Source organism: Bradyrhizobium sp. 31Argb (genome assembly GCF_043638955.1).
Classification (GTDB): domain Bacteria; phylum Pseudomonadota; class Alphaproteobacteria; order Rhizobiales; family Xanthobacteraceae; genus Bradyrhizobium.
On record NZ_JBEGDB010000027.1, the window covers coordinates 1 to 49,940 of the forward strand.

At 63.5% G+C, this 49,940-nt stretch carries 43 protein-coding genes and 2 pseudogenes; 19 read left to right on the plus strand and 26 right to left on the minus strand.

Annotated features, from left to right (window positions below; all coding sequences use genetic code 11):
- Positions 1–73: 73 nt before the first annotated feature.
- Entirely contained in the window at positions 74–883 is an 810-nt protein-coding gene (locus tag AAFX91_RS07785; protein WP_394566058.1) for an alpha/beta fold hydrolase, read from the minus strand.
- A 99-nt stretch (positions 884–982) separates the two neighbouring features.
- Positions 983–2,527, minus strand: a complete 1,545-nt coding sequence (locus tag AAFX91_RS07790) for a benzoate-CoA ligase family protein (protein WP_394566059.1) — start codon at positions 2,525–2,527, stop codon at positions 983–985.
- Between the two features lie 139 nt (positions 2,528–2,666).
- On the opposite strand from AAFX91_RS07790, the gene AAFX91_RS07795 reads away from it, so the two are divergent.
- The gene (locus tag AAFX91_RS07795; protein ID WP_394566060.1) at positions 2,667–3,575 is read left to right on the plus strand and encodes a helix-turn-helix transcriptional regulator; all 909 of its coding nucleotides are present in this window, start codon (positions 2,667–2,669) and stop codon (positions 3,573–3,575) included.
- 110 nt (positions 3,576–3,685) lie between these two features.
- On the opposite strand, the gene AAFX91_RS07800 is transcribed toward AAFX91_RS07795, so the two are convergent.
- Positions 3,686–4,471 (minus strand): IclR family transcriptional regulator C-terminal domain-containing protein, encoded by a 786-nt coding sequence (locus tag AAFX91_RS07800; RefSeq protein ID WP_394566061.1) that lies wholly within the window; start codon positions 4,469–4,471, stop codon positions 3,686–3,688.
- Between the two features lie 119 nt (positions 4,472–4,590).
- Here AAFX91_RS07800 and AAFX91_RS07805 point away from each other — a divergent pair, with 119 nt between their 5' ends.
- Positions 4,591–5,949: a Rieske 2Fe-2S domain-containing protein gene (locus AAFX91_RS07805; protein ID WP_394566062.1), complete on the plus strand. Its 1,359-nt coding sequence runs from the start codon at positions 4,591–4,593 to the stop codon at positions 5,947–5,949.
- Positions 5,950–6,100: 151 nt separating this feature from the next.
- A complete protein-coding gene (locus tag AAFX91_RS07810; protein ID WP_394566063.1) occupies positions 6,101–7,537 on the plus strand; it encodes a glutamine synthetase family protein in 1,437 nt (478 codons plus the stop codon).
- Between the two features lie 318 nt (positions 7,538–7,855).
- Here AAFX91_RS07810 and AAFX91_RS07815 read toward each other — a convergent pair whose 3' ends face one another.
- A complete protein-coding gene (locus AAFX91_RS07815) occupies positions 7,856–9,337 on the minus strand; it encodes a GH1 family beta-glucosidase (protein ID WP_394566064.1) in 1,482 nt (493 codons plus the stop codon).
- A gap of 17 nt (positions 9,338–9,354) precedes the next feature.
- The gene (locus AAFX91_RS07820) at positions 9,355–11,037 is read right to left on the minus strand and encodes a beta-(1-6) glucans synthase (RefSeq protein WP_394566065.1); all 1,683 of its coding nucleotides are present in this window, start codon (positions 11,035–11,037) and stop codon (positions 9,355–9,357) included.
- A gap of 862 nt (positions 11,038–11,899) precedes the next feature.
- Between AAFX91_RS07820 and AAFX91_RS07825 the strand changes: the two genes are divergently transcribed.
- The 3 genes from AAFX91_RS07825 (at position 11,900) to AAFX91_RS07835 (ending at position 15,207) form a co-directional block, all read left to right on the plus strand.
- Positions 11,900–12,424: an SGNH/GDSL hydrolase family protein gene (locus AAFX91_RS07825; RefSeq protein ID WP_394566066.1), complete on the plus strand. Its 525-nt coding sequence runs from the start codon at positions 11,900–11,902 to the stop codon at positions 12,422–12,424.
- Positions 12,425–13,806: 1,382 nt separating this feature from the next.
- Positions 13,807–14,433: a hypothetical protein gene (locus AAFX91_RS07830; RefSeq protein WP_394566067.1), complete on the plus strand. Its 627-nt coding sequence runs from the start codon at positions 13,807–13,809 to the stop codon at positions 14,431–14,433.
- A gap of 24 nt (positions 14,434–14,457) precedes the next feature.
- Complete coding sequence (locus AAFX91_RS07835) at positions 14,458–15,207, plus strand: adenylate/guanylate cyclase domain-containing protein (RefSeq protein WP_394566087.1); 750 nt, start codon at positions 14,458–14,460, stop codon at positions 15,205–15,207.
- A 211-nt stretch (positions 15,208–15,418) separates the two neighbouring features.
- On the opposite strand, the pseudogene AAFX91_RS07840 reads toward AAFX91_RS07835, so the two are convergent.
- Positions 15,419–15,769, minus strand: a pseudogene (locus AAFX91_RS07840) (ATP-binding cassette domain-containing protein); the annotation flags it as partial.
- A complete protein-coding gene (locus tag AAFX91_RS07845) occupies positions 15,739–16,563 on the minus strand; it encodes a helix-turn-helix transcriptional regulator (protein WP_394566068.1) in 825 nt (274 codons plus the stop codon). The pseudogene AAFX91_RS07840 and the gene AAFX91_RS07845, both read right to left, overlap by 31 nt.
- A 91-nt stretch (positions 16,564–16,654) precedes the next feature.
- Between AAFX91_RS07845 and AAFX91_RS07850 the strand changes: the two genes are divergently transcribed.
- Complete coding sequence (locus AAFX91_RS07850) at positions 16,655–17,545, plus strand: SDR family oxidoreductase (protein WP_394566069.1); 891 nt, start codon at positions 16,655–16,657, stop codon at positions 17,543–17,545.
- Between the two features lie 91 nt (positions 17,546–17,636).
- Here AAFX91_RS07850 and AAFX91_RS07855 read toward each other — a convergent pair whose 3' ends face one another.
- The 7 genes from AAFX91_RS07855 to AAFX91_RS07885 all read right to left on the minus strand — a co-directional run bounded on the left by AAFX91_RS07855 (position 17,637) and on the right by AAFX91_RS07885 (position 23,875).
- Positions 17,637–18,350 (minus strand): ABC transporter ATP-binding protein, encoded by a 714-nt coding sequence (locus AAFX91_RS07855; RefSeq protein ID WP_394566070.1) that lies wholly within the window; start codon positions 18,348–18,350, stop codon positions 17,637–17,639.
- Entirely contained in the window at positions 18,343–19,122 is a 780-nt protein-coding gene (locus AAFX91_RS07860; protein ID WP_394566071.1) for an ABC transporter ATP-binding protein, read from the minus strand. The genes AAFX91_RS07855 and AAFX91_RS07860 overlap by 8 nt, the downstream gene beginning before the upstream one ends.
- Positions 19,115–20,062: a branched-chain amino acid ABC transporter permease gene (locus AAFX91_RS07865; protein ID WP_394566072.1), complete on the minus strand. Its 948-nt coding sequence runs from the start codon at positions 20,060–20,062 to the stop codon at positions 19,115–19,117. Before AAFX91_RS07865 ends, AAFX91_RS07860 begins: the two co-directional genes overlap by 8 nt.
- Positions 20,059–20,976: a branched-chain amino acid ABC transporter permease gene (locus tag AAFX91_RS07870; RefSeq protein ID WP_282531545.1), complete on the minus strand. Its 918-nt coding sequence runs from the start codon at positions 20,974–20,976 to the stop codon at positions 20,059–20,061. The genes AAFX91_RS07865 and AAFX91_RS07870 overlap by 4 nt, the downstream gene beginning before the upstream one ends.
- Before the next feature lie 224 nt (positions 20,977–21,200).
- Positions 21,201–22,373, minus strand: coding sequence for an ABC transporter substrate-binding protein (locus AAFX91_RS07875; protein WP_130578306.1), 1,173 nt, complete (start codon positions 22,371–22,373; stop codon positions 21,201–21,203).
- Positions 22,374–22,664: 291 nt separating this feature from the next.
- Complete coding sequence (locus AAFX91_RS07880) at positions 22,665–23,555, minus strand: sigma-70 family RNA polymerase sigma factor (RefSeq protein ID WP_394566073.1); 891 nt, start codon at positions 23,553–23,555, stop codon at positions 22,665–22,667.
- Positions 23,552–23,875 (minus strand): hypothetical protein, encoded by a 324-nt coding sequence (locus AAFX91_RS07885; RefSeq protein ID WP_394566074.1) that lies wholly within the window; start codon positions 23,873–23,875, stop codon positions 23,552–23,554. Before AAFX91_RS07885 ends, AAFX91_RS07880 begins: the two co-directional genes overlap by 4 nt.
- Positions 23,876–24,132: 257 nt before the next feature.
- Here AAFX91_RS07885 and AAFX91_RS07890 point away from each other — a divergent pair, with 257 nt between their 5' ends.
- Both AAFX91_RS07890 and AAFX91_RS07895 read left to right on the plus strand, forming a co-directional pair.
- Positions 24,133–25,407 (plus strand): NAD(P)/FAD-dependent oxidoreductase, encoded by a 1,275-nt coding sequence (locus AAFX91_RS07890; RefSeq protein WP_394566075.1) that lies wholly within the window; start codon positions 24,133–24,135, stop codon positions 25,405–25,407.
- A gap of 69 nt (positions 25,408–25,476) precedes the next feature.
- Positions 25,477–26,001 (plus strand): MarR family winged helix-turn-helix transcriptional regulator, encoded by a 525-nt coding sequence (locus tag AAFX91_RS07895; RefSeq protein ID WP_394566076.1) that lies wholly within the window; start codon positions 25,477–25,479, stop codon positions 25,999–26,001.
- A 14-nt stretch (positions 26,002–26,015) separates the two neighbouring features.
- Here AAFX91_RS07895 and AAFX91_RS07900 read toward each other — a convergent pair.
- Positions 26,016–27,883, minus strand: a pseudogene (locus AAFX91_RS07900) (feruloyl-CoA synthase).
- Positions 27,884–27,928: 45 nt separating this feature from the next.
- Here AAFX91_RS07900 and AAFX91_RS07905 point away from each other — a divergent pair.
- Together AAFX91_RS07905 and atzF are read left to right on the plus strand one after the other, a co-directional pair.
- Positions 27,929–28,189: a MarR family winged helix-turn-helix transcriptional regulator gene (locus AAFX91_RS07905; RefSeq protein WP_394566077.1), complete on the plus strand. Its 261-nt coding sequence runs from the start codon at positions 27,929–27,931 to the stop codon at positions 28,187–28,189.
- Between the two features lie 261 nt (positions 28,190–28,450).
- Entirely contained in the window at positions 28,451–30,244 is a 1,794-nt protein-coding gene (atzF, locus tag AAFX91_RS07910; RefSeq protein WP_394566078.1) for an allophanate hydrolase, read from the plus strand.
- Between the two features lie 194 nt (positions 30,245–30,438).
- Here atzF and AAFX91_RS07915 read toward each other — a convergent pair whose 3' ends face one another.
- From AAFX91_RS07915 to ugpB, 11 genes are all read right to left on the minus strand, one after another.
- On the minus strand, positions 30,439–31,167 hold the full coding sequence (locus tag AAFX91_RS07915) for a GntR family transcriptional regulator (protein WP_130578313.1): 729 nt from the start codon (positions 31,165–31,167) through the stop codon (positions 30,439–30,441).
- Positions 31,164–31,562 (minus strand): oxalurate catabolism protein HpxZ, encoded by a 399-nt coding sequence (gene hpxZ, locus AAFX91_RS07920; RefSeq protein WP_130578314.1) that lies wholly within the window; start codon positions 31,560–31,562, stop codon positions 31,164–31,166. The genes AAFX91_RS07915 and hpxZ overlap by 4 nt, the downstream gene beginning before the upstream one ends.
- A gap of 3 nt (positions 31,563–31,565) precedes the next feature.
- A complete protein-coding gene (locus AAFX91_RS07925) occupies positions 31,566–32,957 on the minus strand; it encodes an AtzE family amidohydrolase (protein ID WP_245475855.1) in 1,392 nt (463 codons plus the stop codon).
- Between the two features lie 7 nt (positions 32,958–32,964).
- Entirely contained in the window at positions 32,965–33,147 is a 183-nt protein-coding gene (locus AAFX91_RS07930) for a DUF4089 domain-containing protein (RefSeq protein WP_130578333.1), read from the minus strand.
- A 121-nt stretch (positions 33,148–33,268) separates the two neighbouring features.
- Positions 33,269–35,041, minus strand: a complete 1,773-nt coding sequence (locus tag AAFX91_RS07935) for an ABC transporter ATP-binding protein (RefSeq protein WP_130578316.1) — start codon at positions 35,039–35,041, stop codon at positions 33,269–33,271.
- Positions 35,038–35,175 (minus strand): hypothetical protein, encoded by a 138-nt coding sequence (locus tag AAFX91_RS07940; protein ID WP_165421067.1) that lies wholly within the window; start codon positions 35,173–35,175, stop codon positions 35,038–35,040. Before AAFX91_RS07940 ends, AAFX91_RS07935 begins: the two co-directional genes overlap by 4 nt.
- Positions 35,175–36,074, minus strand: coding sequence for an ABC transporter permease (locus AAFX91_RS07945; RefSeq protein WP_130578317.1), 900 nt, complete (start codon positions 36,072–36,074; stop codon positions 35,175–35,177). The genes AAFX91_RS07940 and AAFX91_RS07945 overlap by 1 nt, the downstream gene beginning before the upstream one ends.
- A gap of 10 nt (positions 36,075–36,084) precedes the next feature.
- Positions 36,085–37,098 (minus strand): ABC transporter permease, encoded by a 1,014-nt coding sequence (locus AAFX91_RS07950; protein ID WP_130578318.1) that lies wholly within the window; start codon positions 37,096–37,098, stop codon positions 36,085–36,087.
- A 23-nt stretch (positions 37,099–37,121) separates the two neighbouring features.
- Positions 37,122–38,741, minus strand: coding sequence for an ABC transporter substrate-binding protein (locus tag AAFX91_RS07955; protein ID WP_130578319.1), 1,620 nt, complete (start codon positions 38,739–38,741; stop codon positions 37,122–37,124).
- Positions 38,742–38,969: 228 nt separating this feature from the next.
- On the minus strand, positions 38,970–39,923 hold the full coding sequence (locus AAFX91_RS07960) for an aminoglycoside phosphotransferase family protein (RefSeq protein ID WP_394566079.1): 954 nt from the start codon (positions 39,921–39,923) through the stop codon (positions 38,970–38,972).
- Between the two features lie 116 nt (positions 39,924–40,039).
- Entirely contained in the window at positions 40,040–41,350 is a 1,311-nt protein-coding gene (gene ugpB / locus AAFX91_RS07965) for a sn-glycerol-3-phosphate ABC transporter substrate-binding protein UgpB (RefSeq protein ID WP_394566080.1), read from the minus strand.
- Positions 41,351–41,604: 254 nt separating this feature from the next.
- On the opposite strand from ugpB, the gene AAFX91_RS07970 reads away from it, so the two are divergent.
- The 8 genes from AAFX91_RS07970 (at position 41,605) to AAFX91_RS08005 (ending at position 49,850) form a co-directional block, all read left to right on the plus strand.
- On the plus strand, positions 41,605–42,564 hold the full coding sequence (locus AAFX91_RS07970) for a TRAP transporter substrate-binding protein (protein WP_394566081.1): 960 nt from the start codon (positions 41,605–41,607) through the stop codon (positions 42,562–42,564).
- Between the two features lie 85 nt (positions 42,565–42,649).
- Complete coding sequence (locus AAFX91_RS07975) at positions 42,650–44,677, plus strand: sensor histidine kinase (RefSeq protein WP_165421068.1); 2,028 nt, start codon at positions 42,650–42,652, stop codon at positions 44,675–44,677.
- Complete coding sequence (locus AAFX91_RS07980; RefSeq protein ID WP_130578323.1) at positions 44,647–46,392, plus strand: DUF3369 domain-containing protein; 1,746 nt, start codon at positions 44,647–44,649, stop codon at positions 46,390–46,392. Before AAFX91_RS07975 ends, AAFX91_RS07980 begins: the two co-directional genes overlap by 31 nt.
- Positions 46,389–47,126, plus strand: coding sequence for a response regulator (locus tag AAFX91_RS07985; RefSeq protein WP_394566082.1), 738 nt, complete (start codon positions 46,389–46,391; stop codon positions 47,124–47,126). Before AAFX91_RS07980 ends, AAFX91_RS07985 begins: the two co-directional genes overlap by 4 nt.
- Before the next feature lie 259 nt (positions 47,127–47,385).
- Positions 47,386–47,997: a sigma-70 family RNA polymerase sigma factor gene (locus AAFX91_RS07990; RefSeq protein ID WP_394566083.1), complete on the plus strand. Its 612-nt coding sequence runs from the start codon at positions 47,386–47,388 to the stop codon at positions 47,995–47,997.
- A gap of 167 nt (positions 47,998–48,164) precedes the next feature.
- Positions 48,165–48,344, plus strand: a complete 180-nt coding sequence (locus tag AAFX91_RS07995) for a hypothetical protein (RefSeq protein WP_394566084.1) — start codon at positions 48,165–48,167, stop codon at positions 48,342–48,344.
- 234 nt (positions 48,345–48,578) lie between these two features.
- Complete coding sequence (locus tag AAFX91_RS08000; protein WP_394566085.1) at positions 48,579–49,280, plus strand: cytochrome c biogenesis CcdA family protein; 702 nt, start codon at positions 48,579–48,581, stop codon at positions 49,278–49,280.
- A gap of 24 nt (positions 49,281–49,304) precedes the next feature.
- Positions 49,305–49,850 carry a thioredoxin family protein gene (locus tag AAFX91_RS08005; protein ID WP_394566086.1) on the plus strand — a complete coding sequence of 182 codons (546 nt, stop codon included), beginning with the start codon at positions 49,305–49,307 and terminating at the stop codon, positions 49,848–49,850.
- Positions 49,851–49,940: the final 90 nt, after the last annotated feature.

Sequence of the window (49,940 nt, forward strand, 5' to 3'; positions counted from 1 at the left end):
ACCGCGCGAAACTACTTCGCCGTCGTCGCCATTGCCGCCACTCTGCTCTGGATAAGGTAACTGTCCACACGGCCTAGGCCGCTTGCGGCTGGTCAGTCCGCAACGCCGCCTCGGCGAAATCGGCAATCGTCTTGAGCGTTGCCCCCGGCGCCTCGCGATGTGGCGAATGGCCGGCACCTGGAATGACCGTCACATCGACCGGGCAGTAGCACTCTTCCTTGGCGATCTCGGCCTGGCGCAGCGTCCCGTACTGGTCGGCCTCGCCCTGCAGGATCGCGATGGGCACGCGGATATAGGCGAGGTATTCGGAAATATCCCAGTCGCGGAATTTCGGATCGAGCCAGGCGCCGTTCCAGCCGTAGAAGGCGTTGTCGACATCCTTGTGCCAGCGCGCCATCCTCTCCTTCAGGTTCGTGCTCTCGTACATCGTCTTGATCTCGGCGATCGACTTCACCGAGATGTCCTCGACGATGAAGTGCGGCGCGATCAATGCAATGCCCTGCAGGCGATGGTCCTGGTGCGAGCCGGCGTAGATCGCCGCGATCGACGCGCCATCGGAATGCCCGACGAAAAGCCCGCGGCGGAAGCCGATGACATCCAGCAGTTCCGGCAGCACCTCCTGCGCTTCGATGTGCATATAGTCGAGCGGGCGCGGCAGCTTCACCGGGCTCGAGGCGCCATAGCCGGCGCGCGAATAGGCGAACACGCCGGCGCCGGTCGTGTCCTGAAGCTGTTCCGGAAAGTCGCCCCACAGCCCGACCGAACCCAGGCCTTCATGCAGCATCACAATGGTCGGCGCCGTGTCGGGAGCCGGGCCGATCATGCGGTATTCGAGATCGGAGCCACTGATGTTGAGAAAGCCTGATGGTGCGAGATTTGCCATAACGTCTCCTGCTCAGTCATTCCGGACGGGTCGCGCAGCGACCCGATCCGGAATCTCGAGATTCCGGGTTCGTCCTTCGGACGCCCCGGAATGACGGCGTCATTTGCGGTCGCCGTCCCGCAACTTGAAACGCTGGATCTTGCCTGTCGCGGTCTTCGGCAGGCTCTCGACCACGTCGATCCAGCGCGGATATTTCCACGGGCCGATCTTCTGCTTGACGTACTCCTTGAGCGCCTCGTGCAGGCCATCGGTGTTCGCATCCGCGCGCAGCACCACGAAGGCCTTCGGCTTGAGCAATCCTTCCGGATCGGCTTCCGGCACGACGGCGGCCTCCAGCACGGCGGGATGGGTGATCAGCGCGCTCTCGACCTCGAAGGGCGAGACCCAGATGCCGGAGACCTTGAACATGTCGTCGCTGCGGCCGCAGAAGGTATAACGGCCCTCGGCATCGCGGATGTATTTGTCGCCGGTGCGGGTCCAATGACCTTCGAAGGTCTGCCGGCTCTTGCTGCGCTGATTCCAGTAGCCCTCGCCGGCGGAGGGCGCATCGACCAGCAGTTCGCCGACTTCGCCATCCGGCACGTCGGCGCCGTTTTCGTTGACGAGCCTCACTTTGTAGCCGGGCACGGGGCGGCCGGACGAGCCGTATTTGATGTCGCCGGGCGCATTCGACAGGAAGATGTGCAAGAGCTCGGTCGAGCCGACGCCGTCGAGGATGTCGACGCCGAAGCGCGCCTTCCAGGCATTGCCGACGGATTCCGGTAGCGCCTCGCCGGCGGAGGTGCAGATGCGCAGCCGTTTCCCCGCGGGCGTCGTCTTCGACGCTTCATCGTTCAGCATCGACGCGAACAGCGTCGGCACGCCGTAGAAGATGGTCGGATGATATTTGTTCATCAGCGCAAACATCACCGCGGGTGTCGGCCGCTCGGAATTGAGGATCGTGGTGGCTCCGACCGACATCGGGAAGGTGAGCGCGTTGCCGAGGCCGTAAGCAAAGAACAGCTTTGCCGCTGATAGCCCGACGTCGTTCTCCTGGATGCCGAGCACCTGCCTGGCGTACGTCTCCGCCGTGGCGGCGAGGTTGGAATGCAGGTGGCGCACGCCCTTGGGCATGCCGGTCGAGCCCGAGGAATAGAGCCAGAATGCGGGCTCGTCGGGATGGGTCGCGGCGGTCGTGAAGTCATCGTCCTCGCGCGCCAGCTCGTCGGAAAATGTCTTGTGGCCGTGCGCGTCCTTGCCGGAGACGACAACATGCTCGAGGTCAGGCATCCGCCCGACGATGTCCTTCACCACCGGCAGCAGCGCTTCGGAGATGAACAGCACCCGCGCACGGCAGTCGGCGAGCACATAGGCGTATTGATCGGCGGTGAGCAGCGTGTTCAGCGGCACCGGCACCACGCCGGCGCGGATCGCGCCCAGAAACACGATCGGGAAATCGACCGTGTCGAGCATGATCATCGCCACGCGCTCCTCGCGGCGGACGCCGAGACGACGCAGCAGATTGCCAAGACGGCGTGTCTGCCGCTGCAGCTCGCCGTAGCTGAGTTGCGAGACGGTGTCGTCGAAGACGAGCTTGTCGCCGCGGCCCTCATCGACGTTGCGGTCCAATAGCCAGCTCACCGCGTTGTAGGAGGTGCCGCTCATGCCCTGCTCCCTACGCCAAAGCACGCCACCACGTCTCTCCCCAGATTTAAGAATTATAATTCATAGAAAGCCACCGGAGCGGCTTGCTGTCAATCCTGGACGGCACTATCCTTCCTGACTTCTCCGTGCGTGGGGGGATATGACCGAAAAGCCCGATCCCGAAACCGATTTCCTCGAACAGCTCGGCCAGCGCGTGCGCACGATGCGCGCGCTGCGCGGCATGTCGCGGAAAGTGCTCGCCAAGGTTTCGGGAATTTCGGAGCGCTATATCGCGCAGCTCGAAAGCGGCAAGGGCAATGTCTCGATCGTGCTGCTGCGCCGGGTGTCGCACGCGATGGGCGCGCATCTGGAGGACCTGATCCCCTCCGCTGAGCCGGCGCCGGACTGGGCCGTGATCCGCGATCTCCTGCGCAAGGCGACGCCTGAGCAGATCGCTCATACCAAGGACATCCTCGCCGGCGGCAGCGCATCCGCGCCGCGGCGCGCCTCGTTCTCAGGCATTGCCCTGATCGGGTTGCGCGGCGCCGGCAAATCCACGCTCGGCAGGATGCTGGCAAAGCGGATCGGATGGAGCTTTGTCGAGCTGAACAAGGAGGTCGAGCGCGAGAACGACCTCTCCGTCGCCGAGATCATCGCGCTTTACGGCCAGGAAGGTTTCCGGCGCATGGAGCAGGTCGCGCTGAAGCAATTGCTGGCGCGGAACGAATTGATGGTGCTCGCGACCGGCGGCGGCATCGTCTCCGAGCCCCTCACCTTCGACCTGATCCTGTCGTCGTTCTACACGATCTGGCTCAAGGCCGAGCCGGAAGAGCACATGGCGCGGGTGCGCCGCCAAGGCGACCTGCGGCCGATGGCCGACGATCGCTCCGCGATGGCGGAGCTTCGCAACATCCTGGTCAGCCGCGAGCCGCTTTATTCGCGTGCTTCCGCGGTGGTCGATACGGCCGGACTTTCGGTGGATGCCGCCGCCGCACGGCTGATCGAAGCGGTAACGCCGGTATTGCAGAACCAGGCGCGGAGTTTTGGATTGCGCAGCGTGGCGATGTAGCTGCAACGCGACGACCGCGTAGCCCGGGTGAAGCGCAGCGCAACCCGGGGAAACCCTGTCCGCCCACGAAACACCCCGGATTACGCTTCGCTCCATCCGGGCTACATGCTTCAGAGTAACCTGCCCTTCACACTCTCCGCTCCCTCTCGCAGCAGCGGCAGAAAGCGTTCGATCAATTCTTCCGTCGGCACGCGATCGACATGGGCGCCCATATTGATGGCGGCGACGATGGTGTCGTCGTACCGGCGGACCGGCACCGAGATCGAGCGGAAATGCGGCTCGGCTTCGCGGTCCACCAGCGAGTAACCCTTTTGCCGATCGGCGATGATGGCGGCGAGCAGCCGCTTCGGATCGGTCACCGCCTGCGGCGTCAGCGCCTCGCGGCGCATCGCCTTTAGTCTCATTGCCAATTCATCATCGCTGAAGCGGCCGAGCATGGCGCGGCCGACCGAGGTGCAGAAGGCCGGCAGGCGGTAGCCGATATCGAGACCGCTGGAGAACATCCGCGCCGGGCTGCCGCGCGCGACGAACACCACCTCCTCGCCATCGAGCAAGGCGAGCGAGCTGATCTCCTGCGCCGCGCTCGCGATGCGATCGAGCACCGGCTGCAGCACCGCGATCACCTGGTTCGAGCGCAGGTACGATCCTGCAAGGGTCAGCACATGCGCCGTGAGCGTGAACAGCTTGCCATCAGTCGCGACAAACCCGCCGCGTTCAAGCGTGAACAGGATGCGCCGTGCCGTGGCACGCGGCAGGTCGGCGGCACGCGCGAGATCGCTCAGCGTCGCGGGTCCCGTAATGGTGCCGAAGATCTGGAGCAGCCGCAGCCCACGGTCGAGGCTTTCGACGAAATCGGTGGCGCGCTCCTCGCGATCCTCACGCTTCAGCTTCGGCATGGGTCCGTCCTGGCGGCGCAGATCAAAAATTGTGCTTGCCGCTCGATTAAGCCATGTCATAATTCGCCCATTCGTTCAATAGGCGAACAAATCCAAACGTCCCGGGGAGGACTGCCGCCATGATGAGCCAGGAGCAGAACGACCTGATCACCCGCACCGGGCCGAAGGATCCGTGCGGGAAATTGATGCGAATGTACTGGCAGCCAGCGGCGCTGGTGGACGAGCTCGAGGGGCCGCGGCCGGTGCGTCCGGTCAGGCTGCTTGGCGAAAACCTCGTGCTGTTTCGCGACGAGCAAGGCCGCTACGGCCTGATCGACCGCCACTGCGCGCATCGCGGCGCCGACCTCGCCTTCGGCCGGCTCGAACATGGCGGGCTGCGCTGCGCCTTCCACGGCTGGCTGTTCGACGTCACCGGCCAATGCCTCGAGACGCCGGCCGAGCCGAAGACCTCGCAGCTTTGCAAGGGCATCCGGCAGCGCTGCTATCCCGTGGTCGAGAAGAGCGGCATCCTCTGGGCCTATCTCGGCGAAGGCACCCCGCCGGCGTTTCCAGAGATCGACTGCTTCGTGGCACCCGGCAGCCACACCTTCGCATTCAAGGGCCACATGAACTGCAACTGGCTGCAGGCGCTCGAAGTCGGCATCGATCCCTCGCACGCCTCCTACCTGCACCGCCTCTTCGAGGACGAGGACACCTCGACCGCGTACGGAAAACAGTTCCGCGGCGCTTCCGCCGGCAGCGACATGCCGATGACCAGGATCCTGCGCGAATACGACCGTCCCATCATCAATGTCGAGCACACCGAATACGGCCTGCGGTTGATCGCGCTGCGCGAACTGGATGAAGAGCGCACGCATGTTCGCGTGACCAACCAGCTTTTCCCGCACGGGTTCGTCATCCCAATGAGCACGGAGATGACAATCACGCAGTGGCATGTGCCTGTCGATGACGAGAACTGCTATTGGTACGCGATCTTCACCAGCTACGCGACGCCGGTCGACAAGAAGAAAATGCGCGACCAGCGGCTCGAGCTCTACGAGCTGCCGGACTACAAGTCGCGCAAGAACAGGTCGAACGATTACGGCTTCGATCCGCACGAGCAGATGACCGCGACCTACACCGGCATGGGCAACGATATCAACGTCCACGACCAGTGGGCAGTGGAATCGATGGGCCCGATCCAGGACCGCACCAAGGAGCATCTCGGCCAAAGTGACAAGGCGATCGTGCAGTATCGCCGGCTGCTGCGGCAGGAGATCGAGAAGGTGTCCGGCGGCGAGAAGCCGATGCTGTTCCTCGACGAGGCGACGTCCCGCAGCATCCAGGGGCCCGCGACCATGGACGGCATAGGGCCGACCCAGGGCTGGGAGCTCTACTGGATGGAAGTCGACGTGAAGCGGCGCCGCGGTGCACCTTGGGCCGCGCCGGTGCCGAGCGAGATCGCCGGCAAGGTGCGGCATCTCTCGGCGGCCGAGTGATGCTGCTTTACCCGTCATTGCGAGCGAAGCGAAGCAATCCATCCATCCGCACGCGCGGAGGCAATGGATTGCTTCGCGGAGCCTGTCATCGGGCGGCGCTTCGCGCCGACCCGGTGGCTCGCAATGACGACCAATGCAAAGGAACGGCGCGTTGAGCTTTGTCCAGCGTCACGGCCTATGGTCGGATGAGCAGAAGGAGGCGGCGGCGCGCGTCCGCCGCATCGTCGAAGAGAAGAACCTCGAAGTCGTCAGGCTGTCGTTTCCGGACCAGCATGGCATCCTGCGCGGCAAGACGCTGATCGCAACCGAGGCGGTGCGCGCACTCGAAAGCGGCTGCTCCATCACCACGACCATGCTTGCGAAGGACACCTCGCATAGGACGGTGTTTCCGGTGTTCACCGCCGGCGGCGGCTTCGGCATGAAAGAGATGGAGGGCGCCGCCGACGTGTTGATGGTGGCCGATCCCACCACGTTCCGCGTGCTGCCATGGGCGCCCACGACAGGCTGGCTGCTCTGCGACATCTATTTCAATGACGGCCGGCCGGTGCCGTTCGCGACACGCAGCCTCTATCGCAGGGTGCTCGAACAGCTCGGCGCGCGCGGCTATGATTTCGTTGCCGGGCTCGAGGTCGAATTCCATCTCTTCAAGCTCGACGACGCGCATATGGCACCGGAGGATTCCGGCCAGCCGGGGCGGCCGCCCTCGGTCAGTCTGCTCTCGCACGGCTATCAATATTTGACCGAGCAGCGCTACGACCAGATGGAGCCGGCGCTCGAGATCATCCGCCGCGACGTGCTCGCGCTCGGCCTGCCGCTGCGCTCGGTCGAGGTCGAGTTCGGCCCGAGCCAGTGCGAATTCACGTTCCGGCCGACCGCAGGCATCGAACCTGCCGATACCATGGTGCTGTTCCGAGCCGCGGTGAAACAGATCGCGCGGCGCCATGGCTATCACGCGACCTTCATGTGCCGGCCGAAGCTGCCGAACGTGTTCGCAAGCGGCTGGCACCTGCATCAGTCGCTGGTGTCGCGCACAAGCGGCGAGAATGCCTTCATGGCAAAGGAGACCGACCGGACCTTGAGCCCGTTCGGGTCCTGCTATCTCGCCGGGCTGTTGGAGCATGCCCGCGCCTCCACCGTGTTCACGACGCCGACGATCAACGGCTACAAGCGCTATCGCTCCTATTCGCTGGCGCCGGACCGCGCGATCTGGGGCCGCGACAATCGCGGCGTGATGATCCGCGTGCTCGGCGGCGCGGGCGATCCCGCGACGCGGCTGGAGAACCGGATCGGGGAGCCGGCCGCCAACCCGTATCTCTACATGGCCTCGCAGATCCTGTCGGGCCTCGACGGCATCGACCGCAAGCTCGATCCGGGACCGTCGGCCGACGCGCCCTATGAGACCAGGGCGGCGCTATTGCCGAAGAGCCTGCGCGAGGCGGTGTTCGCGCTGAGCGACGATCCGTTCTTCCGCCAGTCATTGGGCGCGGAGTTCGTCGATTACTACGTGCATATCAAGAACGCCGAGATCGAACGCTTCCAGGCCGAAGTCTCCGACTGGGAGCATCGCGAATATTTTGAGATGTTCTGAACGGGTACGCCGCGAATAAGGACAGCAGCCCTCCCCCATCACGGCGATATTTCTCACGCGCACGTGACTCGGTTTCGCGCTTCGTCGCCCGACGAAATCCACTATGACCGCGACGAAACCATTTTCGCGACGCCGCGAAAATCTCCTGAAAGAATAAGGGATCAACTTATCCGTATGATCAACAGCGGAGTTCGATCATGTTGGCATATTTGATCGGCATCATTTACCGCTTCGCCTGCCGCGCCAGCCTTGCGCAAATGGGACGGCATCATCTGGGCCGCTGACGGGCAGCGGAAAGCATTTAGGTGCGCCGGCGTATCAGACCACTGTGTTTTGCTTGATGACCTCACGGTAGAATGAAGCGCTCAATTTTGCCGTACGGCGTTGCGTCTTGAAGTCGACGTGGTAGAGCCCGAAGCGTTTCTGGTAGCCGTCCGCCCATTCAAAATTATCGATCAGGCTCCACAGGAAGTAGCCGGCCACGGGCACTCCCTGCGACGTCGCGCGCTGCAACTGCTGCAAATAATTGCGGAGATACATCACCCGATCCAGGTCGTAGACATTGCCGTCCGCTGCCGGCTCGTCTACCGACGACGTCCCGTTCTCGGTGATGTAGATCGACCGCACGCCCCACAGCTTCGCCGCGTGACGCGGCGCCCAATACATCGCCTCGGGGCCGAACCGGAGCCAATCCGCATCCATATGTGGGAATGATGCCGGAAACGGCGCCAAGGTGAAGCCGCGCTCATTATCGGCGGCCAGCACGTAATGGTCGGGCTTGTAGATGTTCAGCCCCAGAAAATCGATCGGCGACGAGATGATGCGGAGATCTTCAGTCGTGTATTTTGGAGCATCCTTTCCGGCCTGAGCCAGAAAGCCGTCGCTGTACTGTCCCTCGAACATCACGGTCAGATAGCCGCCGTTGAGTTCGCGTGTCGCAATTTCGGCGGCACGGACGTTCGCGGGTGTGTCGATCGCCGGTATGCAGACGACCAGGTTCTCCGCAGGCCCGACCTTGGTTGCCGGCCGGCCACGCGCACGGATCGCCTGCACCGACAGGCCGTGCCCCAGCGCGACGTTGTGACGGATCTGATTCAATTCGGCTTGCGGCAGCTTCAAACCGGGGGCGTCGATCCCAAGGCCGTGACCGAGATGAACGAGCCTCGAACATTCGTTGATGGTGAAGATGTGGCTGACGCGGTCGGTCAGGCGTTCGGCGACATAAGCCGCGTAATCCGCAAAGGCCCTCGCGGTGTCGCGAGACATCCAGCCGCCGAAACGGTCCTGCAACGCCTGGGGCAGATCCCAATGATAGAGCGTCGCAAACGGCTCTATGTCGTTTGCCAGGAGTTCGTCGATCAACCGATCGTAGAAGTCCAGCCCTTTCGGATTTGGCGTGCCCGATCCATCCGGGAAGATACGCGGCCAGGCGATCGAGAACCGATACGCCGTGGCTCCCAGCGCCTTCATCAACTGGACGTCGTCGCGGTACAGGCGATAATGATCATCAGCGACATCCGCATTGCTGTTGTCGATAATGGTCCCAGGCGTGTGGGCAAAGCGATCCCAGATCGCCGGGCCGCGGCCGTCTTCGTTGATGGCTCCTTCGATCTGATAGGCCGAGGTCGCCGTGCCCCAGCGGAAGTCGGCCGGAAAGCCGGCGAGCGAGTTTTCGCTGATGGCACTGACCTCCTGCGGCTTGCCGGGGTCGGCCGGATAGGCTGGCGCGGCCGACAATCCGAGCGCTGCCCCACCGGCGAGCGTTGCGAAATGACGCCGTGAAAGTCCATCCAACGACATCGATGTGCTCCAGAGATTCACCGGTCGCGCGACGACCACAGCGCGGCGCCAAGCAGGACAAACGCGGCCGCGGTCCATAGCGACTGCCAGTTTTGAATGCCTTCATTCAGCAGGATGTAGACCGCCGCCGCCGCGAACAGACCCGCGAATACCGACTCGGACGTTGCGCAGACTTCCGGCTTTCGACGGTTCAGCAGCGTCACCACCAGGATCGGCACCGCCGCCATGGTCAAGCTGGCAAACGGAAAGTCGCGCGACCGCGGGTCGAACATGAGGCCCAGTGCGCTTTCCGTTGCGGCCAGGGCGGTGACGAGGAGCACAGCGCCGAGAAGCAGTGCCGGCAGCGATCGTGTTCGCATCTCGCGCGGTCCGACCAATTCCGCAAACGCCGGGAGCGCGCGGCCCGACATCAAGGCGTTCATGCACAGGAGCGGCAGAGCCGTTGCTGCGATCAACAGCGTTCCTTGCCGCATCAATCCGGCAAAGCCGTAGTTTTCGTAGAGCGCATTCTCGACGCTGATACCGAGCAGGATTCCGCCGACGGTGGCGGATGCCGCCACCGCAAGCCAACGCGGCAATGCCGTTGGCGCGGCCGAGCGCAATCGCGCCAACAACGCCGTGATGAACACGGCAATGCTGAAAGCAAGGCCAGCGCCGAGCTGCAGCTTCCAGAACGGATAGTTGCTGACGGCGGCTCCGGGTGAATATTTCAGCCGCCGGCTTGCTCCATCGAGCCACCCCCAATGAGCGCCCACCGTCCCTTCCCACTGGCGCTTCCATGGCTCGTCATACGCTTCGAACAAATTGACACGAACGTTCTCCCGACTAGCCTTGTCGAGGAGGTCGAAGGTGAAGCGCGCCTGATTGATGCGCGATGGCAGCGCGCCGTCGCGCATGCGTCCTCGGCTCGGCCAGCCGGCCTCGCCGATGAAGATCTCCTTTCCGGGAAATGCCAGCGCGACCTTGTTGCGTGCGTCGAGCACATGCTGGGGTGCGTGCTCGGCGCGGGGCGGAACGTCTTCCCAATAGGGCAGGACGTGGATCGTCACGAAATCGACCTCATGGCCGAGCTCCGGGTAGCGCAGCCAGAAGTCCCAGGTGTCGGCGTAGCTCACGGGGACGCTGACGCGGCCTTTGGCGGAGCGGATGGCTTCGCGAAGGCCCGCCTCGGGCAATTCACCCCGGAGCAGCACCTCATTGCCGACGATGACGGCGGTGACCACGTCAGTGAATTGGTTGGCCAGCGACACCGCAGTTTCGATGAGGCTGGCGTTCTTCAGGCGATCACGTCCGATCCAGACGCCGAGGATCACCTTAAGCCCGACCTTTGACGCGAGCTCCGGCACCTTGTCCAGGCCGTTCTCCACCGAGTAGATGCGGATGCAGTTGGTGATCTTGGCAAGATCGGCGATGTCTTCCGCGATCTGGTCCGGGCTGATGACGACGGAGGAATTCCACGGCGTCTGGTGGCCGCGGAATGGCGCGTAGGAAACACAATCCAGTTTTTTCGCGAGATCGACCGGCGCATGTCCCAGTGGGACCGGCATCGCCAGCCAGCACCACGCCGCGACGATGGTGCACATGGACAGCAAGAACAGCCACAGCGGCGCTGCAACCCTGAGCGGCGCTCTTGTTGCAGTGCCACCGGGCGACCGGCCAGCACGGTTCGGGCTTAATCCGGCGGGAACATCGAGCTGCATCAGGCAACGCTCCGGGCTGCATCCGAACCGACGATCGCAGCGGAGCGCGAGGAACCATCCAGGTCGCTGAAGAAGGCGATTGAAGACATTGTTTCAAATGCTTTAGCTTGGCTCGGTCAAGCCAAGGCTAAATTCCCAGATCGACCATAGACGACTACGACAGACCACGTCCGTAGATTTACGGAACAAGTATAGCAGTGTCTTTCATTCGCCTACAAACGCAGGAATGGCAATGGGCAAGCTACGCGCGTTCTTGATGAAAGCCCCGGCGATTGCGCGGGGAAGCCATTGATGCGGCGACGCGAGTTCATTGCAGGCGCTGCGGCGCTGGCGGCCTATATGCAACTTTCGAGGCAGAGTAGTCTGCTGACGCCGGCCTATGGCGAGGTACTGCCCCTCGGCAATCCGCTGCCCACTGGCTTTTACAATTTTACCGGCTCTAACCTCCCCAATTGGCAGAGAGCATCGGCGGCGCAGCAGCGCGGGGAAGCCAATGCGATCATCGGGTGCCTCGGCGATTCAACGGTCGCCGGCCAGGGTGCTGCCAGCAATGAACTCGCCTCCAATGCCAAGAGCAAGTCGTGGCCAACGCAATTGGCAAGACTGATCCCGAACGGAAGCTGGTCAAGCGTATGGGGTGACAACAACGTCAGCGCCGCCGCCGGTGACGTTCATGCCTTCGATGCGCGGCTTCATCGCGCCGGTTGGGCGATCAGTAACATAAGGGCTTCCGAAACGCTCTGCGGAGGATCTTTTCACGGCCAACCGAGCGCGATTTCACAGTCCTTCACCCCGACCAACCCGATAGACACCATTGAAGTCTGGTACGCCCGCTCGCCCGAAAGCGGACGTTTCACGATCGATGTCGATTTTGACCGGGCTGAGATGCTTCAACTCGGCAATCAGGGAAGTGTCCGTCTACAATCTTGGCGGCTGCCGCTGGGGCAGCGCAGACTTCGTGGTCGACAGCCACCCTTGGAATACGTTGCCGGCCGTCACGGCGATAGCACCGAACCTGGTGATATTCCAGGCCGGCATCATCAACGATTGGGACGATCGCATTCCGCTTTCGACGGTCACCTCGAACATGACGACGGTGATCAATGCGCTGAAATCGGTGAACTCCGACGTGATTCTGATGAGCGGGGCTCCGTCCGAGGCGGGCGTCTTTGCGTCTTACCCGACGCAGGCAGCCTATGTTGCCAATATGAAATCGCTCGCTTACGCCGCCAATGTGCCGTTTATCGACATTTGGGGACTCTTTGGCGGGACCTGGAATTCATCCGCGATGAACGATCCATTGCATCCGAACCAGACCGGCTACGCGCTCATCGCCGGCTATGCGGGCATCGCCATTCTCGATCCTTCCGCGCGCAGCCTGAGCTAGCACGAAGCAATCCACATCTCCACGATCGGCGCGATGGATTGCTTCGCTTCGCTCGCAACGACCGGTGGTGAGTTCTGGTTCGAATTTCAAACAGCTCACCGCTGTCGTCCCCGCGAAGGCGGGGACCCATAACCACAGGGAGGTGTTATCGCGCGAGCAAGCGGCGGTGGCGGAGCACATCACGAAATCCTGTGGTTATGGGTCCCGGGTCAAGCCCGGGACGACGAGGGGAGAAATCACGATTCAAATGTCAAACAGCGTGAGGATGTGAGTTCGCGTTCTCGCGGCATGGATTGCCCGAGCTTTGCGTCACTTTCCACCCTCCTCGATATCAGAGGGCGCAGGGAAAGCCGGGTGCTGGTTGCACCCGTGGGTCCCGTGCAACAAAAAGCACGGGGGTAGGACCACAGGTTCAACCGAAGCATTCCGGCTTTCCCTGCGCGATGGTGTTACGGCTTACTTCGCGCTCTCCCCGGTGACCGGGCTTTCTTGCCACCGTCGCCTCAAGCGCGAACTTGTTCGCGCGAAAAACTTAGCGCCAGCGTCGGGGCGCCAGGACCACACGACTTCGCCGTCCGTGATGCGCGCGCTCGTCAGTCACACACTTCACGTCCACCGCATCTCACCGCAACGTTCGTGACGATCGCGAGCCGCCCCTCATTCGCGCTGAGACGCGCGGAGTTAAATCACTGATTTGCCCGACGACGGAAGCGGAATGTTTTTTCTGCGAGGGCTGGACAGACTTTTGCTGATTTGCCCGTCGGGTTGTTTTGTCGCACCCAAAGCGTCCACATCGTCATTGCGGGGCGATGCGACAGCATCGAGCCCGGAATCCATTTCACCACAGGCGCTTGCGGCCCAATGGATTCCGGGCTTGCATGCTTCGCACGCATCCCGGAATGACGGCGAAGTTTGCGGCGAGCGACGGCGCAAGGCGTCACCCACTATCATAGTCGCAAGCGAACGCCGGGCTATGCTTCGTCATCAATTGGGCCGTGGGCTCATTAGCGCAGAGCTACAACCGTGGGCCTCACCGGCTGCCAGTGCGATCCAGACCGGCAGGCGTTGATACCGACCAAATCGAGGTGTCGATCATCCGGACAGCTTCGTCACCGTTCGCCCTTGTCATGCTTTAGCGGCCAAGCGGACATCAACCGATCGGTACACCCGGCTCACTCGGTCGAAAATGACCCGGAACGGACCTCCCGCGATGCCTGGTTGATGCGCTGCCGAGCATACAGCTGACATCCATTTTCGCGAGTAGGTCGATGTCCTCAGCCTGAGCTGATGACCTGAAACTCATGTATCACTACACTGATTGTTGGTTGCGGCTGCTGATGTCCGTTACTGTGCTGCAGCCGCCCAATCGAAGGAGACCGCCCGTGACCACGCTTGTCGAGCGCCGCGACTTGCCCGCCGCGCTCCCCGCGCGCAGTCGGCGCGACACCGAAACTGACACCGTTCAGTTTGCGCAGGCTGCGCTCGCAGCGGCTAAGCAGGAGGGCCTGCGGCTGGCGGTGCGGGCGCGCTATGTCGCGCTTGCCGTAATCGCCTGCCTGTTGCCGATTATCAACCCGGCATGGGAGCAGCTATATTATGTGGCTCTGCTGGGCCTGTTCGCGCTGATCGGCTGGGCTCAGGCCAGAGTCGGGCGGGTCGGCGTGTCGAGGCCGGAGCTTGCGCTGCTGTTCTGCGACCTCGCGCTGCTGACGTTCGTCATCGTGGGACCGAATCCCCTCGGCTCCGGGCACTGGCCGGCGGCGATGCAACTCCATTTCGGCAACTTCATCTATTTTTTCGTGCTTCTATCGGGCGCCACGCTGGCCTATTCCTGGCGAACGGTTATCGCGGTCGGAACGTGGACCTCGGCCCTCTGGATCATCGGCATTGCCTGGGTGTGGTGGCAGCCCGATCGCGATCCCGCGCTGACCGCCCGTATCGCAGCGGCAATCGGCAGCGATCACCGGCTGTTTCAACTGATCTCGCCCAACTCGATCGTGTTCGGCTAGCGCATTCAGGAGATCGTCGTGTTCATGATCGTCGCGGTGACGCTCGCCGTGGCGGTGCGCCGCAGCAATGATCTCTTGATCCGCCATGCCGCGGTGGAGCGCGAACGCGGCAATCTCGCGCGCTACTTCTCGCCGAACGTGGTCGAGGAATTGTCAGGGCATGACGAGCCACTGAAGCAGGTGCGCACGCAAAACGTCGCGGTGCTGTTCGTCGACATCGTCGGCTTCACGGCCTTTGCCGACGCGCGCACGCCGGACGAGGTCGTGCGCACCTTGCGCGAATTCCACGCGCTGATGGAGCAGGAGGTTTTCCGTCACAGCGGCACGCTGGACAAATATCTCGGCGACGGGCTGATGGCGACCTTCGGCACGCCGTTCGTCGGAAAGGCCGACGCCATTAACGCGCTACGCTGTGCGCAGGCGATGATGTCGGCGGCGGATCGATGGAACAACCAGCGCAAAGCGGCGGGCGAGACCCCGATCCGCGTCAGTTTTGGCTTGCATTATGGGCCGGTCGTGCTCGGCGACATCGGGCTGACCTGTCTCGAATTTGCGGTGATCGGTTCGACCGTGAACGCCGCAAGCCGGCTCGAAGCCTTGACCCGCGCGCTCGACTGCGCGCTGGTGGCGAGCGACGATCTCGTCAGGCAGGCCAGGACCGAACTCGACAGTGCAGAAGCGGTGTTTCGTCCCCTGATGGCCCAGGCCCCGCAGACCATCCGCGGGCTCGAGCAGCCGATCGCGGTCTGGACGCAGGCACGCGCGGAGGGGTGATAGATCGCGGTGATCGCAACAGGCTTGGCACTTTCGGAGCCTCGGTTTCGCATGAAGCCAAGCCTACTATCCCGAAGCGTCGTCCGACGAAGGAGTTACGACGCAGTTCGATTTTGTCTGTTCCGCAGATGATTGATCAGCCCAGAGAACAGATGGCTGCTTCTGGCCCATCATTTGGTACCGCGCAGCAATCGCGGCGCCAAGCCGCGCCTCAAATCCCGAGATACCGGTGCTGCAGATCGGGCTCGGCGACCAGTTGCTCTGATGTGCCGCTCCACACGGTGCAGCCGCGATCGATGATGTAGTGGCGGTCGACGATGCGGGCGAGGTTGCCGACGTTCTTGTCGATCACGAGCACGGATTGGCCGCGCCCTTTCAGCATCGAGAGGCAGCTCCAGATCTCGTCGCGGATAAGCGGGGCAAGGCCTTCGGTGGCCTCATCCAGGATCAGGAGTTTGGGATTGGTCATCAGCGCGCGGCCGATTGCGAGCATCTGCTGCTCGCCGCCGGAGAGCGTGACGCCCATCGCGCCTACTTCGGAAAAGACTTCAGCAGCGCGCGGATCTTGTCCGCGTCCGCGGGCGTTGCAGGATTGTAGATCACCATATTGAGGTCGGGCCGGCCATCGACGGCGAAAGCAGAAAACTCCATCGAGAGCGGTCCCGCGGTGGGATGATGGAGGACTTTCACGCCATCGCCGTGCCCTTGCACGTCGTTGTCACGCCACATTGCCGCGAATTCGGGGCTTGTCGCGGAGAGTTCATCGACCAGCGATTGCACATTGCGCGCCGCACCGGCGCGCGCCACATCCGCGCGGAAGGACGCCACCACATAGCGCGCCACACTTTGCCAGTTGGACTGCGCTGCGCGCACGCGGCTATCGCGGAACATCATGCGCAGAACATTGCGCTGCCCATCCGGCAGTTTGCTGTAGTCGGTGAGGACCGTCGCGGCGGCCCTGTTCCACGCGATCAAATCCCATGTCGCCGTGCGAATAAAAGCGGGACTGTATTCCAGCGTATCGAGCACCCGTTGCAGATGGGGTGAGATACCTTCGGGCGCATGATAGCGGACTTCGGGTGGCCGGCCTAGGCCGAGCAGAAACAGATGTTCGCGCTCCACGTCGGTCAGCATCATGGCTCGGGCAATGCGATCCAGCACGTCGGCCGAGGGTGCTCCGCCGCGCCCCTGCTCCAGCCAAGTGTACCATGTGGCGCTCACATTCGCGCGCTGCGCCACTTCTTCGCGCCGAAGTCCCGGCGTTCGCCGCCGCTTCAGCGGAAAGCCGAATGCCGTAGGATCGAGCTTCGCGCGACGATCCTTGAGATAAGCCCCGAGCGAGTTCGCGTCCGTCATCCTGTTAGCGATTATACCTGTATAATCTCACTACTTTACCCGAATGACGAGCTTAGCAATATCCCGGCATTCCGAACAGGGAGTGCTTCTCATGCGCGTATTCGTCACCGGCGCCGCCGGATTTATCGGCACCGAAACTACAAAAGAACTCATCGCCAACGGGCATCAAGTCGTCGGCCTCGCGCGCTCCGAAGCGAACGTCGAGACGCTCGAGAAACTAGGCGCGGAGGTTCATCGCGGCTCGCTGCAGGACCTGGAAAGCCTGAAGCGCGGCGCAAGGGATTCGGACGGCGTGATCCATCTGGCCTTCATCCATGATTTCTCGAAATTCGCGGAGAATGGCGCGATCGACAAGGCCGCCATCGAAGCAATGGGCGACGTGCTGGCTGGCACGAACAAGCCTTTCATCGTGACCTCGGGAACGGGCCTCATCGCGCCAGGTGTGATGATCACCGAAGATATGCGACGCGATTCAAGCCCGCATGTTCCGCGCGTGTCCGAGCAGGCCGGTTTGGCCTATGCGTCGCGTGGTGTGCGCGCGATGGCAATACGCCTGCCGCAAGTGCATGGCGCCGACGGAAAAGCTGGGTTGATCACTTATCTGCTCGAGCTCGCGCGTCAAAAAGGCGCCGCCGCCTATATCGGCGAAGGCGCCGAACGCTGGGCAGCGGCGCATAGGCTGGATGTCGCCCGTTTATACCGGCTTGCGTTGGAGAAGGGCGCGGTAGACGGAATTTACCACGCGGTTGGCGAGGAAGGCGTACCCATGCGCCAAGTCATCGAAGTGATCGGCCGCGCGTTGAATGTGCCGGTCGTTTCGATCAAGAAGGAAGAGGCGGCCGATTATTACGGGCCACTGGCAATGTTCGCCGGTTTGGACATGCCGGCCTCCAGCGCTTTGACGCAGCAGCGGTTGGGCTGGACGCCCACTGGGGCTAGCTTGATCGCCGACATCGGCCAGCCGGGTTACTTCAAGGTTTGAGCGGGAGGTTGGGCGCGAAGCGGACATCGACTTCAGTGGGTCGCGCAAGCGGGGTACGCGGCCCAGCTCGTCCAGACCGCCAAGCCGTACATCAAATCCCGAGATAGCGGTGCTGCAGATCGGGCTCGGCGACCAGTTGCTCCGACGTGCCGCTCCACACGGTGCGGCCGCGCTCGATGATGTAGTGGCGGTCGGCGATGCGGGCGAGGTTTCCGACGTTCTTGTCGATCACGAGCACGGATTGGCCGCGCCCCTTCAGCATCGAGAGGCAGCTCCAGATCTCGTCGCGGATCAGGGGCGCGAGGCCTTCGGTGGCCTCGTCCAGGATCAGGAGTTTGGGATTGGTCATCAGCGCGCGGCCGATTGCGAGCATCTGCTGCTCGCCGCCGGAGAGCGTGACGCCCATGTTGCTGCCGCGTTCGGCGAGGCGCGGAAACAGCGCGTGGATCTTTTCCAGCGTCCAGGGATCGGAGCTGCTCTGGCGATTGCCTGAGGCGGCGACCAGGTTTTCGCGCACCGTCAGGTTCGGGAAGATCTGCCGGCCCTCGGGCACCAGGCCGATGCCGAGTTTCGCAATTCTGTAGGATGGCAGGCCGCGAACCTGCTGCCCGGCAAAGCGGATCGCGCCTGACCGCGCCGGAGTCAGCCCCATGATGGAGCGGATCGTGGTGGTCTTGCCCATGCCGTTGCGGCCCATCAGCGCGATCATCTCGCCGCGCTTGATCGACAGCGACAGGCCGAACAGCACCTGGCTCAGGCCGTAGCAGGTCTCGATCCCTTCGACGTCGAGCAATGTGTCAGCCAATTGGGCCTCCCTGACGGGTCACCGCATGCTGTTCGCCGAGATAGGCGCGCTTCACCTCTTCATGCCGGCGGATCGCATCCGGCGTGTCGCAGGCGATGACGCGGCCATAGACCAGGACCGTGATGCGGTCGGCGAGCGCGAACACCGCTTCCATGTCGTGCTCGACCAGCACGATGGTGAACTCCTTGCGCAGCTCCTTCAACAGGTGGACCATCCGCGCGGATTCGGTGACACCGAGGCCCGCCATCGGTTCGTCCAGCAGCAAGAGCTGCGGCTTGGTCGCAAGGGCCACCGCAAGTTCGAGTTCGCGCTGCTCGCCATGGCTGAGCTCGGAGACCAGGACATCGGCGCGCGATCCGAGCCCGACGCGCTCCAGCGCCGCACGCGCAGTATCGCGCAGATGCTTCTCCTTTCGCGCGTTGCCCCAGAAGCGGAAGGAATGGCCATCATGCGCCTGCGCCGCGAGCGCGACGTTGTCGATGGCGCTGAAATCCTTCAAGAGCGAGGTGATCTGGAACGAGCGCGCCAGCCCGAGCCGGCTTCGCCGGTAGGACGGCAACCCCGTGACATCGCGACCGGCAAAATGGATGGTGCCGGAATTCGGCATCAATTGCCCGGTCAACTGACTGATCAACGTAGTCTTGCCGGCGCCGTTGGGTCCGATGATCGCATGCAGTTCGCCGCGCGGCACTTCGAGCGACAGATTGTCGGTCGCGAGGATGCCGCCGAAACGGCGCACCAGATTGTCGACGCGAAGCAGGGGATCAGCCACGACGCACCCTCCCGAGCAGGCCCATGATGCCACCACGCGCGAACAGGACGATCAAGAGCAAGAGCGGGCCCATGATCAGCGCCCAATATTCGGTGAACTGCGACAGCAATTCTTCCAGCACGAGATAGACGATTGCGCCAATCAACGGGCCGAACAGCGAGCCCATCCCGCCCAGGATCACCATCACCATGAGATCGCCGGACCGCGTCCAGTACATCACGGCCGGGCTGACGAAATCGGTGTTGTTGGCGAGCAGCGCGCCGGCAAGGCCGCAGATGGTGCCCGCGATGACGAAGCAGGTCAGCCGGTAGCGATAGGCCGGAAAGCCGATTGCCTGCATGCGCTGCTCGTTGGAGCGCACGCCCTGCACCACCAGGCCGAACCGCGAATTGACGATGCGCCAGATCAGGTAGACGCCGCCGAACAGGCAGGCGAGGCAGAGATAATAGAACTGCGTGCGGTCCGAGAGGTTGATCAGCCCGTCGAAGGTGCTGCGCTTGTAGATGGTCAGGCCGTCGTCACCGCCGTAGCGCGACAGCGCGGAGGCGACGTAATAGGCCATCTGTGCAAAGGCGAGCGTGATCATGATGAAATAGACGCCGCGGGTCCGCAACGATAGCGCGCCGATCACCAGCGCAAACAAAGCGGAGACGGCAAGCGCCACCGGCCACTGGATGAAGCCGGAGCCGATGCCCTCGGCCGCCGAGATGCCGACGGCATAGCCGCCGATGCCGAGATAGGCGGCGTGGCCGAAGCTCATCATGCCGCCATAGCCCATCATCAGGTTCAGGCTCGAGGCCGCCAGCGCAAAGATGATGATCCGCGTGAACAGCGTCAGGATGAAGATATTGCCTGTAACCGCCGAATAGACCGGCAGCAGGACAAGCGCGGCACAAACCACCGCCACGACGGCGTTGCTGGCGTTGAGCTTGGATTTCATCGCTTGGCGGCCGGAAACAGCCCCTCCGGCCGCACGACCAGCACGATCGCCATCAACAGGTAGATCAGCATCGAGGACAAAGCGGGCGCGGCGGTCGAGGCGGCGGCACCGCTCAGCACCATGCGCAGCAAATCCGGCAGGAAGGCGCGGCCGAGCGTGTCGATTATGCCGACGAAGATCGCGGCGAGGAAGGCACCGCGGATCGAGCCGATGCCGCCGATCACGATGATGACGAAGGCGAGGATCAGGATGTTCTCGCCCATTCCGATCTGCACGGTCAGGATTGGCGCCTGCATCAAACCGGCAAGGCCCGCAAGCGCGGCGCCAAGGCCGAACACCAATGTGAACAGCAGCTTGATGTTGATGCCGAGCGCGCCGGCCATCTCGCGATTGGAGGCGCCGGCGCGGATCAACATGCCGATGCGGGTGCGCATCACCACGAGATAAAGCAGCGCGGCGACCAGCAGCGCGACGACGATGATCGAGAGCCGGTAAGCCGGATAGTAGACGCCGGGCAGAAGCTGCACCGGGGTGGTCAGCCATGTCGGCAATGGCAGCGCGAGGCCGGCCGGCCCCCAGATCAGCCGCACCATGTCATTGAAGAACAGGATCAGGCCGAAGGTCGCCAGCACCTGGTCGAGATGGTCGCGGCCATAGAGATGCCTGAGTGCCACGAATTCAAGGGCGATGCCGAGCAGAAGCGTGGCGGCCAGCGCGAGGATCGCACCGAGCACGAAGCTGCCGGTCCAGCCGACAAAGGTCGCGGCGAAATAGGCGCCCATCATGTACAGCGAACCATGCGCCAGATTCACGAAATCCATGATGCCGAACACCAGCGTGAGCCCGGCCGCCAGCAGGAACAAGAGCAGGCCGAACTGCAATCCGTTCAGAAGTTGTTCGATCAGAAGGAACATCGGCGACTTATATCAGCCTCACAAACAAAACAGCGGCAGCGCATATGCACCGCCGCCTTCTCCCTCGCCCCGCCCTTGCGGGGTCGAGACGAGCGAAAGCTCGCTCTGAGAGCGTCGCGGTGAGGGGCTGCCTCCGCGAACACCGCGCCCGCGGAGAGTCCCCCTCACCCGGATCGCAAGAGCGATCCGACCTCTCCCCGCAAGCGGGGCGAGGTGACTTACCCTCACTTCATCGGACACTTGTCGTGGAACCGGTCCTGGTCGTTCTCGACGATGGTTGCCACCGTCTTCAGCGATAGCTGACCGTCCGCGTCCTTGACCACGTCCTGCAGGTAGAAATTCTGGATCGGGATGTGGTTGTTGCCATATTTGAACGGGCCGCGCAGCGACTTGAAGTTCGCCTTCTCCATCTCCGCCTTCATCGCATCCTTTTTGGTCAGGTCGCTCTTCACCGCGACGACCGCGCTGTTGATGAGCTGGGCGGCGTCATAGGCCTGCGCGCCGTAATAGGTCGGGCGCAGGTTCGCGTATTTCTTGCGGTAATCGGCGACGAAGCGCTTGTTCTCTTCGTTCGGCAGGTCGTTCACCCATTCCTGGGCCCCGGGAATGCCGAGCGCGTTTTCCTTTTGCAGCGGCAAGGACAATTCGTCGATGGTGAAGGCGGTATAGAGCGGGATCTGCTGCTTGATGCCGGCCTGCACATACTGGTTGAGGAACTGCACGCCGGCGGCGCCCGGATAGAACACGAAGATCGACTCGGCCTTCGAGTTGCGCGCCTTGGTCAGCTCGGCGGAGAAATCGAGCTGGCTCGGCCACACCGTATATTCTTCGCCGACCACCTCGCCCTTGAAGGTGCTCTTGACGCCCGCAAGCATGTCCTTGCCGGCGGCATAGTTCGGCCCGATCAGGAACACCGATTTCACGCCCTTCTGATTCATGTAGAGGCCCATGGCGGCGGGCGTCTGGTCATTCTGCCAGGAGGTCGAGAAGACGTAAGGCGAGCAAAGCTCGCCGGCGAGCTGGGACGGACCGGCATTGGCCGAGATCAGGAAGGTCTTGCTGTCGACGGCGGTCTTCAGCGAGGCCAGGAGCACGTTCGACCAGATGTAGCCGACGATGAAGTCGACCTTGTCGGACTGCACCAGTTTCTCGGTCTTCTGCTTGCCGACATCCGGCTTCTGCTGGTCGTCCTCATAGATCACCTCGACCGGCTTGCCGTCCATCTTGCGGCCGAGATGGTCAAGCGCCAGCTCGAACGAGTTCCGCATGTCGTTGCCGATGACGGCGGTCGGACCGCTGAAAGTCGAGACAAAGCCGATCTTGATCGTGTCAGCCGCAAGTGCGGGCTGCGCCAACGCCAGCGCGGTCACGCCCGCCAGCCAAAATGACGTTTTCATGTTCACTCCCCTCCTCAACCATTCCAACCGGCCCGCTAGGCGGGTGAACCGTCCGGCGGCGCCATCCGTGCCCCCGTCACTCCCGCTCAGGGTGACGTGTTTTGTGCGCGGAATCCTGACTGGGCAGCAAGCGTGAACCGAAGGCGGCGTTTAGAACCTTCGGCGCATGCTCGCGCCCGATCTGCACCATAATTCGTAAAATGTGAGGCTGGCAAGAATTATAGTGCCGGTTGCCTGGGCAACCATTGTCGCAGTTTTGAGCTGCTGCCGGCCGCCTTTCGCGGCGCCCCGCTACACGAGATAGTCCGCGTCCTCGATCACGTAGGACGCGTGGCGGAAATCCCGGATATTCGCGACCCTGTCGGCCCGCCAGTCCAGCAGCACGAAATATTTCGGCCGCGCTGCGCCGGGAGCCGTAGGGTCGAACACCAGGATCGCGGGACGGCCTTCCACAAGCCCCGGCACCAGATGCCAGTCGCTGGCCTTGGCGTAATTGCCGAAATAACGCGAAACCTCGGCTTTGCCATTGAGCCGGGTCCTGCTGACGAGATCAAGCTTGATGTCGTCGGCGATCATGGCGCGGATGGCGTCGAAATCGCGGGCGTTGAAATGGGTGACATAGGCGGAAAGACGGGCCCGATCGGCGTCCGTCAGCTTCGGCCGCGGCGCGTCGTCGCCTTCTTGCGCGAGCTGGCGCAGCCGGACCCGGCCACGGTGCAGGCTGGCCTTTGCCGCCACCAGGCTCAGGTCCATGATCTCGCAGACTTCCGCCAGCGAATAGCCGAGCACGTCCCTCAGGATCACGCTGCTGCGCTGCGCCACCGGCAGGCGCATGAAAGTACGCAGGCTGGCGGCGGCGATCTCGCGGCGGGCGATGTCGTCGAGCTCGTCGGCCATCATGTCGACCTCCTCCGCCGACCGGAGCGCGGCCTGCCGCTGGCGGCGGCGCAGGAAATCGAGCGCGGCATTGTGCGCTATCCTGAACAGCCAGCCTTCCGGGTTTTGGATCTCCCCAGCCAAAGGAAACGCTTCCACCGCCTTGATCAGCGCATCCTGCAACACGTCCTCACCGTCGATCACCGAACCGACCATGCGGGAGCAGTAGCGGTGCAGCCGCGGCCGCAGCACGACCAGGAGGCTGTCGAGACCCGCGGCCACCGATGCATCGGACACTGGCGTCATTCTCCCTGCTCAGGATCATGCTCCAGCATACGGTAGTTGCCGACCACCCTGGCGCTGCGAACCAGCGGCGGCTCGGCGCAACGGTCGCGAATGCCGCTCTGGAACGCCTTGAACGCGGCGAGCTGCGGCAACGCGCTGGACCCGTCGTCGCATGCGGTCTCCACGACATGGATGAACGTGTCGTCCTCCAGCCGCAGCGTGAGATAGCGCACGCCATCGGGCTTTGCCGCCTTCAGTTCCGCAAACACCGCCGCAACCAGTTCGGCGTTCGTGTCGGCCATTTCGGGCTTCGCCTTGTACCTGATCAGCCTGGTCGTCATCGTCCTCTCCCTGGTTCGAGCCGCGATGCGGAAGCCATCGCGCATCCCAAGGACGTTTGGCGACGGTCAAAGGATACGGTGTCACAGGAAGAATTTTTGCGCTCCTCGGCGCCGTCGCCGATCACGGCCGCGGCACCACGGAAGGCCTGAGCCATACGTTTTCGCTATCGTGCGATTAGAAAGAAGCGCCTTGGAACAACTGCACAAATGAATACATAATCTACCCGGAGATACCGAGAACCCCGGGGCGATAATCCATGACGACGCCGTCGAAAGATCCGCATCACGTGGTGATCGTCGGCGCAGGCTTTGGTGGCTTGGAGGCGACGTTTGGGCTCGCCGGCGCGCCGGTGAAGATTACCTTGATCGACCGTCGCAATCATCATCTGTTCCAGCCACTGCTTTACCAGGTCGCGACCGCTTCGCTGGCGACCTCCGAGATCGCCTGGCCGATCCGCCACCTCCTGCGCGACCGCCGCGAGGTGACGACACTGTTCGCCAACGTCAACAGCATCGACGCCGAAGGCAAGCGTGTCGTGCTCGATGACGGCGACAGCGTCCCCTATGACACGCTGATCCTGGCGACGGGCGCACGCCACGACTATTTCGGTCACGACGAATGGGAACCGTTCGCACCAGGCCTGAAAACGCTGGAGGATGCCACCACGCTGCGGCGGCGCATCCTCGTTGCCTTCGAGGGCGCCGAGCGCGAGACCGATCCGGCGCGGCGCGCGGCGCTATTGACCTTCGTCATCGTCGGCGCCGGACCGACCGGCGTCGAAATGGCCGGCACCATCGCCGACCTCGCACGCGACACGCTGGCGCCTGACTTCCGCAACATCGACACCCACAAGACCCGCGTCGTTCTGATCGAGGCGGGCTCGCGGGTACTCGCAGGCTTTCCCGACGATCTCTCGACCTACGCGCAGCGTTCGCTCGAAAAGCTCGGCGTCGAGGTGATGCTGGGCGCGCCGGTCACCGAATGCGATGCCGACGGCGTGGTCTATGGCGGCAAGAGATTGGAGGCGCGGACCATCATCTGGGCTGCCGGCGTGCGCGCCTCACGGGCCGCCGAATGGCTGAACGCGCCGGCCGACCGCGCCTACCGGCTACAGGTCAATCCCGACCTCACCGTCCCCGGTCATCCCGACATCTTTGCGATCGGCGATACCATCACGATCGCCGGTCCCGACGGCAAGCCGGTGCCCGGCATCGCACCGGCGGCAAAGCAGGAAGGGCGTTACGTTGCGACGCTGATCAGGGCGCGGCTTGAAGGCCGCACGCTGCCGCCATTCCGCTACAAGCACCAGGGCAGCCTCGCCCAGATCGGCAAGCGGCTGGCCGTGATCGATTTCGGCTGGCTCAAGCTACGCGGCGCCATTGCCTGGTGGATCTGGGGCATCGCCCACATCTACTTCCTTATCGGCATCCGCCACCGCCTCAGCGTCGCGCTGAGCTGGCTCTGGATTCACGCCCGCGACCAGCGCGCGGCCCGGCTGATCACCCAGGGCAGCAGCAAGGTGGCGCGATAGCCTTAAACCAAAAAGAACCGCTGGAACGACCTTATTGCGGGCCGCGACCCCGCAGCGATGATCAAGGAAATGAGCACTCAAACCTCCCCCAGGAAGCCGCGCCGGCCGAGACCCGCACAAGCAGCGGCTGTCAATTCCGGCCCGACACTCGACCTCGATCGCTACGTGCCGGGCTTCGTCACCTTCATTGCCAACAAGCTCTCCAACAGCGCCACCTCGTTCTACCAGCGTCATTTCGGCGTCAATGTCACGGAGTGGCGGATCATGTCGCAGCTCGCGATCGAGCCGGGCATCCCCGCCTCGCGCATCTGCCACATCATCGGCTTCGACAAGGGACCGGTGAGCCGGACGCTGGCGCTGTTGCAGAAGCGCGGGCTGGTCGCGATCCGCGCCAACCCGAACGACGGCCGCAGCCATTCGATCACGCTAACGGCCAGAGGCCGCGCCATCCATGACAAGGTCATCGTCGCCGCGCTCGATCGCGAGCGTCGGCTGTTGTCCTGCCTGCGCAAGGACGAGCGGGAGATGCTGATCGACCTGTTGCGGCGGCTGCACAATAATCTCGGCGCGGTGACCCGCCAGACCGGCTCCTGACCGCACGCGCTGCCTCAGCTAACGCAGGCGATCCATTCACGCGAGGTATCGTCATCCAGCATCGCCACCGCGTCCGCGCGGCGCGTCAGCACCGCGCGCTGGTTGATGTAGCCCTTGTCGGTGATCTCGCCGCCGTCAACGGAGGCGGGCTCCGCAAGCAACAGCGCGCGCGTGGCGTGGCCGGAGGAGTTGCCGCTCTGCGCCCTCAGTCTGGCAAGACCCTGCGCGATCGCGCCGCGGATCGATTCGTGGCCGATCACATCGGCGATATCGGCGCTGTCGGGTAACGCGGCCTGCGCGCGGCAGGCGGCGATGTTGGGGAATACCAGGAAGCGAACTTCGTCGCCGCCATGGGCGGTGACGACGATGTCCTGCGCGAGCGGCGCCAGTGCGGCGATGCCGGCGACGCGCAGCGTGCCGACGCTGACCCAGGTGCCGGAATTGAGCTTGAAATCCTCGGCAACGCGGCCGTCGAAGAACAGCCCGCGTTCCGGCTGTTCCGGATCGGCAAACCTCACGGCATCGCCGATCCGGTAGAAGCCCTCCTCGTCGAACGCCTGCGCCGTCAGCTCCGGCGCCTTCCAGTAGCCCGGCGTGACATTGGGCCCGCGCACGCGGACCTCGAGCTTGTCGCCGGAGGCGACCAGCTTCAATTCGGTACCCGGGACCGGGACGCCGATATTGCCGGAACGCTCCGCCAGAAAATGGCAATCGGTCGCGAGCGGCGACGTCTCGGTCGAACCCCAGGCCGATACCATCGGAAGCCGGCGGCCGACCGTCTTCACGGACAATTCTTCCAGCGCGTCCCATAGATTCTGCGGCAGCGCCGCGCCAGCATAGAAGGCGAATTTCACCTCGCCGAAGAATTTGCGGCGTAGCGCATGATCGTCGCGTAGAGCCGAGATCAGCATGTCGAAACCGCGCGGCACGTTGAAATAGACCGTCGGCACCACGCTGCGCAGATTGGCGAGCGACGTCCCGAACAGGCCGGGCGCCGGCTTGCCGCCATCGATATAAAGCGTGCCGCCGTTGCGCAGCACCAGGTTGAAATTGTGGTTGGCGCCGAAGGTGTGGCTCCAGGGCAGCCAGTCCAGGATCACGAGATCGTCGCTGTTGGCATCGAGGAAGGTCCAGGTCTGCGCCTTGGCCTGCTGGCTCGAGGTCAGCATGCGCTGGGTGTTGATCACGGCCTTCGGCGCGCCCGTCGACCCCGAGGTGAACAGGAATTTTGCGATGGTGTCCGGCGTCACCGCCGCGAACGCCTTTTCCACCTCCGCGGTCTCGGGCGTAGCCGCGATGGCGCGGAACGAAATCGCATCGCTGTCGTCGGCATTGCCGCTGATGATGGTGGCCGCATGCAGCGACTTGATTGCCGCCAGCGCCGCCGCGAACGGCCTGGTGGCGGAGACATAGATCGCGCCGGGCTCGAGCAGCCGGACCGGACCATACCCTTCAGCTTGTCAAAATCCTTCGACATCAGCGAATAGGCCGGCGAGATCGCAGCCGACGGCACGCCGACATGCTGGGCGGCGAGCGCGAGCAGCGCGTGATCGATGCTGTTGTCGGAAAGGATCATTACCGGGCGTTCGGCGCTGAGGCCCTGCGCCAGGATCCAGGAGGCAAGCGAACGCACCTGCGCCAAGGCATCGGCATAGCTGACGGTGGTCCAGGGCGCCTCGACATCGGCGCGCTCGGCGAGGAAGGCCCTGTTCGGCGCCTGCCGCGCCCAATGCTCCAGCCAGTCGCCAACGCAGCGCGCGCCCTCGCGCAAGGGCACGGTCGATTTCACGATGATGCTGCCGTCGCCCCGCCGATCGGCAACGATCGCGGGCACAGCAAACAGATGATCAGGATTGTCCCCGCGCGCGGCGGCAATCGTCATGGTTTCCTCCTCGCCCGTCCTGACCGGGCTTGCCCGGCGCAGCTCATGATGGCGGTGGCGAAGCGGCTCGGGATCGAGCGCGCCAGGCTGGTGCACCTCCTGGACGGCCTCGAGCGGCGCAAGCTGGTCAAGCGGGTCCAGTCCCCGTCCGACCGGCGGTCCCACGCCTTGTATCTTACCGCGCAAGGCGAGACATCGCTGCGTCAGTTCAAGCGGCTTGCTGCCGAGCACGAACGTCACGTAGCCGAGAAGATCGGCAAGGAGAACCGGGAGCGCCTGCTTCAGATCCTCTCCTGCTTCACCTGACCCCCGGCGCGGGGCGTACCTCGCCTCAAATCGTCCTGCCCAATGATTGGGCAATCCCGTTGCGGCGGATTGCCTCCTGGAACTCTTGCCAATTCCCACGCCTGCCCTAAGCGGCTGATCTTACGTGCCGATTCCAGTAACCGCGCCCGGATCGGAAATGTACACAATGGCACATCGCTTGCTTCGGTCGGGCTTGGGTTTTGTCAGGCCGGGCGCCGTCGATCGTGGCGGAGATCGGTCGACCAACGGACGGGGCACCACGTGACAGAAACCGCCGCTGAGATCGTCGCTGCGCATCGCGCCGGCACCATGACGCCTGCGCAAACGGTCGCGCGCAGTTTTCAGCGCGTCCGCGACCATGGCGATCCCGCCATCTTCATCACCCTACGCGACGGGAAGGACGCGCTGGCGGAAGCCGAGGCGCTGGCCGGCAAGGACGCCGCGCGCCTGCCGCTCTATGGCGTGCCGGTCGCGGTGAAGGACAATATCGACGCGCTGGGGATGCCCACCACCGCGGCCTGCCCCGCCTTCTCCTACATGCCGACGCATGACGCCACCGCGGTGGCACGGCTGCGCGAAGCCGGCGCGATCATCATCGGCAAGACCAATCTGGACCAGTTCGCAACCGGTCTCGTCGGCGTGCGCTCGCCCTACGGCATCCCCAGGAATCCGGTCCGCGACGACCTCATTCCGGGCGGGTCGAGCTCGGGATCGGCGGTCGCGGTCTCCGCCGGACTGGTGCCGCTGGCGCTGGGCACGGATACCGCGGGAAGCGGCCGCGTGCCGGCGATGCTCAACAAGATCGTCGGATTGAAGCCGAGCCTCGGATTGATCTCGACCGCGGGCCTGGTGCCGGCCTGCCGCACGCTCGATTGCATCTCGGTCTTCTCACTCACCGTCGACGACGCCATGGCTGCGCTCAAGGTGATGGCCGGCCCCGATGGCGCCGATCCCTTCTCGCGCGATCGGCCGCTTGCCGGGATGACGGAGTTTCCCGCCGAGCTTCGGCTGGGCATCCCCCGAAATGGGCAATTGATCTTCTTCGGCGACCGCCAGTCAGAGCAGCTTTACGCGGAAGCGGTCGAACGCTGGGCCGCGCTCGGCGCGACGCTGGTCGAATTCGACCTCGAACCGTTCTACGAGACCGCGCGGCTGCTCTACGAAGGCCCATGGGTCGCCGAGCGTTATCTGGTGATCCGCAATCTGCTCGCCTCATCACCGGAGTCGATCCACCCGGTCACGCTTGAGATCACCGCGGCCGGCGCGCGGCTGACCGCCGCCGAGACCTTTGCCGCGCTCTACCGGCTGCAGGCGCTGCGCCGGATCGCCGAGCGCGCTTTCGCCTCGATCGACGCGATCGTGCTGCCGACAGCGCCGACGGTCTATTCAACCGCGCAGGTGCTGGCCAATCCGATCGAGCTCAACAGCCGGCTCGGCACCTATACCAATTTCGTCAACCTGCTCGACCTCTGCGGCCTGGCGCTGCCGTCGGCGATGCGGCCGGACGGCGCGCCGTTCGGCATCACGCTGCTGGCGCCGGCCGGCCGCGACGCGCTGCTTGCCAGCATCGGCCGCGTCTTCCATGCCGACACCAGGCTGCCGATCGGCGCGAAGTCGCTGCCGCAGCCGCCGCTCGGTCCGCTACCGCCATCAAGCGGCGAGGACATTCCGATCGCCGTTGTCGGCGCGCACCTGTCCGGCATGGCGCTGAACGGCGAATTGCGCACGCTCGACGGACGTTTGCTCGAGGAGGCCACGACCGCTCCGGACTACAGGCTCTATGCGCTCGGCACCACGCCGCCGAAACCCGGCATGCTGCGGGTCGAGGCGGGCGCGGGATCGGCAATCAAGCTCGAACTCTGGGCGCTCTCACCGGCTTCCTTTGGCAAGTTCGTCGCCGCGATCCCGCCGCCGCTCTCGATCGGCACGATCCGCCTCGCCGATGGCCGCGAGGTGAAAGGCTTCCTCGTGGAGCCAGCGGCCATCAACGGCGCGCGCGACATCTCCGCCTTCGGCGGCTGGCGCGCGTTCGTGGCGGAGAACGCTACGGTCTAGCCGTCATTGCGAGCGCAGCGAAGCAATCCATGCCGCCGCTTGTGGAGAGATGGATTGCTTCGCTGCGCTCGCAATGACGCGGAGAAACGTTTCCGACAACACCGATTTCGTAGGGTGGGCAAAGCGAAGCGTGCCCACCACCACGAGCAGTGCGTGAGATGGTGGGCACGCTTCGCTTTGCCCACCCTACGGAACTACACCGAGACTGCGTAGATCTCGTATTCGCCGCGCACCAATGTGATGTGGGCGCGCATGGCGGTGGCGGCGCCGGTCTTGTCGCCGCGCAGGATCGCGACCACGACGCGGTCGTGCTCGGCATGCGATTTTGCCAATCGTCCGAGATTGCGGAACTGGGCGCGGCGGAACGGCTGCACGCGGACCCGCGTCGCCAATGTCATCTCCGCAATATAGTCGTTGTGCGAGCCGGCATAGATCGTGTTGTGGAAGCGCTCGTTGACCTCGTGAAAGCGCTCGGGATTTCCGGTGTAGCTGAGCACGCGCAATTCCTCATGCACGGCTTCGAGTGCATGCCGGTCCGCAGCCGTCATCCGCTCGGCGGCGAGCGCCGCGCACAGCGCTTCCAACTCCGCCATCGCCTCGAACATGCCGGTGAGCCGTTCGACCGAGGGCCGCGCCACCACCGCGCCGCGATGGGCGCGCGCTTCGACCAAACCACTTGCGGCAAGCTGACGCAGCGCCTCGCGCACCGGCGTGCGCGAGACATTGAAGCGGCGCGCGATATCGGTTTCATCGAGCGGCGAGCCCGGCCCGAGCGCGCCGCGCACGATCTCATCGGCAAGCTGCAGGCGCAGCTCCTCGGCGCGCGTGGTCTTGGATTGTTGCGGAAACGGACGGTCGACGCGCCGCACCAGCATTTCCGGTCCGGCGGCAGCAGGGCTACGCGGAAGATCGTCCAGACTCATGTCTTCGGATCCTTCGGTTCGTCGATGATGCTGACATGCGCGGCGACGATTCTCCAGCCCTCGGGGAAGCGTATCCACGTCTGCATCTGCCGCCCCACCTTGCCCGGTGCGGAGTCGCGAAAGAACAGCGTCGAGGCGACCGCGGTGTCGCGGCCGTAGGTCGATATCACGGTCTTGTCGGTCCGGCGATTGAGCCCGACCGACGAGCGCCCGGCGCGGAACGCCATGATCGCGTCATAGCCATAGAGATTTTCGCCCATGCCGTAGCGCAGCGTGCGCTTGTCGTTGCGGAACAATTCGTCGAGCACAGCGACGTCGTTCGACACCAGCGCCTTCTCGTAGCGGTCGAATTGCGCGGTCACTTCGGCAAGTACGTCGGGCAGATCGATTTCCATTCGCTAGATTCCTCGCGGCGGCGGCGCGGCGGCCGCACCCATGTGCTCCAGAGCGTAGGCGACCCGCAGCGCGATGTCCTCGCGCCACGGCGCGGCGATGATCTGCACGCCGATCGGCATCGGCTCGAGTGGAACCGGGACGGCCACCACCGGCAGGCCAATGAACGAAATCGGCTGGGTGTGAATGCCGATATTGGCGCGCACCGGCAGTTCGACTCCATCGAGCGTAAAATTCACCTGCCCAAGCTTCGGCGCCACGCAGGGCGTCGCCGGGGCCAGGATCACGTCGACCGTCCTGAACAATTCCAGCACCTTCTCGCGGTACCAGCGCCGGAACTTTTGCGCCTTGTCGACATAGGGCGCCGGAATCATCGCACCCGCGATCAGGCGATCACGCACCGCGGGATCGAAATCATTCGGCCGCTTGCGCAGGCGGTCGAGATGCAGCGAAGCACCTTCCGTCGTCGTGATGACGTAGGCCGCCGAGCGGGCGCGCGCGGCTTCCGGAATCTCCACCATTCGCGTCGCGTTGAGCGCCTTGGCGATGCGGCCAACGGCTTCAACCGCTTCGGGGAAGACGTTCTGCTGGAAATAGCCGCCAGCAATGGCGATGCGGAGATCACCGATGCCTTGCGCGAGCGGTGGCATCACCGGCTCGACCGGCCGCGTGGTGCAGGCGGCGTCATCTGCATCAGACCCCTGCATCGCATCATAGGCGAGCGCGAGATCGCGCGCGCTTCGCGCCAGCGGGCCGAGATGATCGAAGCTTGCGACAAATGGAAACGACCGCGCGCGCGACAACCGGCCATAGGTCGGCTTCAGGCCGAAGGTACCGCAGAAGGACGAGGGCACGCGGATCGAGCCGTTGGTGTCGGAGCCGAGCGCGATCGGTACCAGTCCGCCGCCCACCGCACTGCCGGAGCCGCCCGAGGAGCCGCCGGTCATCCGCGTCGGATCGTGCGGATTGCGCGACGGGCCGTCATGCACGTTCTCGCCGGTGAAGTCATAGGCGTATTCGCCCATGTTGAGCGCGCCGACCAGCACGGCACCGGCCGCTTCCATCCGTTCGATCAGCGTCGCATCGCGCGCGGCCGGCGGCAGATCGCGATTGATCTTCGATCCGGCGCGCGTGGAGAGGCCCTGCACGTCGAACAGGTTCTTCACTGCAAAGGGAACGCCGGCGAGCGGGCCGACGTCTTGGCCGGCCGCAATCGCGGCGTCGACGTCCCTGGCCTTGGCGCGGGCGCGATCGGCGGTGACGTCGGTGAAGGCGTTGAGGACGGAATCGTGCTTTGCGATGCGGGCGAGCGCCGCCTCGGTTGCTTCCAGTGCCGAGAGCTTTCGCGTGGCGACGGCCCCTGCGATGTCGGCGGCGGACGGGGATTGATCGGTCATTGCGCTATCAGGCGGAGTAGACACTGGCCGGCTCGGTCTCGTCGGGAAGCGGGAATTCATCTACCATGCGCGCCAGCCTCAGCGAGACTTCGAGGTTGGCACGAACCGCCGGCCGCCAGGCGTCCTCGACCGGTAGCCCCATCGCCGTCGCGACGGCGTCGATATAGTCATCCAGCTTGTCGGCAACCATCACGCTCCCACCCGGCGATCTCAACGCACCCATGATCCGATTACTTGAATCGGACCACAAACTCATCTGTTTTATCGAGCGTTTGGAAAGCCTGCTTGCCCGTTTTCTTCCCGGAGACTGCTCAATGAACAGGCAACGGCGGATGCGGGATCGCCGTCAGCAGCTCCTTTGTATAGGCATCCTGCGGATCGCCCAAGACCTTTTCGGACGTGCCCTGCTCGACGATCTTTCCGCTGCGCATCACGATGACGCGGTCGCATAACAGGCGCACGACGTTGAGATCGTGCGACACGAACAGATAGCTCATCCCCATCGACTGCTTGAGATCCTGCAACAGGTTCAGCACCACCGCCTGCACGGAGACATCGAGTGCCGCGGTCGGCTCGTCGAGGATGACGAGCTTCGGATGCAGCGCGATGGCCCGCGCGATGCCGACGCGCGCCTTCTGCCCGCCGGACAGTTGGTGCGGGAAGCGGTCGAGCAAATTGACCGGCAGGCCGACCAGCGTGGCGAGTTCCTCGCAGCGGGCGCGCAGCGCGTCGCGGCCCCTGATGTCGCCGAGCTGCATGATCGGGTCGACGATCGCACGCGCGGCGGTGAAGCGCGGGTTGAGGCTGTCGGTCGGATCCTGGAACACCATCTGGATGCGGCTGCGCAGCGGCAATCGCGCAAAGGATTGCGGCTTGATCTCGCCGATCTCGTCGCCATCGAAGGCGATGCGACCGGAGGTCTGGTCGAGCAGCCGCATCACCATCATCGATGTCGTCGATTTGCCGCATCCGGATTCGCCGACCAGGCCGACGCTTTCGCCGTGGCCGACATGGAAGCTGATGCCGTCGACGGCGCGGAACACTTCTTGTTCCACCGGCGGCTTGCGGCCGAACAGTTTTGACAGCACCGCGTTCGCGCCCTGGCGGGGATATTCCTTGACGAGCTTTTCGACCAGGAGAAGGGGTTCTGCCTTCTCGTCACCCCCGGGCTTGACCCGGGGGTCCATCCGTTCAGAAGAAGAGTCTTTCGAAGATTGATGGATGGCCGGGTCAAGCCCGGCCATGACGGAGGGCGTATCGTCCTCCGGCAGCAAATCGCGCAAGGAGACACCGATGCGCGGCGTCGCGCGCATCAGCTTCTTGGTGTAGGCGTGCTCGGGCCTGGCAAAAATATCGGCCGATTTTGCCGTCTCGACCACGCGGCCCTTTTCCATCACCACGACGCGGTCGCAATAGGCGGCGGCCAAGCCGAGATCATGCGTGATCAGGATGGTCGACATCGACCGCCGTTTCGTCAGCTCGACGATCAGGTCCATCACCGCCTTCTGGGTGGTGACGTCGAGACCGGTGGTCGGCTCGTCCGCGATCAGAAGCTGCGGATTGCAAGCCAGCGCGAGCGCAATCACGACGCGCTGGCACATGCCCCCCGAGAGCTCGAACGGATAGGCGTGATAACGCTCGCGCGGGCGGGCGATCTTGACCTGCTCGAGCGCCTCGATCGCCTTCTCGCCACGATCGGCCACGGTCGATTGCTGGACGTGCTGACGCAATACGTCCTCGATCTGGTCGCCCACTTTCCGGATCGGATTGAGCGCCGCGCGCGGGTTCTGGAAGATCATCGAGACTTCGCGGCCGCGCAGGTCGCGCATCTGCGTCTCGGTCGCCGCCTTCACGTCGATGCCCGAGAACATCACCGAGCCCTCGGCGATCTTGCCGGCGCGATCGAGGATGCGCATCACGGCGTAAGACGTCACCGACTTGCCCGAACCGGACTCGCCGACGATGCCGACGGTCTCGCCTTTTGCCACGGAAATATTGACGTGCTGCACCGCCTTGACGATGCCACGCCGCGTGGTGAATTCGACGGTGAGGTCCCTGACGTCGAGCAGCGGCTGCGCGGTCATGACGGGCGCCCCATTCTCAAATCGTCATGCGCGGGCTTGACCCGCGCATCCATCAAGAAATCAAGAATGCGCTTCGCACGATGGATTGCCGGGTCAAGCCCGGCAATGACGATCGGCTGAAAGAGCGAGCCCATCACGTTCTCCGCTGCGGGTCGACGATGTCGCGCAATCCGTCGCCGAGCAGATTGAAGCAGAACACGGCGATCATCAGAGCAAGGCCGGGGAACAGCGCGATCCACCATTCGCCCGACACCATGAAGCCCGCGCCTTCGGCGACCATGATGCCCCATTCGGCGGTCGGCGGGCGGACGCCGAGGCCGATGAAGGAGAGGCCGGCAGCGTTCAGGATGGCGTAGCCCATGGTGAGCGACATCTGCACGATCATGATCGGCATGATGTTGGGCAGGATGTGCACCAGCAGGATGCGGTACTCACCATTGCCGGAGAGCCGCGCCGCCTGGACGAAGCCGGCATTGCGGCGGACATTGGCCTCGGCACGGGCGACGCGCGCGTAAAGGGGGAAATTCACGATTGCGGTGGCGATGATGATGTTCTGCACGGTGTTGCCGAGCGCCGCGACGATGCCCATCGCCAGCACGAACAGCGGAAACGCCATGATGGTGTCGGCGATGCGGCCGACGATGCGGTCGGTCCAGCCGCCGAAATAGCCGGCCGCAATGCCGGCGAGCCCGCCCATCAGGAACACCAGCACTACGGACGCAACTGCAATGAAGGTATCGAGCCGAGTGGCCACGATGACCCGGCTGAAGATATCGCGCCCCAATTGATCGGTGCCGAACCAGTGCGCCGCCGACGGTGGCTTCAGCGCTGCGGCGGTATCGCTCGCGAGCGGGTCGTAGGGCACGACATAGGGGCCGAACAGCGCCGCGAACACGATCACGACCAGCAGCCCGAAGGCGAAGGCGGTGACCTTGTTCTCGCCGAGCACATAGCGCGTGTGCTCGAAGACGGCTGACAGCCCCGAGGTCGGCGCCGGAGCGACGGGTTCAACGACAGGCGCAACGGTGCTCATGCTTCACCCCTCACCCTTCCAGTCGTACGCGTGGATCGATCACGCCATAGAGGATGTCGATCACCAGATTGAGCAGCACATACATGACCGCCATGGTCAGCACGAAGCCTTGCACCGGCGCGAAATCCGACGAGATCAGCGCTTCCACCGCATAGGAGCCGATGCCAGGCCAGGCGAACACTTTTTCAACCAGCACATTGGCGCCCAGCAGGAACGAGAACACCATGCTGAGCGTCGTGATGACCGGCAGCATCGCGTTGCGGAACGCGTAGGTGACGATCACCGTCCCCGGCGACAGGCCGCTGGCACGCGCAGTGCGAACGAAGTCGGAGGACAGCACGGCCAGCATCGAAGCCCGGGTCATGCGCGCGATCGGCGCCAGCGAGAAGATCGCAAGCGTCGTCGCCGGCAGGATGAGCTGGCTGAGCGCGGAACGGAATGCCTCGAAATCGCGCGCGATCAAAGTGTCGATCAGATAGAAGCCGGTCACGGTCGGCGGCGCGCTATAGAACACATCGAGCCGCCCCAACGGCGCCGGCGACCAGCCGAGCTGGAAATAGAAGATGTAGACCAGCACCAGCCCAGTAAAGAACACCGGCAGCGATACGCCGGCGGTGGTCGTGACGCGACAGAGATGGTCGATCCACGAGCCGGGCCGCGTTGCGGCGAGCACGCCGAGCGGGATTGCGATTGCGATCGACACCAGCAGGCCGAGCAGCGTCAGTTCGGCGGAAGCCGGCAGGCGGTTGCGCAATTCGGCCGCCACCGGCTGTCCCGTGGTGAGCGAATTGCCGAAATCGCCATGGGCGAGATCATTGGTGTAGCGGAAGAACTGCTCGATCAGCGGCCGGTCCAGGCCGAGCTTCTTGCGGATCTGTTCGACCGCTTCTTTGGTGGCGGCAGGCCCGGCGAAATAGGCGGCCGGATCGCCCGGCAGCGCGCGGGTCAGCAGGAAGGTGACGATGACGACCCCGATCAGGCTCGGGATCGCAAACATCAGCCGCTTGCCGATCATCGTGAGCATGGCGCGCCCTCCCTGCTCGTTCGCTACCCCTTCGCCATCGCGCGATAGTCGAGGCGGCGGTGGAACCAGTACTGATAGCCGGAGATATTCTTCTGCATCGCCACGTTGACGAAGGGCTGATACAGCGGAATGCGCGGCACTTCCGCGAAGGCGAGATCGACGAAACCCTTGACGTCGGTGTCGTAGGCCGCGGTGTCGCCGATCGCGGCAGCCTTGCGGGCGCCGTCGATGAACCTGTCCATCTCCGGCGACTTGTAGCTCATGGTGTTGAACACGGAATTGTTGCCGTGATAGCACCAGTAGAAGAAGTACTCGGGATAATCGAGCCAGCCCGAGAACACATTGGTGAACAGCGGCATCTCCTTCTTGTTCAGCTCGGTGCGCCAGTTGGCGCCGGGCACCTTGTTGATGGTGGTCTTGATGCCGATCTGCGCCAGGCTTTCCTGCACCAGCACGCAGAGCGGTTCGTTGACGCCCGCAAAATTCAGATCGAAGGAGATCGTGGTCTCGAAGCCGTTGGGATAGCCGGCCTCCGCCAGCAACGCCTTGGCCTTCTCGATGTCGGTGAAATATTTGTGCGGCTGCGGCCAGGCGACCTCGGTCGGCTTGTCCTTGGGCGCGCCGAACATCGGGTTGGCAAGCCCGAACAGCACCGCGTCCATGATCTTCTGATAGGGAATCGCGTAGGCCACGGCCTGCCGCACCTTCAGATTATCGAACGGCGGCTTGGTCACGTTCATGCCGATATACTGGATGCCGTTGGAGAACGGCAGCGACACCACGTCGAGCTTGCCGTTCGCCTTCATCTCCTGGAAATCCTTGAACGGCAGCTCATAGGAGATGTCGGCGTCGCCGCGCTCCAGCAGCGCGCGGCGGTTGCCGGCCTGCGGCACCATGCGCCAGATCACGCGCTTGATCTTCGGCATGGGTCCGCCGACCCAGGCGTCGTTGCGCTCCATGATCACTTCGGTGCCGGCGGTCCATTTCGTCACCTTGTAGGCGCCGGAGCCCGCGGTCTGCTGCTTGGTGTATTCGAGGCCCCAAGGATCTTTTTCAGAGGCGTTCTTCTTCACCAATTCGGAGTTGACGACGCAGGGCACGATGACGGCGAGATCGGGGATCGTCAGCCGGTCCTTGGTGGCGAAATCGACCCGCACCGTGGAATCGTCGACGATGACGAACTGCTCGGGCTTGGTCAGCGAGCCCGCACTCATCTGGAAGGTCGGGAAGCCGCCGACGCTGACCGCGCGATCGAGCGACCATTTGACGTCCTTCGCCGTCACTGGCGCGCCGTCGTGGAATTTGGCGTTCTTCTTCAATTTGAAGGTGACGGACATGTCGCCGACATTCATGTCGTCGGCCAGTTCACCCTTGAACCTGTCGCGGTCGTAATAGGGCACGCCGCCCGGGCCGCTCTTCATCTCGTGGGCGATCAGGCGGTCGTAGCAATTCCAGGACACTTCATAGCCGGGCACATTGGTGCCGACGCCATGGATGTCGAGATTGTTCGGGCCGCCCTCGGAAACGATCAATAGCGTCTCCGAGCGCGCATCGGCCTTGGCCGGCGACCAGATCGCGGGCGCAGGCACCATCGCGCTAGCGGCTAATCCGGACGCGGACTTCAGGAAATCGCGACGTTTCATGGGTGATGCTCCAACGCCCCTGGGAAATGGCGTGGAACAGGTTCGCAAGGTTTGTGCCAAGCCTTAATGGAACGTTAGCGTACGCCCAAGTCGTTGATTTAACTTTCGAATATCAAGAACGGCAAGTTCAAACGCTGCGATCGATCGTCACCCTATTGCATACAAATCGGCATATTTGCTCACTGATTAAGCTGTTAATTTTGAACGCCCGTTTGTTAGGCGAGCCATTTATGTGGCCCAAATCAGCTCTTGCAGTTCCAGGAGATCGTCAGCCTTCGCTTGCCAGCCGTCGATGCAGATATGCCGGTTCAGGTCGCTCGCGCGGTGCAACAGCATCAAGGCCATCAGCCGCCGCTTCAGCGCGAAATCGATGTCGCTGCGGGAATATCCGAAGCCTTCGAGCAGGCTCAGCACGCGGCGCGGCCGGCCCGCGGCCATGAATGCGCCGGGGCCGAGCAGGTCGTAGTCGCGCCATCCTGCCAGCACATCGCCGAAATCGATCAATCCGCAAAGGTGCCAGCGGCCGTTACGCTGCGTCAGCATGAAGTTTTGCGGGATGTATTCGCCGGTGAGGATGACCGGCGGTTCGTGCATCGGGATCAGCTCGGCGGCGTCGCGCAAGAGATCATCGAGCCCGTCGAGGAATTTTCGCGCCAGCCCCAGCCGCTCGTGCCTGGCACGACAGCCTTCCATCTGGCTCTGCATGAACACGTCCCAGCGCGGCTCGATTTCAAGCAGCGGGCCCGGCGGCACGCGCTGAACATCGGCAATGGTCTCGCCGATCTCGGCGAGCACGCGTTCCTTGTCGGCTTCGGGTAGCGAGGGCCACAGCTCCGCACCCAGGACACCCGACACGCGCGTGATGATCAGATAGGGCCACCGGTCGCGCTCGCCTTCGGCGATGATCTCCGGAATCGGAATCTTGACCCGCCCGCAAAGCTGCGCGAGCGACCCGCGCTCGGATACGAACTGCGCCCGCAGCACCGGCGGGAATATCTTCAGGATGAGATCATCACCGAGTCCAACGACGAGGTTGGTGCCGGTTGTGAAGACGTGAGGCGACGTGGAGGCAAATCCGTGGCTGCGGGCGATATCGATCGCGACCGGCAGCCAGCGCGATGGGTCAGCACGCCAGGTGCGAAAGGCTTCGTAGTCGGTGAAGGCGGGTAATGACCGCGTCATGAATTTGCGCCACGACGTCATTGCGAGGAGCGATGCGACGAAGCAATCCATTTCGACCCGCGCGGAGAAATGGATTGCTTCGCTTCGCTCGCAATGACGGTTGGCGAGACCAATTTCTACCTGTCCGGATTGGCGCGCTCGAACTGGCGCAGCAGCCGGTTACCGCGTTCGACGGCCAAATCGAGCGCGGCCTGCGGCGACTGCTTGCCGGAAAAGGCCTGCTCGAGCTCCTCATCGATGACACCGCGGATCAGCACGAAGGAGCCGAGCCGGATACCTTTCGAGTTGTCGGTCGGCGGCTTCAGCGTCAATTGCTCGATCCCGATCGCCGCACCGGGGTTGTGGTCGTAGAAACCCTGCGAGCGCGTGAGCTCGTAAGCTGCGCGGGTGATCGGCAGATAGCCGGTTGCCTGGTGCCAGGCGGCCTGCACCTCCGGCTTCGACAAATAGGCGAAGAACTTCGCAACGCCTGCATATTCGGCCCGCGGGCGATCGCGCAGCACCCATAGCGTGGCGCCGCCGATGATGCTGTTCTGCGGCGCGCCGGTGACGTCCGGCCAATAGGGCAGCATGCCGTAGCCGACCTCGAATTTCGAGTTGGCCTTGATATCGGCGCTGGTGCCGGACGAGCCGATGAAAATGCCGCATTCGCCCTTCTGGAAGCGCGGCTCGGCCGCCTGCCCGCGACCGCTATAGTCGAACACCTTGGTGGCTTGCCATTCCACGAGCTGGGCGATGTGCTTCACCATCAGCGGATTGTTGAAGATGAGCTCCGCATCGAGCCCGCCGAAACCGTTGGCCTTGGTCGCGATCGGCACATTGTGAAAGGCTGAAAAATTCTCGACATTGATCCAGGATGGCCACGACGTGGTGAATCCGCAAGGAGCACCGGCCGCGCGCAACCGCTTTGCCGCCGCGCCGAGTTCGGGCCAGGTCTTGGGCGCCACCTCCGGGTCGAGGCCGGCGGCGCGAAACAGATCCTTGTTGTAATAGAGGATCGGCGTCGAGGCGTTGAACGGAAACGACAGCAGATTGCCGCTGAGGTCGGCGTAGTAGCTGGTCACGGTCGGCAGGTAGGCCGACGGCAGGAACGGCTCGGACTGGTCGCGCATCAGCTCGAACACCGGATAGATCGCGCCGCGAGCCGCCATCATGGTGGCGGTGGCGATCTCGTTGACCTGGACGATAGCGGGCTGGCTGCGCGAGCGGAAAGCGAAGATCGCCGCCGTGACCGTTTCGGTGTAGTTGCCCTTGTAGCTCGGCACGATCCGGTAGTCGGACTGGGACGCGTTAAAATCGGCAGCGAGCTTCTCGACCTGCTTGCCGAGTTCTCCCGACATCGCGTGCCACCACATGATCTCGGTCGCGGCATGCGCGGGAGATCCGAGCAGAGTGGCCGCAAGCGCCGCTGGGTATAGGAATCTCATAAACGATGTCACGGTGCGCCAATCCAGGCTTTCGCGCTTGAGAAGCAAAATCAAAATCACTTTTGCCCCTGATTAAGGCTGCGTCGTTACGGTTGCAATCCGGCAAAACGTCGGAATGGCCGATTAACCGTAGATCGTCGGATAGCTATCTTTCCGGCTTCTGCTAAAAAGTATTGAACCTTTTCTTCCTGCCACAGACCATATCACAAGGGGATTTGTAGCCTGTGTACCGCCGCGCCGGCCTTTCGCGGATCATGAAGCTTGTTGTCGCGCTGCTGCTGACGGCGGTCGCAACGGGTGCGGCTGCGCGCGAGTTTCGGGCTTCCGATACCCAGAGCGAGGACTATCCGACCGTCCAGGCGCTGCGTTACATGGGCAGCCTGGTGGAGGAGCGAAGCGGTGGCCGTCATCATGTGCGGGTGTTTCACTCACGGCAGCTTGGCGAGGAAAAAGAAACGCTGGAGCAGACGCGGGCGGGTGCGATCGACATCAACCGCACCAATGTGGCGCTGATCGGCGCCATGGTGCCCGCGGCCAACGTGCTGGCGATGCCCTTCCTGTTCCGCTCGGTTGAACATTTGCAGAAGGTGCTGGATGGCCCCATCGGCAACGAGATCCTCAACTCATTCGAGGCCTACGGATTCGTCGGCTTGGCCTTCTATGATTCGGGCGCGCGCTCGATCTACAACAGCGCCCGTCCGATCCGTTCGCTCGACGACCTCAAGGGCCTGCGGATTCGGGTCCAGCAGTCGCAGCAGATGTCGGACATGATCCGCGCGCTCGGCGCCGAACCGGTCGAGCTGCCCTACGGGCAGGTCAAGACCGGCCTTGCCACTGGATTGATCGACGGCGCCGAGAACAACTGGCCGTCTTTCATCACCGCCGATCACTACAAGTTCGCAGGCTTCTATACGCTGACCGAACATACGATGAGCCCGGAAGTGCTGGTGATGTCGCAAAAGGCGTGGGCGAGCCTGTCGGTCGAAGACCAGGCGCTTTTCCGCGAGGCTGCGAAGCGCTCCAGCACCTTCATGCGCGAGAAGTGGAAGGACCTCGACGAGCGCTCGCGCCAGCGGGCCGAAGCCGCAGGCGTGAAGATCGTCAGCGATTTCGACCGCAGGCCGCTCGAGGCGGCGATGGCAGGGCTCTACGCCAAAGCGCAGCGCGACCCCGCGATCGCGTCATTGATCGAGCGCATCCGCAAGGTGGAGTGAAGCAAGCTTGGCAGCGCCCGGACAGGATGGAGCAGTGGGACGGCAGGCGAGCCTCGCCGCGCGCGGCCGCGTGCACATCGTCCAGATGCTGCGGGCGGTGCCGATCCGCTGGCGCATCCTGTCGATCGCGCTGTTGAACTCGGCGGTCGTGGTGGTGCTGGCGGCATTGATCTGGAACGGCGCCACCGTGCTGCGCTCGGCCTGGGAGGACGTCCGGCAGGTCCGGGAATCCGACAAGATCCTGGCCAAGCTCGAAACCGAGACCAGCCGGCTGCAGAACCTGATCCACCGCTACATCAACCAGCCGAGCCCCGAGCTGTTCGCCGAGATCCTGCTGCTCCGCGAAGCCGTGCTCGGCACGCTGACCACGCGCGCCGCCACCGACCCGATGCTGTCAGGATCGGTGGAGCAGCTCGAGCGCGTCACCAGCCGCTTCCTGGACGGCTTCGGCGAACTGCGCGCCGTGCAGGCAAAGATCACCAAGACCTATGAGGAGCAGGTGCTCGGGCCGGCCAAGGACATGGCCGGTCTTTACTCCATCATCGAGGGCGCCACCGGCCATCGCGACGCGCTGATCTGGCCATCGCTCGGCAAATCCCGCGAGGCCTTCACCGCGATGCTGGTGGCGGCGAACGCCTATTATCTGTCGCTCTCGAGCACATCCGCCGAAGAGGCCCGCCGCAACACCGAGACGATCGAGAAGACGATCCCGGTCATGATCGACCTCGCCGACAACGACCTGCAGCGCCTGGCGCTGGCGCGGCTGAACAAGCGGACCGAAGCGTTGCGCGAGGGATTGGGAAAACTGACCGAGCAGCTCGCCAGCCGCACCGAGCTATTGCGCAATACCATCGACGCGAGCCAGGCCGACGCCATCGGCGTCATCGACGATCTCTCGATCAACATGCGCCAGCGCGAGCAGAAGGCGCAGGAAACCTTCGACCGGACGCTGTCGGACATTTCGCGCCGTGTGCTCTCGATCGCGGTGATCTTCCTCGGCATCATCGTTTCCGCGGGCGTCCTGATCGCGCTCTCGATCCGCCTGCCGCTGCAGCAGATCATGGCCTCGATGCACGCCATCACGTCGGGCAATTACGATCGCCGCGTGCTGGGCACCGATGCCAAGGACGAGGTCGGCGCGATGGCGCGCGCGGTGGAAGTGTTCCGCGAGAATGCGATCGCCAAGCGCCAGGCCGAAGACGAATTGCGCGCCGCCAAGGAACGGGCCGAGAGCGCGCTGCTCGAACTCAATACGGCCCAACAGAACCTGATCGATGCGGAGCGGCTGGCGGCGCTCGGCGGCCTGGTTGCCGGCGTCGCCCATGAGGTGAACAATCCGATCGGCATCAGCCTGACGGTGGCCTCGAGCTTTGCGCGCCGCACCGAGATATTCGAGCACGAGCTGAAATCAGAACAGTTGCGCCGCTCCAAGCTCGACGAATTCGTGAAGAGCTCGCGCGATGCCGCGCAGCAGCTCGTCGCCAACCTGCAGCGTGCGGGCGAACTGATCCAGTCGTTCAAGCAGGTGGCGGTCGATCGCTCGCATGCCGAGCGCCGCCAGTTTTCCTTGAGCGAAGCGACCGACCAGATCGTCGCCAGCCTGCGGCCGGTGCTGAAGAAAGCCGCGATCGCCCTGACCGTCGACGTGCCGGAAGGCCTGATGATCGACGGCTATCCCGGCTCCTACGGACAAATTTTAACCAATCTTTTCCTTAACGCCGTCAATCATGCCTTCGCCGACCGGCGATCGGGGACGATCACGATTTCAGCGCGGGCCCGCGGCAGCGACGACATCGAGATCATCTTCGCCGACAACGGCGCCGGCATGACGCCGGACGTGCAGCGCCAGGCGTTCGATCCATTCTTCACCACCCGGCGCAATGAAGGCGGCACCGGCCTGGGCTTGCATATTGTCTATAATCTTGTCACCCAACAGCTCGGCGGCCGCATGGTGCTGGAGTCAAGGCCGGGACAAGGCACCACTTTTCGCATTATCATGCCGAGAATCGCCAAGGGTCAGCCAACGGGTCAGCCAACGGGTCAGCCCACGATCGCGGACCAAGCCAATGACGGAACTGCTCAATGGCCGAACAGGACGATGTCCTCCACCTGATCGACGACACCGGGGTCACACCGGAGGATTCGTCCGCGCGAAAATGGAAGGTAGCAGTCATCGACGACGATGCTGCGGTGCATGAAGGCACCCGCTTCGCGCTGTCCGACTACAGCCTGAACGGGGCCACGCTGGAGATCCTGTCGGCCTATTCTGCGGCGGAAGGTCGCAAGCTGATGCGGGAGCATCCGGACATCGCCGCCGTCCTGCTCGACGTCATCATGGAGACCGACGTCGCAGGGCTCGAACTCGTCGAATATATCCGCAACGAGATCAAGAACGAGACCGTCCGCATCATCCTGCGCACCGGACAGCCGGGCCAGGCGCCGGAGCGGCGGGTGATCGTCCAGTACGACATCAACGACTACAAGGCCAAGACCGAGCTCACGGCCGACAAGCTGTTCACCTCGTTGACGGCAGCGCTGCGCAGCTACCAGCAGCTCGAGCGCATGGTGCAGACCAGGCGCGGGCTCGAGATCATCATCGACGCCGCCTCCACACTCTACGACTTCAAATCGATGCAGCGGCTCGCCGAGGGCGTGCTGACCCAGCTCGCCTCGCTGCTCAATGTCGAATGCGCCGGCATCCTGGTGCTGCGCGATGACGGCGCCGGCAGCGAATTGTCGGTGCTGGCGGGCTCCGGCTGCTACAGCCGTTTCATCGGCACCACCAGCTCGAAATCGCTCGACCCTGATCTGCGCGAGATGGTGGAAGCCGCCTTCCAGCGTCGCAAGAACGAATTCGCCGACCACCGCAGCGTGCTCTATTTGCGCACCGGCAGCGGCCGCGAAGTCGTGGTGCTCCTGCAGGCGGAGCGCCAGCTCTCCGACACCGACCGCGCGCTGGTCGAGATCTTCAGTAGCCGCCTCTCGATCGCGTTCGACAACGTGATCCTCTACCAGCAGCTTCATGAGGCCAACACGCAGCTCGAGGACCGCGTCGCCCAGCGCACCCGCGCGCTGATGCAGGCCAACCGCCGGCTTTCGGCGCAATGGCTGAGGCTGCAGCGTGCCAACGGCTTCAAGAACGAGATCCTGGGCACGGTTGCACATGACCTCAAGAACCCGCTCGGCGTGATCCTCGGCCGCACCGAGATGCTCACCGAATTGATCGGCGCCGGCTCGCCAAGGGAAGCGGTCGCGACCCAGGTCGAGCACATCAGGGATGCCACCAAGCGCCTGACATCGATGGTCGATCATCTGATCTCGGACGCGATGGCCGACGCCTTCGACATCACCATCCGCCGTGAACCGGTCGATGTCGCGGCTCTTATCAACGAGGTCGCCGAAGCGAACCTGCCGCTGGCGGTCAACAAGCAGCAGAGCATCTCGGTCTCCGCACCGCCGAATTTCGTGACCATGTGCGATGCCGACCGCATTCGCGAGGCGATCGACAATCTGGTCAGCAATGCCATCAAATACTCACCAATCGGCGGCAAGATCAGGGTGGTCGTCACCCATGAGGGCGACAACACGGTGATCCGGATCGCCGACGAGGGTGCCGGCCTCTCGCCGGAGGATTTGGGGCGCCTGTTCGGCCGGTTCCAGCGGCTGTCGGCCAAGCCGACCGCAGGCGAGAGCTCGACCGGGCTTGGACTTTCGATCGTCAAACGCATTATCGACATGCATGGCGGCCATGTAACTGCGCAGAGCCCCGGCCCCGGACAGGGCTCGATCTTTACGGTTACATTGCCGGCCACAGCAGAGACATCATGACCCAGAGCCCGCACATCATCATTGTTGATGACGAGGCACCGGCCCGCGAGATGGTCGGTGATTATCTGAAGATGCATGGCTTTGGCGTGACGTTGTGCGATGGCGGAAAGAGCCTGCGCAGCGTGATCGAGACCAACCATCCCGACCTCGTGGTGCTCGACCTCAACATGCCCGAGGAAGACGGGCTGTCGATCATCCGCGATCTCAAGAGCCGGATGAACGTGCCGGTCATCATGCTGACGGCGACCGCGAGCCCGATCGACCGCGTGGTCGGGCTTGAGCTCGGGGCCGACGATTACGTGGCAAAACCCTGCGAGCTGCGCGAATTGATGGCGCGGATCCGCTCGGTCCTGCGGCGGAGCACGCCGGCCAAAGCGGCCGCGCCCGAGACGACGGCCGCCAAGACCGAGAAGGAACAATTGGTCCGCTTCGGCACCAAATGGCTTGATCTGCAGGCGCAAGCGCTGCGCGACGACGAGGGCAACGAGCATCCGCTGACGGCATCCGAATTCGGGCTGCTGAAGGTGTTTGCGGCCAATCCGAAACGGGTGCTGTCGCGCGAGCGGCTGCTCGAACTGGCCAATGCGCGCGACGCCGAGGCCTTCGACCGCGCCGTCGACCTCCGGATCATGCGCATCCGCCGCAAGATCGAGATCGATCCGACCAAGCCCGCGGTCATCCGCACCATCCGCGGCGGCGGCTATCTGTTCTCACCGAGCGGCGACAAGGCCTGATCTTCGCCCCTGCCCAATGACGGGGCGCGCGAGAACGCGTCAGGCACCGTTCGGTTCCGCCCGGTCCGCAACTTCCCGGCAATTTTCCGCGCATTGAAATTACTGGCATTTTTGCCCCGAATGTTTCGTCGCCCACGCCCCGACGAAACAATTCTCCTACGGATGAAACCATTTTCCGCTTTTCGCGCAGACATCCCGAAACCGTGGCTCATTAACAATTCTCCCAACGAAAGCCGCCAAGGCGAACTGGGAGCCTGTCATGTCGAACGTCGTCGCCATCAACGCTGCAGCCAACGATCATATCGCCGCTGCACGCCAGACATCCGACGAAATGCTGCTCGGCAAGATCGCCATAGGCGACCGCACAGCCATGCACGTGCTCTATTCCCGTCACAACGTCCGGGTCTACCGTTTTGTCCTCCGCATGGTCCGCGACACCACGGTGGCGGAAGATCTCGTGAGCCAGGTGTTCCTGGACGTCTGGCGCACGGCCGACCAATTCGAGGGCCGCTCGCAGGTTTCCACCTGGCTGTTGTCGATCGCCCGCTTCAAGGCGTTGACCGCGCTGCGCCAGCGCCGGCACGAGGACATCGAACAGGAAGAGGTGCTCGACATCGTCGACGAAGCCGACACGCCGGAAGCCGCGCTCGATCGCGCCACCACGAGCGAGATCCTGCGCGCCTGCGTCGCGAAGCTGTCGCCGGCGCACCGCGAGATCATCAACCTCGTCTACTATCACGAGAAGTCGGTGGAAGAGGCCGGCGAGATCATCGGCATTCCCCAGAGCACCGTGAAGACCCGCATGTTCTATGCCCGCAAGCAGTTGGCCGAGTTGCTGAGGTGCGCCGGCGTGGACAGCCTCGCAGCGTGAAACAGCGATGCGGGAAGTCGTATGGAGGGTAAGAAATTGTAGGGATTGTTTTCGAAGCCAGAAAGCGGCGACGAAACAATTGAAACAATCGACGACATCACCTGGAAAAGCTCAGTCTCTATACATTAACGATCTAACGCAACGCCAACGCCGAACAGGAGAACGACATGCTGAAGCCGTCCTTGCGCTTCTTCATCATTCCGCTCGGCGCCGTGGCTACGCTTGCGACACTATCGAGTCAGAATGTCGCCCCGCGCGCGCAGCGCGATGCCGGTGTGACGCCGGTGCACCAGCAGGTGATCGACTGCAGCACCAAGAGCGCCGCAGAAGTCTGCGAGATCAGGTAGCGAGTTCTTACGTCTTCAAGTTCTAACCTCCCAAGGACTACCTCCAACGACCCGGCCGGGATGCCCCCCAGCCGGGTCGCTTTGCTTTGCGGTCCGTACAATCGGCATGGAAGTCTCACACAGACGTGACCTCGCGCGAATGAGGCAGACGTAACGGCTGATCTCGCCATCGCGAAGAACATCACACTGCCGGCGCAGGCATTGGGCGTGGCCGGTTGGCGATGGGCGGTTCTGATGCTGAATCTTGTTCTCGCGCTGCTCGCAGGTGTTGTCACCGTCGCGGCGCCTTGCACCCTGCCGATGCTGCCGATCCTGCTTGGGGCATCGGTGGGCCAGACCAGCAAGGCGCGGCCGGCGATGATCGCGCTCGGCTTTGTGATGTCATTCTCGATGGTGGCGTTGCTGCTGGGCGCGATCACGCGCGCCTTCGATTTCGATCCCAACGTGTTGCGAACCGGCGCCGCAATTCTTCTGCTCGGCTTCGGCCTATTGATGATCTGGCCCGCCCCGTTCGAATGGCTGACGGTCCGAATTGCCGGTCTTGCCGCGGGCGGTTCGCCGGGCAACGCAACGCCATCGCAAAGCCTGATCGGCGGCTTCGTGCTCGGCACCACGCTGGGGCTGGTATGGACGCCCTGCGCCGGGCCCGTGCTGGGCTCGATCCTGACCCTCGTGGCGACATCGAAAGATACCGGCTGGGCAAGTCTGCAGCTCGTCGTCTACGCCACCGGAGCGGCGATTCCAATGCTCGCTATCGCCTACGGCGGTCAGGCCGTCACGACTCGCGTCCGCAGCATCGCGCGAATCGCGCCGCGACTGCAGCAGGGCTTTGGCGTCGTCATCATCGCCTTCGCGGCCCTCTCCTACTTTCAATATGACACGCTGATCGTGGCGTGGCTGACCAGCTTCTATCCCAACGGCCAGATCGGCCTTTGACATCAGGAGGAAATGGAAATGATCATGCGCTCACTTGTATCCGCCCTGGTCGGCGCTGTTTGCCTGACCGGCATCACCGCTCCTCATATCGCCCGCGCGCAGGAGCCCGCGTTGAGGGTCGCGGCGACGCAACAGAACGCGCCGAATTTTGTCGGCATCAGCAAATGGTTCAATTCGCAGCCGCTCAACATCGCCGACCTGCGCGGCAAGGTGGTGCTGGTCGATTTCTGGACCTATGGCTGCGTAAACTGCGTCAACACGCTTCCCCATGTCGTCGCGCTCGACGCCAAGTACAGGAATCAAGGCCTCGTCGTGATTGGCGTCCATACGCCGGAATTTCCGTTCGAACGCTCGGCTTCCAACGTCCAGGCGGCGCTGAAACGCCACGGCATCACCTATCCGGTGGCACAGGACAATGAGTCGCAGACCTGGAATGCCTACCGCAACCAGTATTGGCCCGCGCAATACATCATCGACCAGAATGGAAATATCGTATTCCATCACGACGGCGAGGGACAGTACGAGCAGATTGACCGCACCATCGCCCGGCTGCTCAACGTCAACAGTTGAGCGCTTTTGCGAGGACTAGGCCGTGTGGACTCTTGGGATTCTCAAATCAGATTGAACGTGATTCAAGGCTTTCTTTTAGGAGGAAGCCTT

Excerpts from the sequence above, each read along its gene's own strand:
- AAFX91_RS07990 (WP_394566083.1), top strand. The coding sequence starts at position 47,386 with ATGTCGAACGTCGTCGCCATCAACGCTGCAGCCAACGATCATATCGCC.
- AAFX91_RS07935 (WP_130578316.1), bottom strand. The coding sequence starts at position 35,041 with ATGACCGCGCAGCCGCTGCTCGACGTCAGGGACCTCACCGTCGAATTC.
- AAFX91_RS07895 (WP_394566076.1), top strand. The coding sequence starts at position 25,477 with ATGAGCACTCAAACCTCCCCCAGGAAGCCGCGCCGGCCGAGACCCGCA.
- AAFX91_RS07955 (WP_130578319.1), bottom strand. The coding sequence starts at position 38,741 with ATGAAACGTCGCGATTTCCTGAAGTCCGCGTCCGGATTAGCCGCTAGC.
- AAFX91_RS07865 (WP_394566072.1), bottom strand. The coding sequence starts at position 20,062 with ATGAAATCCAAGCTCAACGCCAGCAACGCCGTCGTGGCGGTGGTTTGT.
- AAFX91_RS07995 (WP_394566084.1), top strand. The coding sequence starts at position 48,165 with ATGCTGAAGCCGTCCTTGCGCTTCTTCATCATTCCGCTCGGCGCCGTG.
- AAFX91_RS07805 (WP_394566062.1), top strand. The coding sequence starts at position 4,591 with ATGATGAGCCAGGAGCAGAACGACCTGATCACCCGCACCGGGCCGAAG.
- AAFX91_RS07940 (WP_165421067.1), bottom strand. The coding sequence starts at position 35,175 with ATGGGCTCGCTCTTTCAGCCGATCGTCATTGCCGGGCTTGACCCGGCA.
- AAFX91_RS07825 (WP_394566066.1), top strand. The coding sequence starts at position 11,900 with ATGTCGATTTTGACCGGGCTGAGATGCTTCAACTCGGCAATCAGGGAA.
- AAFX91_RS08005 (WP_394566086.1), top strand. The coding sequence starts at position 49,305 with ATGCGCTCACTTGTATCCGCCCTGGTCGGCGCTGTTTGCCTGACCGGC.
- AAFX91_RS07915 (WP_130578313.1), bottom strand. The coding sequence starts at position 31,167 with ATGAGTCTGGACGATCTTCCGCGTAGCCCTGCTGCCGCCGGACCGGAA.
- AAFX91_RS07870 (WP_282531545.1), bottom strand. The coding sequence starts at position 20,976 with ATGTTCCTTCTGATCGAACAACTTCTGAACGGATTGCAGTTCGGCCTG.
- AAFX91_RS07960 (WP_394566079.1), bottom strand. The coding sequence starts at position 39,923 with ATGACGCGGTCATTACCCGCCTTCACCGACTACGAAGCCTTTCGCACC.
- AAFX91_RS07930 (WP_130578333.1), bottom strand. The coding sequence starts at position 33,147 with ATGGTTGCCGACAAGCTGGATGACTATATCGACGCCGTCGCGACGGCG.
- AAFX91_RS07950 (WP_130578318.1), bottom strand. The coding sequence starts at position 37,098 with ATGCTCACGATGATCGGCAAGCGGCTGATGTTTGCGATCCCGAGCCTG.
- AAFX91_RS07880 (WP_394566073.1), bottom strand. The coding sequence starts at position 23,555 with ATGACGCCAGTGTCCGATGCATCGGTGGCCGCGGGTCTCGACAGCCTC.
- AAFX91_RS08000 (WP_394566085.1), top strand. The coding sequence starts at position 48,579 with ATGCTGAATCTTGTTCTCGCGCTGCTCGCAGGTGTTGTCACCGTCGCG.
- hpxZ (WP_130578314.1), bottom strand. The coding sequence starts at position 31,562 with ATGGAAATCGATCTGCCCGACGTACTTGCCGAAGTGACCGCGCAATTC.
- ugpB (WP_394566080.1), bottom strand. The coding sequence starts at position 41,350 with ATGAGATTCCTATACCCAGCGGCGCTTGCGGCCACTCTGCTCGGATCT.
- AAFX91_RS07980 (WP_130578323.1), top strand. The coding sequence starts at position 44,647 with ATGGCCGAACAGGACGATGTCCTCCACCTGATCGACGACACCGGGGTC.
- AAFX91_RS07795 (WP_394566060.1), top strand. The coding sequence starts at position 2,667 with ATGACCGAAAAGCCCGATCCCGAAACCGATTTCCTCGAACAGCTCGGC.
- AAFX91_RS07790 (WP_394566059.1), bottom strand. The coding sequence starts at position 2,527 with ATGAGCGGCACCTCCTACAACGCGGTGAGCTGGCTATTGGACCGCAAC.
- AAFX91_RS07800 (WP_394566061.1), bottom strand. The coding sequence starts at position 4,471 with ATGCCGAAGCTGAAGCGTGAGGATCGCGAGGAGCGCGCCACCGATTTC.
- AAFX91_RS07925 (WP_245475855.1), bottom strand. The coding sequence starts at position 32,957 with ATGACCGATCAATCCCCGTCCGCCGCCGACATCGCAGGGGCCGTCGCC.
- AAFX91_RS07985 (WP_394566082.1), top strand. The coding sequence starts at position 46,389 with ATGACCCAGAGCCCGCACATCATCATTGTTGATGACGAGGCACCGGCC.
- AAFX91_RS07815 (WP_394566064.1), bottom strand. The coding sequence starts at position 9,337 with ATGTCGTTGGATGGACTTTCACGGCGTCATTTCGCAACGCTCGCCGGT.
- AAFX91_RS07975 (WP_165421068.1), top strand. The coding sequence starts at position 42,650 with ATGCTGCGGGCGGTGCCGATCCGCTGGCGCATCCTGTCGATCGCGCTG.
- AAFX91_RS07905 (WP_394566077.1), top strand. The coding sequence starts at position 27,929 with ATGATGGCGGTGGCGAAGCGGCTCGGGATCGAGCGCGCCAGGCTGGTG.
- AAFX91_RS07875 (WP_130578306.1), bottom strand. The coding sequence starts at position 22,373 with ATGAAAACGTCATTTTGGCTGGCGGGCGTGACCGCGCTGGCGTTGGCG.
- AAFX91_RS07970 (WP_394566081.1), top strand. The coding sequence starts at position 41,605 with ATGAAGCTTGTTGTCGCGCTGCTGCTGACGGCGGTCGCAACGGGTGCG.
- AAFX91_RS07890 (WP_394566075.1), top strand. The coding sequence starts at position 24,133 with ATGACGACGCCGTCGAAAGATCCGCATCACGTGGTGATCGTCGGCGCA.
- AAFX91_RS07845 (WP_394566068.1), bottom strand. The coding sequence starts at position 16,563 with ATGACGGACGCGAACTCGCTCGGGGCTTATCTCAAGGATCGTCGCGCG.
- AAFX91_RS07885 (WP_394566074.1), bottom strand. The coding sequence starts at position 23,875 with ATGACGACCAGGCTGATCAGGTACAAGGCGAAGCCCGAAATGGCCGAC.
- AAFX91_RS07785 (WP_394566058.1), bottom strand. The coding sequence starts at position 883 with ATGGCAAATCTCGCACCATCAGGCTTTCTCAACATCAGTGGCTCCGAT.
- AAFX91_RS07835 (WP_394566087.1), top strand. The coding sequence starts at position 14,458 with ATGATCGTCGCGGTGACGCTCGCCGTGGCGGTGCGCCGCAGCAATGAT.
- AAFX91_RS07820 (WP_394566065.1), bottom strand. The coding sequence starts at position 11,037 with ATGCAGCTCGATGTTCCCGCCGGATTAAGCCCGAACCGTGCTGGCCGG.
- AAFX91_RS07945 (WP_130578317.1), bottom strand. The coding sequence starts at position 36,074 with ATGAGCACCGTTGCGCCTGTCGTTGAACCCGTCGCTCCGGCGCCGACC.
- AAFX91_RS07850 (WP_394566069.1), top strand. The coding sequence starts at position 16,655 with ATGCGCGTATTCGTCACCGGCGCCGCCGGATTTATCGGCACCGAAACT.